Source organism: Methylobacterium sp. D53M (assembly GCF_053345625.1).
On the sequence record NZ_JBKFAL010000012.1, the window covers coordinates 54,824 to 110,183 of the forward strand.

Annotated in this window: 52 protein-coding genes and 2 pseudogenes (2 of these 54 cut by a window edge); 26 read left to right on the forward strand and 28 right to left on the reverse strand. The window is 71.6% G+C overall.

The features are described from left to right. From ACLBYG_RS17585 to ACLBYG_RS17595, 3 genes and pseudogenes are all read right to left on the reverse strand, one after another. A protein-coding gene (locus ACLBYG_RS17585; RefSeq protein ID WP_020094451.1) for an NCS1 family nucleobase:cation symporter-1 crosses the window boundary here: on the reverse strand, positions 1–1,415 show its 5' portion. The gene continues 82 nt to the left of window position 1, outside the view; 1,415 of the gene's 1,497 nt are visible here — the first part of the coding sequence; its start codon is at positions 1,413–1,415; the stop codon falls past the left edge of the window. A 232-nt stretch (positions 1,416–1,647) separates the two neighbouring features. After that, a pseudogene (gene puuE, locus ACLBYG_RS17590) lies at positions 1,648–2,757 on the reverse strand (allantoinase PuuE); the annotation flags it as partial. A gap of 249 nt (positions 2,758–3,006) precedes the next feature. Continuing rightward, positions 3,007–3,429 (reverse strand): response regulator transcription factor, encoded by a 423-nt coding sequence (locus tag ACLBYG_RS17595; RefSeq protein WP_447682235.1) that lies wholly within the window; start codon positions 3,427–3,429, stop codon positions 3,007–3,009. Between the two features lie 408 nt (positions 3,430–3,837). Here ACLBYG_RS17595 and ACLBYG_RS17600 point away from each other — a divergent pair, with 408 nt between their 5' ends. The 3 genes from ACLBYG_RS17600 to ACLBYG_RS17610 all read left to right on the forward strand — a co-directional run bounded on the left by ACLBYG_RS17600 (position 3,838) and on the right by ACLBYG_RS17610 (position 7,039). Continuing rightward, complete coding sequence (locus ACLBYG_RS17600; protein WP_447682236.1) at positions 3,838–5,511, forward strand: methyl-accepting chemotaxis protein; 1,674 nt, start codon at positions 3,838–3,840, stop codon at positions 5,509–5,511. A gap of 342 nt (positions 5,512–5,853) precedes the next feature. Next, positions 5,854–6,192, forward strand: coding sequence for an SPW repeat domain-containing protein (locus ACLBYG_RS17605; RefSeq protein ID WP_447682237.1), 339 nt, complete (start codon positions 5,854–5,856; stop codon positions 6,190–6,192). Between the two features lie 154 nt (positions 6,193–6,346). Next, positions 6,347–7,039, forward strand: a complete 693-nt coding sequence (locus ACLBYG_RS17610) for a helix-turn-helix domain-containing protein (RefSeq protein WP_447682238.1) — start codon at positions 6,347–6,349, stop codon at positions 7,037–7,039. A 170-nt stretch (positions 7,040–7,209) separates the two neighbouring features. On the opposite strand, the gene ACLBYG_RS17615 is transcribed toward ACLBYG_RS17610, so the two are convergent. Next, entirely contained in the window at positions 7,210–8,112 is a 903-nt protein-coding gene (locus ACLBYG_RS17615; protein ID WP_447682239.1) for a LysR family transcriptional regulator, read from the reverse strand. Positions 8,113–8,279: 167 nt separating this feature from the next. Further along, positions 8,280–9,179 carry a LysR family transcriptional regulator gene (locus ACLBYG_RS17620; protein WP_100251682.1) on the reverse strand — a complete coding sequence of 300 codons (900 nt, stop codon included), beginning with the start codon at positions 9,177–9,179 and terminating at the stop codon, positions 8,280–8,282. Between the two features lie 89 nt (positions 9,180–9,268). Here ACLBYG_RS17620 and ACLBYG_RS17625 point away from each other — a divergent pair, with 89 nt between their 5' ends. Next, positions 9,269–9,712, forward strand: a complete 444-nt coding sequence (locus ACLBYG_RS17625; protein ID WP_020094459.1) for a PACE efflux transporter — start codon at positions 9,269–9,271, stop codon at positions 9,710–9,712. A gap of 81 nt (positions 9,713–9,793) precedes the next feature. Here the strand turns inward: ACLBYG_RS17625 and ACLBYG_RS17630 are convergent, their stop codons facing one another. The 13 genes from ACLBYG_RS17630 to ACLBYG_RS17690 all read right to left on the reverse strand — a co-directional run bounded on the left by ACLBYG_RS17630 (position 9,794) and on the right by ACLBYG_RS17690 (position 24,546). Further along, positions 9,794–11,635, reverse strand: a complete 1,842-nt coding sequence (locus tag ACLBYG_RS17630) for an ATP-binding response regulator (RefSeq protein WP_447682240.1) — start codon at positions 11,633–11,635, stop codon at positions 9,794–9,796. Further along, a complete protein-coding gene (locus ACLBYG_RS17635; protein WP_056527077.1) occupies positions 11,632–12,228 on the reverse strand; it encodes a response regulator in 597 nt (198 codons plus the stop codon). Before ACLBYG_RS17635 ends, ACLBYG_RS17630 begins: the two co-directional genes overlap by 4 nt. Positions 12,229–12,893: 665 nt before the next feature. Next, positions 12,894–13,292: a Rieske (2Fe-2S) protein gene (locus tag ACLBYG_RS17640; protein ID WP_447682241.1), complete on the reverse strand. Its 399-nt coding sequence runs from the start codon at positions 13,290–13,292 to the stop codon at positions 12,894–12,896. After that, entirely contained in the window at positions 13,285–13,989 is a 705-nt protein-coding gene (locus ACLBYG_RS17645; protein ID WP_020094464.1) for an ABC transporter ATP-binding protein, read from the reverse strand. The genes ACLBYG_RS17640 and ACLBYG_RS17645 overlap by 8 nt, the downstream gene beginning before the upstream one ends. Next, complete coding sequence (locus ACLBYG_RS17650; protein WP_447682242.1) at positions 13,982–14,800, reverse strand: ABC transporter ATP-binding protein; 819 nt, start codon at positions 14,798–14,800, stop codon at positions 13,982–13,984. Before ACLBYG_RS17650 ends, ACLBYG_RS17645 begins: the two co-directional genes overlap by 8 nt. Then, positions 14,797–15,831, reverse strand: a complete 1,035-nt coding sequence (locus ACLBYG_RS17655) for a branched-chain amino acid ABC transporter permease (RefSeq protein ID WP_447682243.1) — start codon at positions 15,829–15,831, stop codon at positions 14,797–14,799. Before ACLBYG_RS17655 ends, ACLBYG_RS17650 begins: the two co-directional genes overlap by 4 nt. After that, on the reverse strand, positions 15,828–16,700 hold the full coding sequence (locus ACLBYG_RS17660; RefSeq protein WP_447682244.1) for a branched-chain amino acid ABC transporter permease: 873 nt from the start codon (positions 16,698–16,700) through the stop codon (positions 15,828–15,830). The genes ACLBYG_RS17655 and ACLBYG_RS17660 overlap by 4 nt, the downstream gene beginning before the upstream one ends. 83 nt (positions 16,701–16,783) lie before the next feature. Next, complete coding sequence (locus tag ACLBYG_RS17665) at positions 16,784–17,932, reverse strand: ABC transporter substrate-binding protein (protein WP_447682245.1); 1,149 nt, start codon at positions 17,930–17,932, stop codon at positions 16,784–16,786. A gap of 34 nt (positions 17,933–17,966) precedes the next feature. Next, a complete protein-coding gene (locus tag ACLBYG_RS17670) occupies positions 17,967–19,166 on the reverse strand; it encodes a xanthine dehydrogenase family Fe-S subunit (RefSeq protein WP_447682246.1) in 1,200 nt (399 codons plus the stop codon). Next, positions 19,163–20,035: an FAD binding domain-containing protein gene (locus ACLBYG_RS17675; protein WP_447682247.1), complete on the reverse strand. Its 873-nt coding sequence runs from the start codon at positions 20,033–20,035 to the stop codon at positions 19,163–19,165. The genes ACLBYG_RS17670 and ACLBYG_RS17675 overlap by 4 nt, the downstream gene beginning before the upstream one ends. After that, positions 20,032–22,386, reverse strand: coding sequence for a xanthine dehydrogenase family protein molybdopterin-binding subunit (locus ACLBYG_RS17680; protein ID WP_447682248.1), 2,355 nt, complete (start codon positions 22,384–22,386; stop codon positions 20,032–20,034). Before ACLBYG_RS17680 ends, ACLBYG_RS17675 begins: the two co-directional genes overlap by 4 nt. After that, a complete protein-coding gene (locus ACLBYG_RS17685; RefSeq protein WP_447682249.1) occupies positions 22,383–23,252 on the reverse strand; it encodes an alpha/beta hydrolase in 870 nt (289 codons plus the stop codon). The genes ACLBYG_RS17680 and ACLBYG_RS17685 overlap by 4 nt, the downstream gene beginning before the upstream one ends. A 10-nt stretch (positions 23,253–23,262) precedes the next feature. Next, on the reverse strand, positions 23,263–24,546 hold the full coding sequence (locus ACLBYG_RS17690) for an amidohydrolase/deacetylase family metallohydrolase (protein ID WP_447682250.1): 1,284 nt from the start codon (positions 24,544–24,546) through the stop codon (positions 23,263–23,265). Between the two features lie 121 nt (positions 24,547–24,667). Here ACLBYG_RS17690 and ACLBYG_RS17695 point away from each other — a divergent pair, with 121 nt between their 5' ends. From ACLBYG_RS17695 to ACLBYG_RS17740, 10 genes are all read left to right on the forward strand, one after another. Then, positions 24,668–25,195, forward strand: coding sequence for a MarR family winged helix-turn-helix transcriptional regulator (locus tag ACLBYG_RS17695; RefSeq protein ID WP_447682251.1), 528 nt, complete (start codon positions 24,668–24,670; stop codon positions 25,193–25,195). A gap of 365 nt (positions 25,196–25,560) precedes the next feature. Further along, positions 25,561–26,325 (forward strand): GntR family transcriptional regulator, encoded by a 765-nt coding sequence (locus ACLBYG_RS17700; protein ID WP_447682252.1) that lies wholly within the window; start codon positions 25,561–25,563, stop codon positions 26,323–26,325. Further along, complete coding sequence (locus ACLBYG_RS17705) at positions 26,322–27,092, forward strand: ABC transporter ATP-binding protein (RefSeq protein WP_447682253.1); 771 nt, start codon at positions 26,322–26,324, stop codon at positions 27,090–27,092. The genes ACLBYG_RS17700 and ACLBYG_RS17705 overlap by 4 nt, the downstream gene beginning before the upstream one ends. Further along, on the forward strand, positions 27,083–27,898 hold the full coding sequence (locus ACLBYG_RS17710; protein ID WP_447682254.1) for an ABC transporter permease: 816 nt from the start codon (positions 27,083–27,085) through the stop codon (positions 27,896–27,898). The genes ACLBYG_RS17705 and ACLBYG_RS17710 overlap by 10 nt, the downstream gene beginning before the upstream one ends. Before the next feature lie 65 nt (positions 27,899–27,963). Then, complete coding sequence (locus tag ACLBYG_RS17715) at positions 27,964–28,944, forward strand: ABC transporter substrate-binding protein (RefSeq protein ID WP_447682255.1); 981 nt, start codon at positions 27,964–27,966, stop codon at positions 28,942–28,944. A gap of 31 nt (positions 28,945–28,975) precedes the next feature. Next, positions 28,976–29,992: a zinc-binding dehydrogenase gene (locus tag ACLBYG_RS17720; protein WP_447682256.1), complete on the forward strand. Its 1,017-nt coding sequence runs from the start codon at positions 28,976–28,978 to the stop codon at positions 29,990–29,992. A 65-nt stretch (positions 29,993–30,057) separates the two neighbouring features. Next, the gene (locus ACLBYG_RS17725) at positions 30,058–30,477 is read left to right on the forward strand and encodes a PaaI family thioesterase (protein WP_020094480.1); all 420 of its coding nucleotides are present in this window, start codon (positions 30,058–30,060) and stop codon (positions 30,475–30,477) included. Then, complete coding sequence (locus ACLBYG_RS17730; RefSeq protein ID WP_447682257.1) at positions 30,474–31,286, forward strand: VOC family protein; 813 nt, start codon at positions 30,474–30,476, stop codon at positions 31,284–31,286. The genes ACLBYG_RS17725 and ACLBYG_RS17730 overlap by 4 nt, the downstream gene beginning before the upstream one ends. After that, positions 31,283–32,806: a class I adenylate-forming enzyme family protein gene (locus ACLBYG_RS17735; protein ID WP_447682258.1), complete on the forward strand. Its 1,524-nt coding sequence runs from the start codon at positions 31,283–31,285 to the stop codon at positions 32,804–32,806. Before ACLBYG_RS17730 ends, ACLBYG_RS17735 begins: the two co-directional genes overlap by 4 nt. 129 nt (positions 32,807–32,935) lie before the next feature. After that, a complete protein-coding gene (locus ACLBYG_RS17740; protein ID WP_447682259.1) occupies positions 32,936–34,531 on the forward strand; it encodes an ABC transporter substrate-binding protein in 1,596 nt (531 codons plus the stop codon). 63 nt (positions 34,532–34,594) lie between these two features. Here ACLBYG_RS17740 and ACLBYG_RS17745 read toward each other — a convergent pair whose 3' ends face one another. Genes ACLBYG_RS17745 through ACLBYG_RS17765 form a run of 5 tightly spaced genes read right to left on the reverse strand, consistent with a single transcriptional unit; the run spans position 34,595 to position 38,856 of the window. Continuing rightward, a complete protein-coding gene (locus ACLBYG_RS17745) occupies positions 34,595–35,008 on the reverse strand; it encodes a VOC family protein (protein ID WP_012329553.1) in 414 nt (137 codons plus the stop codon). A 37-nt stretch (positions 35,009–35,045) separates the two neighbouring features. Then, a complete protein-coding gene (locus ACLBYG_RS17750; protein WP_056527025.1) occupies positions 35,046–36,080 on the reverse strand; it encodes a 5-oxoprolinase subunit C family protein in 1,035 nt (344 codons plus the stop codon). Further along, positions 36,073–36,807, reverse strand: coding sequence for a 5-oxoprolinase subunit PxpB (gene pxpB, locus ACLBYG_RS17755; protein WP_056527022.1), 735 nt, complete (start codon positions 36,805–36,807; stop codon positions 36,073–36,075). The genes ACLBYG_RS17750 and pxpB overlap by 8 nt, the downstream gene beginning before the upstream one ends. Beyond that, complete coding sequence (locus tag ACLBYG_RS17760) at positions 36,800–37,573, reverse strand: LamB/YcsF family protein (RefSeq protein WP_447682260.1); 774 nt, start codon at positions 37,571–37,573, stop codon at positions 36,800–36,802. Before ACLBYG_RS17760 ends, pxpB begins: the two co-directional genes overlap by 8 nt. A gap of 26 nt (positions 37,574–37,599) precedes the next feature. After that, complete coding sequence (locus ACLBYG_RS17765) at positions 37,600–38,856, reverse strand: Zn-dependent hydrolase (protein ID WP_447682261.1); 1,257 nt, start codon at positions 38,854–38,856, stop codon at positions 37,600–37,602. Between the two features lie 323 nt (positions 38,857–39,179). Between ACLBYG_RS17765 and ACLBYG_RS17770 the strand changes: the two genes are divergently transcribed. The 6 genes from ACLBYG_RS17770 to ACLBYG_RS17795 all read left to right on the forward strand — a co-directional run bounded on the left by ACLBYG_RS17770 (position 39,180) and on the right by ACLBYG_RS17795 (position 45,304). Beyond that, the gene (locus tag ACLBYG_RS17770) at positions 39,180–39,986 is read left to right on the forward strand and encodes an amino acid ABC transporter ATP-binding protein (protein ID WP_447682262.1); all 807 of its coding nucleotides are present in this window, start codon (positions 39,180–39,182) and stop codon (positions 39,984–39,986) included. 34 nt (positions 39,987–40,020) lie between these two features. Beyond that, complete coding sequence (locus ACLBYG_RS17775; RefSeq protein ID WP_447682263.1) at positions 40,021–40,704, forward strand: amino acid ABC transporter permease; 684 nt, start codon at positions 40,021–40,023, stop codon at positions 40,702–40,704. A gap of 65 nt (positions 40,705–40,769) precedes the next feature. Further along, a complete protein-coding gene (locus ACLBYG_RS17780) occupies positions 40,770–41,579 on the forward strand; it encodes a transporter substrate-binding domain-containing protein (RefSeq protein ID WP_447682264.1) in 810 nt (269 codons plus the stop codon). A gap of 67 nt (positions 41,580–41,646) precedes the next feature. Then, the gene (locus ACLBYG_RS17785) at positions 41,647–42,327 is read left to right on the forward strand and encodes a GntR family transcriptional regulator (RefSeq protein ID WP_447682265.1); all 681 of its coding nucleotides are present in this window, start codon (positions 41,647–41,649) and stop codon (positions 42,325–42,327) included. A 37-nt stretch (positions 42,328–42,364) separates the two neighbouring features. Continuing rightward, entirely contained in the window at positions 42,365–43,531 is a 1,167-nt protein-coding gene (locus tag ACLBYG_RS17790) for a M24 family metallopeptidase (RefSeq protein ID WP_447682266.1), read from the forward strand. Positions 43,532–43,711: 180 nt separating this feature from the next. Then, complete coding sequence (locus ACLBYG_RS17795; RefSeq protein ID WP_447682267.1) at positions 43,712–45,304, forward strand: ABC transporter substrate-binding protein; 1,593 nt, start codon at positions 43,712–43,714, stop codon at positions 45,302–45,304. Between the two features lie 19 nt (positions 45,305–45,323). On the opposite strand, the gene ACLBYG_RS17800 is transcribed toward ACLBYG_RS17795, so the two are convergent. Continuing rightward, entirely contained in the window at positions 45,324–46,790 is a 1,467-nt protein-coding gene (locus ACLBYG_RS17800) for an amidohydrolase family protein (RefSeq protein ID WP_447682268.1), read from the reverse strand. A gap of 169 nt (positions 46,791–46,959) precedes the next feature. Here ACLBYG_RS17800 and ACLBYG_RS17805 point away from each other — a divergent pair, with 169 nt between their 5' ends. Next, positions 46,960–47,640, forward strand: a complete 681-nt coding sequence (locus ACLBYG_RS17805) for an aspartate/glutamate racemase family protein (RefSeq protein WP_447682269.1) — start codon at positions 46,960–46,962, stop codon at positions 47,638–47,640. A gap of 13 nt (positions 47,641–47,653) precedes the next feature. Further along, a complete protein-coding gene (locus ACLBYG_RS17810; protein WP_447682270.1) occupies positions 47,654–48,973 on the forward strand; it encodes a dihydroorotase in 1,320 nt (439 codons plus the stop codon). 11 nt (positions 48,974–48,984) lie between these two features. Here ACLBYG_RS17810 and ACLBYG_RS17815 read toward each other — a convergent pair whose 3' ends face one another. Then, complete coding sequence (locus tag ACLBYG_RS17815) at positions 48,985–50,271, reverse strand: hydantoinase/carbamoylase family amidase (RefSeq protein WP_447682271.1); 1,287 nt, start codon at positions 50,269–50,271, stop codon at positions 48,985–48,987. A gap of 248 nt (positions 50,272–50,519) precedes the next feature. On the opposite strand from ACLBYG_RS17815, the gene ACLBYG_RS17820 reads away from it, so the two are divergent. The 3 genes from ACLBYG_RS17820 to ACLBYG_RS17830 all read left to right on the forward strand — a co-directional run bounded on the left by ACLBYG_RS17820 (position 50,520) and on the right by ACLBYG_RS17830 (position 52,704). Continuing rightward, positions 50,520–51,536: an LLM class flavin-dependent oxidoreductase gene (locus ACLBYG_RS17820; RefSeq protein ID WP_447682272.1), complete on the forward strand. Its 1,017-nt coding sequence runs from the start codon at positions 50,520–50,522 to the stop codon at positions 51,534–51,536. Between the two features lie 160 nt (positions 51,537–51,696). After that, positions 51,697–52,086 (forward strand): nuclear transport factor 2 family protein, encoded by a 390-nt coding sequence (locus tag ACLBYG_RS17825; RefSeq protein ID WP_447682273.1) that lies wholly within the window; start codon positions 51,697–51,699, stop codon positions 52,084–52,086. Positions 52,087–52,212: 126 nt separating this feature from the next. After that, on the forward strand, positions 52,213–52,704 hold the full coding sequence (locus ACLBYG_RS17830) for a YidB family protein (protein WP_447682274.1): 492 nt from the start codon (positions 52,213–52,215) through the stop codon (positions 52,702–52,704). 49 nt (positions 52,705–52,753) lie between these two features. Here ACLBYG_RS17830 and ACLBYG_RS17835 read toward each other — a convergent pair whose 3' ends face one another. Then, positions 52,754–53,092, reverse strand: a complete 339-nt coding sequence (locus ACLBYG_RS17835; RefSeq protein WP_447682275.1) for an MmcQ/YjbR family DNA-binding protein — start codon at positions 53,090–53,092, stop codon at positions 52,754–52,756. 139 nt (positions 53,093–53,231) lie between these two features. Between ACLBYG_RS17835 and ACLBYG_RS17840 the strand changes: the two are divergent. Next, positions 53,232–53,668: pseudogene (locus tag ACLBYG_RS17840) on the forward strand (transposase). Positions 53,669–53,680: 12 nt separating this feature from the next. Here ACLBYG_RS17840 and ACLBYG_RS17845 read toward each other — a convergent pair. Both ACLBYG_RS17845 and ACLBYG_RS17850 read right to left on the reverse strand, forming a co-directional pair. Continuing rightward, the gene (locus ACLBYG_RS17845; protein WP_447682276.1) at positions 53,681–54,655 is read right to left on the reverse strand and encodes a sterol desaturase family protein; all 975 of its coding nucleotides are present in this window, start codon (positions 54,653–54,655) and stop codon (positions 53,681–53,683) included. 459 nt (positions 54,656–55,114) lie between these two features. Next, a protein-coding gene (locus ACLBYG_RS17850) for a glyoxalase superfamily protein (RefSeq protein ID WP_447682277.1) crosses the window boundary here: on the reverse strand, positions 55,115–55,360 show its 3' portion. The gene runs 291 nt beyond the window's last position; 246 of the gene's 537 nt are visible here — the last part of the coding sequence; its start codon lies beyond the right edge, outside the window; it ends in the stop codon at positions 55,115–55,117.

Here is a 55,360-nt window from a genome sequence, read left to right on the forward strand (position 1 = left end):
GTGAAGTTCGCCACGCCCTCCAGGCCCGGCAGGATCACGCAGAGCACGGGGATGAGGGCCGAGGGGATCATGGCGGTCACCGCGGCGCGGTTGTATCCGCCACTGTACCAGTACGTCCCGGCGGGGCTCATCGTGTAGAGGTCGTCGAGGACCACCTTCTGCTTCTTCACGAAGTAGAAGTCGGCGATCAGGATCCCGAACAGCGGGCCGATGAACGCGCCGAGGACGTCGAGCGTGTAGTGGATCACCGCGGGATTGTTGTAGAGATTCCAGGGCGTGATGAAGATCGAGCCGACGGCCGCGATCATCCCGCCCATGCGCCACGAGATCCGCCGCGGCGACACGTTCGAGAAGTCGAACGCGGGCGAGACGAAGTTCGCGACGATGTTGATCCCGATGGTCGCGGTCATGAAGGTGAAGGCGCCGAGCACGACCGCGAAGGTGCTGTCGATGCGGCTCACCGTCTCCACCGGGTCGGTGATCAGGTGGCCGAAGACCGGAACCGTCGCCGAGGCGGTGACGACCGTCAGGAGCGAGAACCCGAGGAAGTTCACCGGGAGACCCCAGAAGTTACCCTTCCTCACCGCCTCGAAGCTCGCGCCGTAGCGCGAGAAGTCGCCGAAGTTCAGCATCGGCCCGGAGAAGTAGGAGACCACGAGGGCGACGGCGTTGATCATCACCGGCAGGGCGTCCCAGCCGGTATACTTCACGGTGCCCAGGGTCAGCCCGATCTCGCCGATCCCGGCCTTGGCGACGAGGTACGCGGCGAGCGCGATCATCACCACGTAGACCGCCGGCCCCGCCCAGTCGATGAACACGCGGATCGCCTCCATGCCGCGCCAGAAGACCAGCGCCTGCAGGACCCAGAGCGTCATGAAGGCGGCCCAGCCCAGACCCGACAGGCCGGCGAAGCCGTACTGCTTGACGTCGGCGTAGACGGCGAGTTCGGGGTAGAAGCGGAGCGCCACCACCGTCAGCGCCGCCGAGGCGAGGTAGGTCTGGATGCCGTACCACGCGACCGCGATCAGCCCGCGGATGATCGCCGGGATGTTGGCGCCCTTGACCCCGAAGGAGGCGCGGCAGATCACCGGATAGGGCGTGCCGGTCTGCTGGCTCGGCTTGGCGACGAGGTTGCAGAAGATCTGGACGATCACGATGCCGACGAGCAGGGCGATCAGCACCTGCCAGCTCACGAGGCCCAGCGAGAACAGGGAGCCGGCGGTCACGTATCCGCCGACGCTGTGGACGTCAGACATCCAGAAGGCGAAGATGTTGTAGGTGCCCCAGGTCTGCTTGCGCAGCGGGGCCAGATCCTTGTTCACGAGATCCGGATCGTAGCTCGGCTTGATGACGACGGCTTCCCGTTCGTCCGACACGGCCGTGCTGATGCCGGCGGCCTCAACCTGTGCGTACATGGCGTTTCTCCCTGACTGGCGCAGCCCTGTTGCCGGGCTTTTTCCGTGACGCTGACGACCCGCTGGGACCGCCATGCAAAACCTGGAACTCTCCGTCTCCTGACTTCTAAAAACACGACCTGAATACAGATCACGACCGAATTCGGACCTCCCAGTCCCGGTCGCGACGTCGACTTGTCTATCCCGCGACCACCGCCGCGAGGCGGGTCCGGAGGCCGCCCGCGTCGGCCGGGGCGCCCGCGGCCTCCGCGAGGAGCCGGGCCAGGCCGGACGGGTCGTCCGCCTCCGCGGGGAGTCCGGCCGCGTGGACCCGCTCCGCCATCGCCACGCCCGCCGCGGGCGACGCGTCGGCCAGCCCGGCGCAGACCGGGCCGAAGACCGCGCCGAACAGGGCGCGGCCCATGCAGGTCGGCCGGTAGCCGCCGCGCGGCGGGTGGGCCGCGATCCAGTGACGGGCGATGTCCAGCCGCGTGGTCACCCAGGCGTCGGGGTGATCGCCCACGTAGTCGAGGAACCGCTCCAGCGCGGCCATCCGCCCCGGACGCCCGACCAGGCGGCAGTGCAGCCCCACCGACATGATGCCGCCCCGTCCCGCCTCGCCCTCGCGGTACAGGACGTCGAACGTGTCCTTGAGGTAGCCGAAGAACTGGTCGCCGTTGTTGAAGCCCTGGGCGGTGGCGAACCGCATGTCGTTGGCGTCGAGGGTGTAGGGGACGACGAGCTGCTGAAGCCCCCCGATCCGCAGCCAGTAGGGCAGGTCGTCGGCGTAGGAATCGGCGAGGTACAGGAATCCGCCCTCGACGGCGCCGATGGCGAGCGTGTTCGCGGAGGTGCGCCCCTGGTACAGGCCGAGGGGCCTGCTGCCCGTCAGCGATGCCTGCAGCGCGACGGCGGCGTCGATATCGGCGCGCTCGGCCTCCGGGCTGTGGTCGCGGTAGTCGATCCAGCGCAGGCCGTGGCTGGCGATCTCCCAGCCGGACTCGACCATCGCGGCGACGGCCTCGGGGTTGCGCTGCATCGCCGAGGCGACGCCGAAGACCGTGACCGGGAGGTTGCGGCGCGTGAACGCGCGCCAGAGGCGCCAGAAGCCGGCGCGGGCGCCGTACTCGTAGATCGACTCCATGTTGGCGTGGCGCTTCCCCGGCCAGGGCAGGGCCCCGACGATCTCGGAGAGGAAGGCCTCGGACGCCGCGTCACCGTGGAGGATGCAGTTCTCGCCGCCCTCCTCGTAGTTGATGACGCACTGGACGGCGACGCGCTTGCCCCCGGGCCAGGCCGGGTCCGGTCGATGCCGGCCGTATCCGACCATGTCGCGGGGATAGTCCTGGTCGAGGTCGAACATGGCGTGATCCCTCGTTCCGACGCGAGATAGACGCACGGTCGACCGTTGGTCCAATATCTTGTTCGGCTTGATTGATAGGTTGCGCGTTTAGATGGTGCGATCATTGATCTGAGTGTCGGAGCGCCGTCGGGCGGATCGCCACCGGCCTGTCGTCGATCCGGCGGAGCCTGCCCGTGCCGGGTCGACGACCTCACGCGCCGCCGCGTCGGCGGGCCGACGGTCGGGCGTCTCGGGCGGGCACCGCGGACCCTAACGGGTGCGGCTGGCGGGGATCGGGCCGGCGGCGAGCATGCCCATCAGGGCGTCGAACGCCAGCGGCTTCTCGACCAGGGGTATGCCGGCGGCGCGGGCGCGGCTCCGGATGCCCGGATCGGGGTGGCCGGTGATCAGGATCACGGGCACGCCGGCAGCGAGGTCCCGCAGCCGGCCCCACACCGCGAGCCCGTCCATCCCCGGCATGACGTGGTCCAGCAGGACGAAGGTCGGGTGCGGGCCGGGGAAGGCGGCCAGCAGCGCGCGTCCGTCGGCGAAGGTCTCCACCCGGTGGCCCTCGCTCTCCAAGAGGAAGCGGGTCGAGTGCAGGATGGCCGGGTCATCGTCCACGACGTAGATGAGGCTCGACGCGGCGGACAGCGTGGCGTTCGCCGGGAGCGTGGCGTCCAGTGAGGTCATGGTGCCGAGATTAGGGGTGGTCCGCGGCGGCCGACCTTGACCTGCCTCAAGACCGGGACCGCGTCCGTGCTGCCGCCATCCCGAGACCGGCGACGTTCCTAACCGGTCGATCCCGCCCTGCGCGTGCCGCCCGCTGTGCGGCGATCGGCCACGTCGAGCGGTGACGCTCCGGTCCGCACCGGAGGCCCTTTCCGATTGATTCGGCTCCGATTCCTCATCTTGAAGTTGAATAACCGCCTTTGCACGCACGATATCGCGAGCCGGAGACCGAATGACAGACCCCGTAACGGGAAACTCTTCGGAATAAATCTTAATCAGTTTGCGTATATTTTACGCAACCCGATCATGACTGCTCAGCCTGGCTGACGCGTTCGCAGCCCTGGGTTCCGTCGCCTGGACATCCGCCTCATGAAAATGACCATCAAACTGCGACTCGTCTCGCTGCTCGGCGGACTCGGCTTGGTGCTGCTCGCCACAGCGGCGCTCGGAAATCTCTCGCTCCACTGGAGCCATCAGAGCCTGAAGACCGTCTTCGATGATCGCGTCGTCTGTCTCCGGCAGTTCAGCATCATCCGCGACGCCTATGACGACCTGCTCGACGCCTCGCGCCAGCTGCGCGGCAAGCAGATCGCGCCGGCAGAGGCCAAGGACAAGATCGAGCGCGATCTGTCGAAGCTCCACAAGGAGTGGTCGGCCTATCTGGCGACCTACCTGACCCCGGAGGAGGAGGCCCTCGCCAAGGAGCTGCAGGTGCGCGTCGATCGGAACGACGCGATCGCGGCCGAGATCCTCAAGCGCGTCGCCGCCGGCGCGGCCTCGGATTTCGAGGCCACCCACACGGACCTGCTGAAGAGCATGCAGGCCACCACCGCCACGCTGAGCAAGCTGACCGCGTTGCAGGTCCGGGAAGCCGAGGCGGAGTTCCGGCGCTCGGAGACGATTGCCGGCTGGTCGCGCCTCGCGCTCCTGGCCGCGCTCGCGCTCGCCGCGCTCAGCATCGCCTACGGCGTGTACGTGATCGTGGTTCAGGTCACCCGCCCGCTGGGCAGCCTCGTGGGCGTCCTGCAGCGGATGGCCAAGGGCGCGGTCGACGCCGAGATCCGCGAGGCCACCCGCGGCGACGAGATCGGTGCCGTCGGCCAGGCGGTCGAGGGCATCAAGACCATGGTCGCCCGCAAGGCCGCCGAGGAGGCCGAGGTCCGGCGTCGCGCCGACGCGGCCGCCGCCGCCGAGCGGAAGCGCACCATGGTCGAGCTCGCCGACGGCTTCGAGCGCGCCGTCGGCGGCATCGTCGGCCTGGTCTCGTCCTCGGCCACCGAGCTCCAGGCCACCGCCCAGCAGATGACCGCCACCGCCCAGGAGACCGCATCCCAGTCGACCACCGTGGCCGCGGCCGCCGAGGAGGCGTCCACCAACGTCAACACGGTGGCGGCCGCCGCCGAGGAGCTCGGCTCCTCGGTGCAGGAGATCGGCCGGCAGGTGACCGGCTCGGCCCAGCTCGCCCAGGCCGCGGTCGGCGAGGCCGACCAGACCGCCCACCTCGTCCAGGCGCTCAGCCAGAACGCCGCGCGGATCGGCGACATGGTCGGGATGATCTCCGGCATCGCCGGCCAGACCAACCTGCTGGCGCTCAACGCCACGATCGAGGCGGCCCGCGCCGGCGCGGCCGGGCGGGGCTTCGCGGTGGTGGCCTCCGAGGTGAAGGCGCTGGCCGAGCAGACCGCCAAGGCGACCGAGGAGATCGCGCGCCAGATCGGCGAGGTCCAGGGTGTGACCGCGCAGGCGGTGACGGCGATCGGCGGGATCACGGGCCGGATCCGGGAGATCGACAGCGTGGCGACGTCGATCGCGGCGGCCGTCGAAGAGCAGGGCGCGGCGACCCAGGAGATCGTGCGCAACGTGGCGCAGGCCTCGGCGGGGACGCACGCGGTGACGGGCAACATCGCCGGCGTGGCGCAGGCCTCGGAGGAGACGGGGGCTGCGGCCTCGCAGGTCCTGTCGGCGGCCTCGGAGCTGTCGCGGCAATCCGAGCATCTCGGCGCCGAGGTCGCCCGCTTCCTCGCCACCGTCCGGGCCGCCTGAGGTCGCCACGCCCGAGATCCGCGTCCGCCCGGTCCGACGGGAGGACGCGGATCTCGCCGACGCGCGCGTCCCGTCGGCGACGACAATCTCGAGAATCGAGTCTGCCACCCACAGCGCGCAGCAAATCCGCGGCGCGCCAAGCTTGCCGGATCCCGACACGCGGGCAAGGCCGCGATCGACTTGAGCCAGATCAATGACCGGCCGCACGGATACCGGATGCTCGGCCCGTGAGAGATGGCAGGTCGTCTGTCGCTCAGGGCTCGGGCGCCCGGACATCGGGCCGCCGATGCCGTCAGCCCGCACGGGGATCCGGTGAGAACGATCGAGAACCGAACGGCGGACATGGTCCCGAACGCGCTCAACATGCTCCTCGGCGTCGTGCTCCTCCTCGCACCGTGGTACTTGGATCTGGGCTACGAGACGGCCGCCGCGCGCAACGCCTTCGTGACCGGGGGCGCCATCACCGTGGTCGCACTCCTGGCCCTCGGCGTGACCTGCGCCTGGGAGGAATACCTCAACGTCGCCCTCGGGCTCTGGGCGGCCGTGGCGCCCTGGGTTCTCGGCTTCGCCGACGCGACGGCACCCGTGTGGGTGCACGGCCTGACCGGGCTCGCCGTGGCCGCCCTGGCCGCGTACGCGCTGTGGCGGCTCTTCGTGTCGCCCCAGGCGCGCTCCGTCTGAGGCGCCCGTCGCCGCCGCGGCCGCGGGCATCCGGCCGGCACCCGCGACTACGGGATTGCCCTTAAGGGGCGCGCCTTAAGGCTCCGACCGGAATTTCTCCGCCTCCCGCCCGCTGCCAATCTGGTCCCGACCGACGCAGGCGAGGAGCGCAGCGATGAGCACCGAGTTCACGGCACGGACAGCACCGGAGGGGCCCGCAGCCCGTCCCGCTCCCGTCCCGGAGATCGAGGGGAGCACCCTGTTCGCGGGATGCCCCGACGTCGTCGGGACACCGTTCTCCTACGCCCGCGAGGAGGAGATCTACGGAGAGGGCGAGGAGGCCGAGTTCGTCTACAAGGTCCTCAGCGGCGCGGTGCGCACCCACAGGGTCCTGAGCGACGGGCGCCGCCAGATCACGGGCTTCCACCTGGCCGGCGACCTGTTCGGGCTCGGGCAGGGCGAGACCAATCGCCAGACCGCCGAGGCCCTCACCAGCACCAAGGTGCTGATCTTCAAGCGGCGACAGGTCGAGCGCGCCGCGACCGGGCGGGCCGAGGTCGCCTGCCGACTCTGGAGCGTGGCCACGAGCGACCTGCGACACGCCCAGGACCTGGCGCTCCTGCTCGGACGGCGCTCGGCCCAGGAGCGGGTCGCCGCCTTCCTGCTGGAGGTCGATGACCGCCTCGGCGCCGCCGGCACCTTCGCGCTGCCGATGACCCGCCGCGACATCGCCGACTACCTCGGCCTGACCATCGAGACCGTATCGCGCACCCTCTCGCAGCTGGAGGAGGACGGGGTGTTGCGACGCGACGGCGGCCGACAGGTGCGCCTGCATCGGACCCGGCTGCGCCGGCTCGTCGAGGATTGAGACAGGCGCCGCCGGGGACGCCACCGGGAACGCCGCTGCGGGCTACCGCGCGGTTCGCGTTGGCTTTCGGGGGGGCTTCGGGGTTCCTTCGGGATGGCGCCTGCGCGCAGGACGCTGCCTCGGAGACGGTCGCGGACGGCGCCGGCGAGCGGGTGCGGAGACGAAGGGCGTCACCGCCTCTGGAAGCGCGCGATCAAGCCCGGGGCCTCCTCGCGGATCAGCCCGAGAAAATTGTCGATCACCGGGTTCCGGCGCTGATGATGCAGCGCGTAGACGTCAGCCGACAGGAAGGGCGGCTTGATCGGCAGGACGACGACGTCCGGATGCCTCGGCCGGCCGACGAATTCCGGGATGATGGCGAGACCGAAGCCCGCCGCGACCAGGTTGATCAGCGACGAGGCCTCGCGGACCTGCTGCGAGATGCTCGGCGTGAACCCGCGCGCGATGCAGGCTTGGTAGATATCCGCCGCGAAGCGCGAGCTCTCGAGGCCGAGCGAGATCAGCGGCTCGCTGCGGAAGACGTCGATCGCGACACTGCGACCGGCGGCGAGGGCGTGCTCGCGCGGCACGGCCACGCAGAGCCGCTCCGGCCACGCCAGGTGGGCGACGAGATCCAGATCCTCGGGGGGGCTGCGGAGGAAGCTGAGATCCGTCCGGTTCGCCTTGAGGGCCGCGATCTGGTCGGCCGGCGCCATCTCGTGGATGCGCACGTCCACCGCCCGGAAGCGCTGCTCGAAGGCCCGGATCAGGCAACCGGCCGGCCCCGCGAGGACGGAACTCGTCATGCCGATGTTGAGGATGCCGGCCGTTCCGGTGCCGATCGTCCGCGCCCGGTCGACGGCATCGGCGACCTGCGCCAGGACCGCCCGCGCGTTCCCGAGGAAATCCTCGCCCGCCGCGGTCAGGACGACGCGCCGGCTCGAGCGCTCGAACAGGTTGACGCCGATCTCCACCTCGAGATCGCGGATCTGCTGGCTCAGCGGCGGCTGCGACACGCCCAGGCTCTGGGCGGCGGCGGTGAAGCTGAGATGCTCCGCCACCGCGGCGAAGTAGCGAAGATGCCGGAGTTCCATGGGCCGACCCATAGGAATTTCGAATGGATAGAAGCACGGAAGGTCTTTTGCGTCTAGACTCGCGGGGTGGACGTCCTCGACGACCGGGATCTCGCCGGCCCGTCAGGACCGTCGACAGCGGCGTATCGCCGAGGCGGGGCCCGGCAGGCGTCCGTCCCGCACCGCGCTCAGGTCCCGCCCGGGTGGATCCCGACGCGCTCCGCGGCGAAACGCTCGCGGAGCCAGGCCGCGGCGGGGCCGCAGGGCCGCTGCTTGTGCCAGACCAGTTCCAGGGCGATCGGCCAGTCGCCCTCATCGAACTGGAGGTCGGGCGTCACGAGGTACGGCGCCGTGAGGGACGCGGCGATGACGTGGTCGGTGACGAAGGCCCAGCCGATCCCGTGCTTCACCATCTCCAGGATGACCCAGTGGCTCTCCACCCACCACACCTCGGCGGCGACCCGCAAACGGCGCTTCTCCGCCCCGTCGCCGCGGGCGGCCACGAGGATCTGGCGGTGGCGCTTCAGCTCCTCCCACGCCACCCGCTCCTTCGCGAGCGGGTGATCGCGGCCGCAGACCAGCTTGAGCGGCACCCAGCCGATGGTCCGGAACCCGAGCTCCGTCGGGAGCCCCTCCTGGCGCCACATCACGCCCAGGTCGGCGGCGCCCGACTGGACCATGCGGCTGACATCCTCCATCAGCGGGAAGAGCAGCTCGAGCTCCACGAAGGGGAAGCGCTGGGCGAAGCTGGCGAAGAGGGCGCCGAGGGCGTGCTCGGGGTAGAGCTCGTCGATGGCGACCACCAGCCGGTTCTCGACGCCCTGCTCCAGGCTGCTCGCCACACCGATCAGGTGCTCCCGCCGGTCGAGCACCACGCGCGCCTCCAGCAGCAGCCGCTCGCCCGCCGGGGTCAGCACGGGGTTCCGGCCCGCGCGGCTGAACAGCGCCAGCCCCAGATCCGTCTCGAGGTTGGCCACCTGCGTGCTGACGGCCGACTGCGCCTTCCGCAGCACCCGCGCCGCGCCCGAGAACGACCCGGCCTCGGCCGCCGCTACGAAAGCCTGGAGCTGGTCGAGCGAGACCGCCATCTATCTGTTTATCCGATACTTCCTAACTTGTGGATCGCCTTATCGCAGATAGAGAGCGGCCGACCAATCCGCCTCTCGAGAGCGAGACCATGCGCACCACCCGCGACCGCATTCGCCACGCCATCCTGTTCGAGGTGATCGGGCTGCTCCTCATCGTCCCGCTCGGGACCGCGGCCTTCGGCCTGCACGCCGCCGACATGGGCGTGATCGGAATCGGCAGCGCCCTCGTCGCGACGAGCTGGAACTACGTCTACAATCTCGGCTTCGACCGGACGATGCAGCGGCTCGCCGGGCACACGCGCAAGAGCCTCGTCCTGCGGGTCGCCCACGCGGTGCTGTTCGAGGCGGGGCTGCTCCTGATCCTGCTGCCGCCGATCGCGTGGTATCTCGGCATCGGCCTCGTGGAGGCCTTCTTCATGGATCTGGCGATCGCGGCCTTCTACGTGGCCTACGCCTTCGTGTTCAATCTCGCCTACGATCGAACCTTCCCGCTCCCGAGCTGGACCGAGGCTGCCGCCGAGCCGTCCCGCTGACGCTCGCGCCGGCCGCGCGGCGAGACCGCGACGGCGGCGCGGCGGGCGTTCGAGGGTCCGCGGCGCCGCGTGAGGCGCCCGCTATCCCTCCGCGCGGACGAGATCCGTCGTCTCCGGTCCGCGCCGAACCTCCGCGCCCACGGGACCGACGGGTGGCCGGCCCGGCGGGATCAGCGCGGCGAGCGCCTTCTGGAGAAGGTCGGGCCGGACCGGCTTGTGAATCAGAGGGACCCCGCTGTCCAAGGCCTCCCGCATGCGGACGGGCGCGGTGTCGCCGGTGATGAGGATCGCCGGGATCGGCCGTCCCCAATGCTGCCGCAGCGTCGCGATGGCTTCGGCGCCGGTCTGGCCCCTGCGCAGTCGGTAGTCGCAGATCAGCGCGTCCGGCGGCGGCCCCTGCGGCGGCCGTTCGGTGACGTCGGTCGGATCCTCGAAGGCCCAGCACAGGCAACCCCAGCCGGAGAGGAGCGCCACCATCGCGTCGCGGACGATGGCATCGTCGTCGACGATCAGGATGCGGGCGCCGACCAGGCCACCGCTCTCCGCGATGGCGGCCGCGGGCGCGTCGTCGAGCCTCGCGTCCCGCCCGGCATCGAGCGTCCGGGGGACGAGGATGCGGAAGACGCTGCCGCTTCCCACCTTCGACGAGAGGGAGAGCGGGTGATCGAGCGAGGCGGCGATCCCGCGCGCGATCGCGAGTCCCAGCCCCAGACCCTTGTGACGATCGCGCTCCGGATTCCCGAGCTGGTAGAACTCCCGGAAGATGTCCTCGCGCTTGTCGACCGGGATGCCGATCCCGGTGTCGTAGACTTCGATCGACACGCCCGCGCGCCGGCGCCGGCAGCCGATGAGGACGCCGCCGCGCTCGGTGTACCGGATGGCGTTGAGGACGAGATTGCGCAGGACCAGCTCCAGCAGGGCCGGGTCCGAGACGATCGCCAGGTCCGTCTGGGGCGTCCGATAGATCAGGCGCTTGGCGTCGGCCAGCGGCGCCAGCTCGTTCTCGATCTTGTCGAGGAGCGGCTGGAGCTCGAAGGCGCGGGGCCGCGGCGTGATGACTCCGGCCTCCAGGCGCGAGAAGTCCAGAAGCGTATTGAGCATGTCGGTCGACGCGACGTTCGCGGTCTGGGCGTTCTGCAGGATCCGCCGCTGCGGCGCGGCGAGATCCGTCTGGCTCAGCGCCTGGAGGAAGAGGCCCTGGGCGTGGACCGGCTGGCGCAGGTCGTGGCTGGCCGCCGCGAGGAACTGCGACTTCGCGGTGTTGGCGTGCTCGGCGTCGCGGCGGGCCCGGTGCGCCGCGGCGGTCTCCGCGCGCAGCTGCTCCACGAGGGCCGCGTTCTCGAAGCGGAGCTCGATCGATTCCCGCACGCGGCGGCTGGCGAGCACGACCTGACCGTACTGCCCGACCACGAAGAGGATCGAGCAGATTGCCAGGGCGCGGTAGGGCGCGCCGCCGAGCGACCAGAGGGTTCCCGCGGCCAGGACGGCGACGGGCACGACGAGGGCGAGGTAGAGGTGCCGCCGCGGCGCCAGGAGCGAGACGCCGTTGCTGCAGGTCGCGCCCAGCAGCGACATGGTCAGGATGCTCACCGCCGGGACCTGGAGCGGCAGCGCGATCCAGATCAGCGATCCCAGGATCGCGCCCTCGACGATCTTGCTCAGGAAGATGACCCGCTCGACCCGGCGGGCGCGGTCGGGCTCGCCGATCGCGGCGCGGACCCGACGCGCGTAGGCGGCCGCCCCGAACCGCTCGACGAGGAACGCGCCGTACCAGCTCAGCAGGACGGCGTGGGGCACCAGGCTCCACAGCACGGCCAGCATGAGCGTCGAGACGAGGAAACCGACGGCGACCGACTGCGTGACGCCGTCCAGGACGAGGCGCAACTGCTCGGCCGCGATCCGCTCCTCCTGCGACGGGCTCATCGGATCAGGCCGAACTGCTGCGCCTTGAACACCGCCTCGGCGCGCCGGGTCACCCCCAGGACCGACAGCAGACCCTGCACGTGGCCGCGGACCGTGTGTTCCGACAGACCGAGATTGCGTCCGATCATCTTGTTGGACAATCCGCGCCCGACGAGGGTCAGCACCTCGGCCTGCCGCGGCGTGAGCGTCGGGCAGAGGGCGCCCCCGACCCGCGGGACCGCGGACGACCGGGCGAGCATCTCGCGCAGGACCGTCATCATCCGCTCGGGGCGGTCGGTCTTGGACAGGAACGCGCAGGCGCCCTGCGCCAGAGCCGTGCTGACGGTATCGGGCAGATCCAGGCCGGACACGACGACGATCCGGGCGGCCGGCCAGCGTTGCTGGAGCAGGCCCATCCCCTCGAGCCCGCCGATGCCCGGCAACTGGATGTCGAGGAGGACGATCGTCGGGACGACGGCCACGATGGCGAGCGCCTCGTGCAGCGATGGGCTGTCGAGAACCGGGATCTCATCGAACGCCGTCGACAGCATCGAGACGATGCCGGACCGGAACAGCGCGTGGTCATCGATGATGAGGATTGCTTCCTGCGCCATGCGGATCCTGTCTAGAGCAACCGCACAGGCGCCGTCACGGGTCATGGACCAGTCCATGTGGACTGGTCCACGAAGCCATTCCGATCGGCTAAGCCATGAGTCGAGGAATTCGATCGCGCGCCCGGGCATGCAGCTGGAGACCACGCGGACGGGATCGGATGCTGGGCGAGGCCGCCCGCCATCCCGCGCGGCCCGCGCTTCACACCGCTGCCGTCGCGGCGACGGTCCGGTGATCGCGGGCGGTGACGTCCGTCGGACCGCGCGCGCGCGGCCCTCCCAAGTCGATTCGAGGGAATCCCATGGTTCATCGCCGTCAGAGACGAGGCATCGGCCGGACCGCGTCCGACCCGACGTTCGACGCGAAGGGTCCCCTGATCGTGCGGTGGATCGGTGCCGCGGCCCGCAAGCGCGGCCGGGCGGCCGACCGGGAAGCTCCGCCCGCTCCGACCCCGGACAACGTGACGAGGCTGTCCTGGGCCGACACCTTCGGACGGGCGATCAGCGCCGATCCTCAGCGGCCGGAGGGACCCGCGACCGTCCTCGCGATGCGTCCCCGCGCGAGCAGGCGCGCGTGCGGGCCGTTCGTCCGCACGAGACAGGCGGTGAGCGCCGCGATCACGACCTCGCTGCCGTAGAGCGAGACGGATCGGCTGATCTCGGTCGCTCTACCGTCGGATCTCCGGGCCGGCCGGGAATCCGCGGCCGCCCGGCGGCGCGGTGTCCGGCGCGAGAAGGCCGGATCCGGTCCTGAGCCAGAGCCCGTCCGGCGCCGCCTCGATCGCGGACAGGCGCAGGGCCCGGAACGACCAGCCCGGCGAGACGGCACCGTCCCGGAGGTCGAACGAGGCCTGGTGCCGGGGGCAGTGCAGCCGGCCCGCGACGCAGCGTCCGAGGGCGAGGTCGGCCCCCTCGTGCGGGCAGGCGCGCTCGGCGGCCACGATCCGCGCGCCGTCCCGGACGAGGAGCAGGCGGCGGCCGCCCGCGGTGACGGGGAGCAGGTCCCGGTCGCCGAGAAGGTCGACCGGGCCGAGGCGGATCCGCCCCGGCAGATCCCGCTCAGCCACCGAGATAGGCGTCCCGCACGTGGGGGTCGGCGATGAGGTCCTGCCCGCGCCCCTCGAGGACGATGCGGCCGGTCTCGAGGAGGTAGGCGTAGTCGCAGAGTTCGAGGGCCGCGAAGGCGTTCTGCTCGACGAGGAGCACGGTCGTGCCGGCGTCGCGGATCGCGCCGATCACCGCGAACATCCGCTCGACGATGTTGGGGGCGAGCCCCAGGGAGGGCTCGTCGAACAGCACGAGCTTCGGGCGCCCCATCAGCGCGCGGCCGATCGCCAGCATCTGCTGCTCGCCGCCCGACAGCGTGCCGGCCGCCTGGTCGCGGCGCTCCGCGAGGCGCGGGAACTCCCCGTAGATGCGCGCCAGGTCCGCCGCGACCGCCGCCCGGTCGCGGCGCAGATAGGCGCCCATGGCGAGGTTCTCGGCGACCGTCATCTGCGGGAAGACGCGCCGGCCCTCCGGGCAATGGGCGATGCCCGCCGCCAAAATCCGGCGGGGCTCCGCCCCCGCGATGTCCCGGCCGGCGAACCGGATCGCGCCGGAGCGCGGCGGGACGAGGCCGGAGATCGCCCGGAGCGTCGTGGACTTGCCGGCGCCGTTGGCGCCGACGAGGGCCACGAGCTGACCCTCGCGCACGTCGATCGTGAGCCCCTTCAGCGCCGTGACGTGGCCGTAGCCGCAGACGAGGTCGCGGATCTCAAGCATGGACCGCCTCCTGCGCGGCAGCGGCGGCGGCCTGCCGGGCGGCGCTGCCCTGGCCGAGATAGGCCTCGATCACCGCCGGGTCGCTGCGGATCCGGTCCGGCGGCCCCTCGGCGATCAGGCGCCCGTAGTTGAGGACGACGATGCGGTCAGAGACCTCCATCACCATCGGCATGTCGTGCTCGACGAGCAGGATGGTGACGCCGTGCTCCCGGATCTGCCGGATCAGGCGCACGAAGACCCGCGTCTCGGAAGCGTTCATTCCCGAGACCGGCTCGTCGAGGAGCAGCATGGCGGGCTCGGTAGCCAGCGCCAGCGCAACCCCGACGAGGCGCTGCTCCCCGTAGGCGAGGGCGCCGGCCTTCTCATGCGCCCGGCCGGCGAGCCCGACCCAGTCGAGGAGCGCCGCGGCCCGGGCGCGCAGCTGCCTCTCGCCGGCCCCCGCGCGGCCGAGAAGCGCGTCGAGAATGGGCGCGCGGCCCGCCGCGGCGCCCATCTGGTGCAGGCCGATCATCACGTTGTCGAACACCGTGTCGTCCGGGAAGACGCTGGTGCGCTGGAAGGTGCGGGCGAGGCCGAGCCGCGTGATCGCGTGCGGCGGCAGGCCCTTCAGGGACGTGCCGCGGAAGCGGACCGCGCCCTGGCTGGGCTTGAGGAAGCCCGTCATCACGTTGAAGGCCGTCGTCTTGCCGGCCCCGTTCGGGCCGATCAGGCTGACGATCTCGCCCGCGTGGACGTCGAAATGCAGGTCCGCGATGGCGACGAGGCCCCCGAAGCGGACGCCGACATGCTCGACGGAGAGGATCGCGCTCATCGCTGCACCGCCGGATTGGCCTCGAGGACGGGCGCGGCCGCGGCCGGGCGGCGGCCCAGCAGCGCCGCCAGTCCCGGCACGATGCCCCGCGGCATCACGAACAGGATCACGATCAGCACGAGGCCGTAGACGATCCACTGCGCCTCCGGCGCCATGACCGGGCGGAGCGCCACCGGCAGCAGGCCGAAGATCAGGCCGCCGACGACCGGGCCCATCAGGGTGCCCTTGCCGCCCGCCACCACCATGATGACCATGGTGACCGTGGTGGCGAACAGGAACACGTCGGGATCGATGATCCGCAGGTAGTGGGCGTAGAGGCTGCCGGCAGCGCCGGCCATGGCGGCCGAGATCACCGCCGCCACCGTCAGCGTGCGCGTGGCGTTGATGCCGACCGAGAGCGCCAGCGGCTCGTTCTCCTTGAGTCCCCGCATCGCCCGGCCGAAGCGCCCGCCGACCAGGCGGGCGATCACGGCGTAACAGAGCGTCCCCACGGCCAGCACGAGGTAGTAGTTCTGGAGCTTGGTCTTGAGAGTCCACATCCCGAGGCCCGGCAGGCCGAGGGTGATGGCGGGGATGTTGGTGAGCGCCAGCGGCCCCTGCGTCAGCTCCACCCAGTTGAGCGCCACGAGCCGCACGACCTCGGCGAACGAGATCGTCACGATCACGAAGTAGGCGCCCCGCACCCGGAAGGAGAGCCGCCCGATCAGGTAGCCGCAAGCGCCCGCCGCCGCCGTCGCCAGCAGGAGGCCGACCACCGCCGGCCAGGGCTCGTGGACCGCCCGGATGCCGAAGCCGAGATCCACGTCGAAGCCGAGGCTGGTCAGCGCGCTGACGTAGGCGCCGATCCCGAAGAACGCGATGTGGCCGAGGCTGAGCTGCCCGGTGAAGCCGAGGAGCAGGTTCAGGCTCATGGCGCCGATCGTCAGGATGCCGGTCACGATCAGCGCGTTAAGGAGGTAGGGGTTGGCGCCGAGCCCCAGGGGCAGGGCGACGAGGCCGGCGAGCAGGGCGAGGGGGAGGAGCCGGTTCATCCGATGCGCTCCGCCTTGGCGAACAACCCGGTCGGCCTGCAGAGCAGGACCGCGATGATGATCAGGAAGCCCATCGCGTCCCGGTAGCCGGAGGAGACGTAGCCGGCGCCGAACTCCTCGGCGAGCGCCAGGATGAAGCCGCCGATCGCCGCGCCGGTGACGTTGCCGAGCCCGCCCAGGATGACGATGGCGAAGGCCTTGAGTTCGGCGAGGCCGCCCATCTGCGGGAACACCACGTAGACCGGACCGAGGAGCGCGCCGGCGGCCGCGGCGAGCGACGAGCCGAGCGCGAAGGTCGCGGTGTAGATCCAGCGAACGTCGACGCCCATCAGCGCCGCCGTGTCAGAATCTTGGAAGGCGGCGCGCATGGCGAGACCGAGCTTGGTCCGGTTGATCAGCGCGTAGGTGAGGGCGATCAGCGTCAGCGCCGCCCCGAGCACGAACAGCCGCAGCCACGACACCGAGACCGGGCCGACCTGGAGCGGCGCCTCGGGGAAGGGTACGGGGATCGCCTTGGCGACGCCGCCGAAGGTCCAGAGCGTGCCGGATTGCAGGACGATGCCGGCGCCGATCATCACCAGCATGGTGGTGTCGATGTCCGAGCCCCGGAACGGGCGCAGCAGCAGCAACTCGATCGCGGCCCCGAGCAGGAGCCCGCCGAGGATCGCCACCGGCAGCGCCAGGAAGAAGTTCAGTCCCAGCGCGGCGACCGCGAGGTACATGACGTAGGCGCCGACCGTGTAGAGCGCGCCGTGGGTGAAGTTCACGACGTTCATGATCCCGAAGATCAGCGTCAGGCCGATCCCCAGCAGCGCGTAGGTGCCGCCGAGGATGAGGGCGTTGACGAGGTGCTGGATCAGTTCGTTCACGGGCGGCCTCCGAGGGTGCGCCCCGGCCCGGAGGCCGGCGGACGGGCGAGGGGGCCGGCATCAGAGCGCCGGCCCGGGGGCGCTCACAGCGCCGGCACGATCACCGTCCCGTTCTTGATCTCGATGAGGTAGACGTCGGGCTTGCTCTGCCCGCTCTCCTTCCCGGCGGGGCCGGCCTTGGCGAAGCGGATCGGCCCGTTGAGCCCGACGAAGTCGACCGACCAGAAGGCCTTGGTGATCGCGGACGGATCGGCCGAACCCGCCTTCTCGATGGCGTGGGCGATCGCGCGGATGCCGTCGTAGCCGCGGAAGCTCTCGGTGACGCCGGCGAAGTCGAAGCCGCGCGTCTTCCACGCGGCGATGAAGGCCTCGGTAGCCTTCGGGTCCGGCGTCTTGTCGGGCGACCAGGGCAGGAAGGTCGTCAGGTGCATCGTGCCGTCGGCGGCCGCGCCGGCCTGGGCGATGATCTGGTCCGGGTTCTGGGATCCGCCGGTGGTGATGACCCGCTTCTTCAGGCCGAGCGCCGCCATCTGCTTGAACAGCAGCACGAGCTGATCGACCGAGCTCGTGATCATGATCGTGTCGGAATCCGACGCCTTCAGCTTGGCGAGCTGGGCGCTCATGTCCTGCGCGCCCTGGTCCATGGTCTCGACGAGGCCGACCATCACGCCCTTGTCCTTGAGCATCTTGCCGAAATCGGTCGCGGCGCCGCGGCCGAAATCGTTGTTGAGGACGAGGAAGTCGACCTTCTTCAGCCCGAGGCGGCCGACCATGGGCGCGAAGGTCTCGGCCTCGAGCGACGAGGGCGGCGAGATCCGGAACACGTAGGGGTTGCCGGAGGTCGTGATCTTGCCGGACGAGGAGGTCTCGACCAGCATCGGCGTCTCGTAATCCGCGAGCTTGGGCATCACAGCCAGCGTCAGGCTGGAGCCCCAGGCGCCCATCATCACCGGGGTCTTGTCGCTGGTGATCAGCTTCTCGGCGACCGCGGCGGCCTCGGTCGGGTTGCTCTTGTTGTCCTCGATCACGAGTTCGAGCTTCTTCCCGAGGACGCCACCCTTGGCGTTGATCTCGTCGGCGGCGATCTTGGCGCCGTTGACCACGTAGGTGCCCGAGGCCGCGAACGGCCCGGTCAGCGGCTCGTTGACGCCGATGCGGATCGCCTCCGCCCGTGCGCCGGTGGCCGTCAGCGCCAGCAGGATCGCGGTCGTGAGGGTGAACCTGCCTAGCATTCGCGTGTCTCCGGTGCGTTGGGGCGGGATGGGATCAGGCGCGGCCGAACCACGCGGCGAGGCGCGCGCGGGCGAGGCCGAGGAGCAGGCGGAGCGGGTTGAGGCCGGCGGGCGCCGGCGCCGCGACGCCCGAGAGCCGGGCATCGAGGTTGCGGGTGAACTCCGCGGCGATGCGGCCGGCGAGGTCGCGCACGAGGCCGGGCCGGCCGAACTGCGCGAGCGGCCCGGTCAGGGTGTAGCCGACGTCGAGTTCGACCCGGGCGGTGCCGGGCGTCGGCCCGGCCTCGACCCGGTAGCGGATCCGGCCCTCGGTGGCCGAGCGGCCACCCGCGTCGGTGCCGGCCCCGTGGACCGCGCCGGTCCGCGCGGACTCGTCCCGTTCGAGGCGGGCGCGGCCGCGGAACGTCGCGGCGATCGGCCCGATCCGCACCTGCAGACCGCCCTCGATCGTGTCGGGGGTGGGCCGCGCCGTCAGCACCGCGCCCGGCAGGCAGGCGGCGACCGCCGCGAGGTCGCCCAGCAGGGCGAAGACGGCCTCCGGCGGGTGGGGGAGGTCGAGCACCTGCGTGAAGCCGTGGGCCGGGGTGAACGCGTCGGACAGGTCCGCGACGGCCGCGGGCGCCGCCGGGGCGATCCGATCCGCCGGCGGTTCCAGGGGCGCGAAAGCCGCGTCGCCGATCCGGGCGCCGACCGGGCCGAGCGGCCGCGCCGCGCTGGTCTCGGGGGGGATGCCGCGCCCACGCCGGTCCGCGATCACCGCCATCACGGCCCGGACGATGCCGGCATAGCCGGTGCAGCGGCAGAGATTGCCCGAGAGGCCGACGCGGATCCGCCGCTCGTCGGCCTCCGGCAGCCGCAGGACGAGGTCGCGGGCGGCCACCAGCATCCCGGGCGTGCAGTAGCCGCACTGGAGCGCGTGCTCGCGGTTGAAGGCGGCCCGCAATTCGCCCGCGATCGCGTCCGCGTCGAGGCCCTCGATCGTCGTGACCGCGGCGCCCGCGCAGGTACCCGCGAAGGTCAGGCAGGCGCGGGCCGGCTCGCCGTCGAGAAGCACGGTGCAGGCGCCGCAGACGCCGTGCTCGCAGCCCAGATGCGTGCCGGTGAGGTCGAGCCCGTCGCGCAGCACGTCGCCGAGGTGGCTGCGCGGCTCGGCCGCGACCCGCACGGCGCGGCCGTTCACCGTCAGCGCCAGGGCCATGCGCGACGTCCCGGGTTCGGCCAGCGCGGCGCTCATGCGGCCTCCGGAAGGGTGTTGGAGCGGGGATCGGGCGCGGCCGCTGCGGCCACCGCGCGGCTCAGGACGGTGACGTGGATGTGCCGCTCGACCGCGTCGGCCATCCCGGCCTCCCGCAGGGCCTGGTCGGCGGCCCGGGGGTCGAAGCGCGCGGCGAAGTCGGCGCCGATGCGGCCGCCGAAGAGCGGGCGGGCATCGGCCAGGAGCACGGGCGGTCCCTCGACCGCGCCGATCACGGCCCGGCCGCGGCCGGCGCCGGGCTCGAGGCGCACGGCCCCGATGGCGTGGGCGAACTCGCCGATCTTCGCGCAGTGCTTGACGTAGCCCCAGGCCGCGCCCGCCGGCAGCGCCGGCACGCGCACCGCGACCAGGATCTCGCCCGCGCCGAGGGCCACTTCGAGGGCGCCGGTGACGAAGCGCTCCACTGGAAGGGTGCGGCGGCCGTTCCGGCCCGCGATCTCGACCTCGGCGCCGAGGGCCGTCAGGGCGGTGACCCAGTCGGCGGCCGGGTCTGCGTGGACGAGGCTGCCGCCGACCGTGCCGCGGTTGCGCACCGGCCGGTAGGCGATCGCGGCCGCGACCCGGCGCAGCGCGCCGCCGGTGAGGTCCGGGACGCGCCCGTCCTCGATGTCGGCGTGGGTCACGCAGGCCCCGAGGACGAGCGTGTCGCCCTCGACTCGCGCGTCCCGGAGCTCGGGCACGCCGGTGATGTCGAGGATGAGGGCGGGCTCGACGAGGCGCAGGTTCAGCATCGGTCCGAGGGATTGGCCCCCCGCGATCAGCTTCACGCCCGCGGGGGCCTCGGCGAGGCGCGCCAGCAGCGCGGGCAGGCTGTCGGGGCGCTCCCAGGCGAAGGCGGCGGGCTTCATGCGGCCTCCCGCGCGGTCTCGGCGGGATCACGGGCGGCGAGCACCGCCTCCACGATCCGCCGGGGGGTGAGGGGCGAGTGCAGCAGCTCGACGCCCAGCGGCGCGAGGGCGTCGTTCACGGCGTTGGCGAGCGCCGCAGGCGGCGCGATCGCGCCGCCCTCGCCGATGCCCTTCTGGCCGAAGCGCGTGTAGGGCGAGGGCGTCTCCATGTGGTCGATGCGGGCCATCGGCACGTCGGCGGCGCCGGGCAGGAGATAGTCGGCGAGGGTCGAGGCCAGCGGCTGGCCGCGGCCGTCGAAGCGCATCTCCTCGAACAGGGCCGTGCCGATCCCCTGCGCGAGGCCGCCGTAGATCTGGCCGTCGACCACGAGGGGGTTCACCAGCGTGCCGCCGTCCTCGACGATGACGTAGTCGAGGATCTCCACCGCCCCGAGATCGGGATCGACCGCCACCACGGCCGCGTGCGCCGCGTACGAGAAGGTGCCGGAATCGCGCACCGGCTTGTAGCCGGCGGTGACTTCGAGGCCGCCCGGATCGGTGTCGGGCGCGAGGTCCTGCGGGCGGCGGTACCAGGTGCGGGCGATCGCCTCGAGCGGGACGTCGCCGGAGGGGCCGACGACGTGGCCGCCCTCGAACCGGCATTCCTCGGGCCGCGCCTGGAGCAGGTGGGCGCCGATCCGCACGGCGCGGTCGCGCAACGCCTCGCAGGCCGCCGCGACCGCGCCGCCGGCCATCACCATGACGCGGGAGCCCCAGGAGCCGGTGGAGTAGGGGGTCATGGCGGTGTCGCCGTGGACGAGGCGGGTGCGCGCCACCGGCACGCCCAGGATCTCGTGGGCGACCTGGGCCAGCGTCGTCTCCAGGCCCTGGCCGTGGGAATGGGCGCCGATCCGCAATTCCAGGCCGCCGTCCGGGGTGAGGCGGGCGCTGGCCTGCTCGTGGCCGGGGACCATCGGGATGCCCCAGCCGGAATAGACCGAGGTGCCGTGCGCGGCCTGCTCGCAGTAGATCGCGAGGCCGAGGCCGATCCGGCGACCGTCCGGCTCGCCCTCACGCTGGCGGGCGCGGATCGCGTCCACGTCGACGGCCTTCAGCGCCCGGGCGAGCGCCTCCGGGTAGTCGCCGCTGTCGAAGTGCTTCTTCGTGATGTTCTCGAACGGCATCTGCCCGGGCCGCACGAGGTTCTTCTCGCGCACCGCCTCGGGCGGGATCCCGGCCACGCGGGCGACGGCGTCGAGCACCAGTTCCAGGGCGAAGCAGACGCCGGTGCGCGCGACGCCCCGGTAGGGCAGGATCGGGCACTTGTTGGTCGCCACCGACCATGTCCGGCAGCGATAGGCCGGGAAATCGTAGGGCCCCGGCAGAATGCTGGCGACCTGCGCGGCCTCCAGGCAGGCCGAGAACGGGTAGGCCGAGTAGGCGCCGGAATCGACGGTGGCCTCGCAGTCGATGCCGCGCAGGGTCCCGTCCCGCTCCGCGTAGGCGGTGATCCGGTAATGGTGCTCGCGGCAATTGGCGTTGGCGGTCAGGTGCTCGCGCCGGTCCTCCAGCCAGCGGACCGGGTGGCCGCAGCGGAGCGCGAGCCACGCCAGCGCCACGTCCTCGGCGAGCAGGATCGCCTTGTAGCCGAAGCCGCCGCCGACATCCGGCGAGACGATGCGGATGCGGCCCTGCTCGATCCCGAGGCATTCGGAGAGGCCGTTGCGCACGATGTGCGGCATCTGGCTCGCGGTGTGGACGACGAGCTGGTCGAGGCGGTGATCGAGCTGCACCACGGTGCCGCGGCCCTCGATCGGCGCCATGCACTGGCGGCCCGTCGAGATGGTGCGGCTCACCTTGATCGGCGCATCGAGGGCGCTCTCGATGCCGACATCGACCAGGGTCTCCAGGAAGACGTTGTCGCCCCAGTGCTCGTGGACGAGGGCGGAGCCCGGCGCGCGCGCGGCCAGCATGTCGTGGATTGCGGGCAGCTCCTCCAGGTCGAGCACCACGGCGGCGGCGATGTCCTCGGCCTCCGCGCGGGTCGGGGCGACGCACAGCGCCACCAATTCGCCGACCTGCCGGACCTTGCCGGTGGCGAGCACCGGCTGCTCGGACACCTTGAAGCCGGGCAGCCCCGAGACCGCTCGGATCGGCAGCACGCCGTCGAGGTCGGCGGCGGTGAAGACGCGGCCGCGATAGGCCTCCGGGACGTGGATGCCGCGGATCCGGGCATGGGCGAGCGGGCTGCGCACGAAGGCGACGTCCTGCATCCCCGGCAGCCGGAGGTCGCCGACATACTGGCCGCGCCCGCGCATCAGGCGGTCGTCCTCCTTGCGGGGCAGCGGAGCCCCGACGCCCTCGCGGCTCATCGGGCGCCTCCGAGAACATCCTGGGCGGCGCGGACCAGAAGGCCGTCGGGCCGGCGGAATTCGTTGAGGATCGAGAAGTGGTCGGCGCCCGGCACCGGCAGCAGGGCGCCCGGCGCGTGGGCGGCGCTGCGCAGGGCGTGGAGGTTGCGCGCGTCGCGGACGAGGGCGGGCAACTCCCGGCTGCCGTAGGCGACCGTCATGGGCTTGGGCACGACGGGCAGGCGCAGGGGCGACAGCGTCCCGATCTCGTCCCCGCTCAGTCCGAGCTTCTCGTTCAGGTAGGTCTCGCGGATCGGCGCGAGGTCGTAGACGCCGGAGATCGCCAAACCCGCGGACACGGCGGGATGCCCGAGATGGAGCGCGGCGAGCTGCGCCCCCGCGGACCAGCCGGCGAGGACGATCGGGCCGCCGATCCCGCGCGCCGTCCCGTGCGCGGCGAGCCAGTCGAGGGCGGCCCCGATCTCGGCGACGATGCCGGTGAGGCTCGCCTCGGGTGCCAGGGTGTAGCCCGGCATCGCCACCGACCAGCCGGCGGTGTTCAGCCCTTCCGCGAAGCAGGCGAAATCGGCCCGGGCGTTGCGCTGCCAGTAGCCGCCGTGGACGAAGACGAGGCAGGGCGCCCCCGTCTCCGACGCCGGGTAGAGGTCGAAGCCGGTGCGTGCGCCGGCGGCGTAGGGGATGTCGAGCCCGGCCGGGTGCGCCGCGCGGTAGGCCGCGGAGGCCGCGTTGCGGGCCGCGACCTGCGCGGCGCTGTCCGGCACGCCCGCGTTGTTGTCGTAGCAGGCGCCCCGCGCCGCGAAGTCCAGGCTGTCCCAGCGGCGGCGCGGATCCGGCGGGGTCGGGTCGTCGAGGGCGAAGGCGGGCACCGGCGCCACCTCAGGCCGCGATCGCCTGAGGCAGGATCGGCGAGTCGGCCTCGAAGCGCTTCCCCGCGCGCAGGCAGAAGGCCGGTCGCAGCAGGCGGTCGGCGATCACCCGCGTGTCCTCGTTGTCGCGCAGCAGGAAGCGGCCGCGATCGTCGTGCAGCACCGAGACATCGGCCGCGTAGCCGATCTTGAGGGCGCCGATCCGGTCGCCCATGCGCAGCATCTCGGCCGGGTGCGACGTCACCATCGGCACCACCTCCTCTAGCGGGATGCCCAGCGCCATCATCGAGCTCATCGCCTGGGTGAGGCTGAACCGGGCCTGCCCGAGGAACGGGTGGTTCTCGTCGTCGTGGTGCTCGTCCGGGGTGCCGGCGGGCTTCGTCACCTCGGGCACCTCGGTGTTGTAGCCGTGCATGTCGGCGCCGAGCGTGTAGGGGATCACGCCGGCCGGCAGGGACGCGCGGGCCACGCGGTAGGAGAAGTGGCTGCCGTGGCCGACATCGACCTTGAGCCCGGCCTCCATGGCCCGGCGGATGATGTGGTGGACCTCGCCCTGCTCGTTGATGAAGCCGCCCGGGTGGCGGGTGAAGGGATGGGCCAGCACGTCGCCGGGCCGCAGCAGCGGGATCACCCGCTCGACGATGGTGTCGGCATCCTCGCCGTTGGCGCCGGATTCCGGCAGGCCCCAGAGCTGACCGAAATGCACGTAGAGCGGCAGGTCGGCGCGGCGGCTGATCTCGGCCGCCATCTCCATCACCTTGATGCCCCAGCGGGCGAAGCCGCCGATCTCGGCATGGCCCTTGATGCCGCGCACGAGGTCGCGGTTCTCGGTGGCCGACTTCACCGTCGCGTCGATGTCGACGCCGTCCGGGCTGTAGAGGTTCGGGTAGAAATGCCCCTCCAGGCCGCCGACGAGGTAGGCCGACAGGAAGGCGAGCACCTGCGTCTCGGAGCGCTCGGCGATGAAGTGGCGGAAGCCCGGCAGGGTCATGCAGGACGGCCCGCCCTGGTCCACCACCGTGGTCACGCCCGATCGCACGCCGACCATGTCGGGGTTCAGGCCGAACCGGCCGGTGACGTACTGGTAGACGTGGGCGTGGGTGTCGATCATGCCGGGCAGGACGAGCTTGCCCGCGACGTCGACCACCTCGGCAGCGGCCGAGGGCAGGATCGTCTCCGCCACGGCGGCGATGCGCCCGTCCCGCACCGCCACGTCGCGGATGCCGTCGATGCCTGAGGCCGGGCAGATCACCCGCCCGCCCCGCAGAACCAGATCATAGCGGCGATTGTCCATGTCGACCTCGTGGTCCCGGCCGGCGCACGCCGGCCTCGCCCTTGCCAAAAGCGAAGCATGCTTCGTATTCCGGCTCTGCACACCGCGTGCCAAGGCTGGAACCGTTCTGCGGAGGCGGACGATGGATGAGGTCCCGGATGCCGGCTGCGCGGCGGGATTGGCGGAAGCGGGGACCGCGTCAGGGGCGGTGGACGCCCGGCACTGGCCACTAGCCGAGCGCCCGGGCTTCCTCGCCCGCCGCATGCACCAGATCCACGTCAGCCTCTTCGCCGAACGCTGTGCCGCGTTTCGCGTCACCCCGCTCCAGTACAGCCTGCTCTCGCTGCTGCGCGATCTGGGGGAGGCCGATCAGACGACGCTCGCGAGCTCGGTCGCCCTTGACCGGACGACGACGACCGGCGCCCTGAAGCGCCTCGCGGCCCGCGGTCTGGTGAGCCGCACGACCTCGCCCCTCGACCGCCGCGCGCAGGTCTGCCGGCTGACGGACGAAGGCGCCGCGCTCCACGGCGCGATGGAGCCGGCGGCGCGGGCCGCGCACGCCCTCACCGTCGAGGCCCTCACGCCGGCGGAGCAGGACACCCTGACCCGGCTCCTGCGCCGCGTCATCGCGGGGCACGAGCATCGGCGCGGCCAGCCCGACATCCTGTAGGGCGTCGCCGACGCGGCCCGCAGCAGGCCCCACTGCTCAAAGAAAATACAGATCGTTCTGCCTTGGAGTGCCGCGAAAAGCTCTTTCTTCCAACATCTTCGCGAAAATTGGACGCGCATTCCATTTACAGAACGCGGAGACGTTGCGCATAAATACGGCATGGAATGCCCACAGCGCGCGCTGAGCTGATCACGCGTCGCATCTGAGCTTCCCACCGCGCGACGAATGCCGGCACCCGACCATCGTTCCGTCCGCCGATGGGCGCCGCGCGCGGGGGGGCCGGCGCGGGGTTGGCACATGTCCTGCGTGCGGTGGGCAGCTCACAGCATGCTGTGGGAGCCTCAATGCCCGAACAGCGAGGTGCGATGACGACCCGCGATGACAGGTCCCGGCCCGCTCGCCCGACCACGACGGTGCTCGCCGTCCCCGACGCCACGCGCAAGGGCAACCAGGCCTACGACCTGATGCGCCGCGAGATCGTCGCCTGCCGCCTCCTGCCCGGCACGCGCTTCACCGAGGCCGAGGTGATGGAGCGGTTCGAGATCGGCAAGGCGAGCTGCCGGATCGCGCTCCAGCGCCTGGCCCAGGAAGGCTTCGTCAGCTCGATGCCGCGGCACGGCTACCGGGTCAGCCCGGTGACCGTGAAGGATGTCGACGAGGTCTTCGCCCTCCGGATGGAGCTTGAGCCCCTCGCGGCGCGGGGCGCCGCCGGCCGCGTGAACCGGGCGCATCTGGAGCGCCTGGAGCAGGCCTGCCGCCGCAAGATCACGGTGGAGATGGGCAACCAGATCGACTTTTTCCTGGAGGCCAACCGGGGCTTCCACCTCGCGATCGCCGCGGCTTCGGGGAACGGGCGCCTGTACCGGACGCTGTCGGGCCTCCTCGACGAGATGACCCGCCTCGTCGCCCTCGGCTTCGGCGTGCAGGGGGTGCGGCCGAACATCGAGAACGACCACACCGCGATGATCGAGCACCTCGTGGCGGGCGACGCCGACAGCGCCGCCCTGGTGGCCCGCCGCCACGTCGAGACGTTCCGCGACATGACCCTGGAGAAGGTCATCGCCAGCCTGCGCGACACCGCGGTGGTGGCGCCGGTGCGACCGGCCCAGGTCGACGGGGGCGAGCCGTGAACGCCGTCGAGCTCGACCATGTCAGCAAGTGGTTCGACCGGCGCGAGGGCGGGCCGCTCCACGTCCTCGACACCGTCGACATCGCGATCCCGCAGCACGCGATCGTCGCGATCCTGGGCGCGTCGGGCTGCGGAAAGAGCACCCTCCTCAACATGATCGCCGGGCTGGTCGAGCCCGATCAGGGCGCCGTCCTCCTGAACGGCATCCCGTCGCACGCCTTCCGCGACTGGCGGGCCATGACCTACATGTTCCAGGAGGACCGGCTGCTGCCCTGGCGCACGGCCGCCCAGAACGTCGCCTTCGGCCTCGAGGCCGGACGCATGGGCCGGGCGGAGCGGGCGCGGCGGGTCGACGAGACCCTGCGGCTCGTCGGGCTGGAGGCCTTCCGCGACGCCTACCCGCACGAATTGTCGGGGGGCATGCGCAGCCGGGTGGCGCTCGCGCGCAGCCTCGTGACCGAGCCCAAGATCCTGCTCCTCGACGAGCCGTTCTCGAAGCTCGATCCCGAGATCCGCGCGCAGATGCACGCGGAGCTGCTGCGCATCGCCGGCCTGCGGGCGATGACCCTGGTCTTCGTCACGCACGACGTCGAGGAGGCGGTGGTGCTGGCGAGCCAGGTGGTCGTCCTGCACCCGCGGCCGGGCCGGATCGGCACCGTCCGGGCGATCGACCTGCCGTATCCCCGCGACCCGCTCTCGCCGGAGGTCGCCGAGGAGGTCCGGCGCCTGCGCATCAGCCTCTCCGCCGCGAGCGCGCGATGCTCGTGAAGACACCGCCCCGCCTGATCCGGCAGACACGGACGTCCACAGCCGGACGCCGGGCCGGCCTGCTCCTGCAACGGCTGACCCTCCTCGCCCTGGCGCTGGCCGCGTGGCAGCTCGGATCGCTGCAGGCGCCGAGCTTCGTCCTGCCGAGCCCCGCGCGGGTCTGGCACACGTGGCTCGGGCTCGTCGCCACGCCGGGATTCGCCGCCGATCTCGGCATCACGCTGGGCCGGATCGGCGCCGGCCTCGCCTTCGCGGCCCTCGTGGGGCTGCCGCTCGGCCTGCTGCTCGGCGCGAGCCCGCGTCTCGGTCGGTTCTTCGAGCCGGTGCTGACGGTGACCAACACCGTGTCGTCCGCGATCTGGGCGATCTTCGCGCTGATCTGGTTCGGCCTCTCGAACTGGACCACGATCTTCGTGGTGTTCATGACCGCGATGCCGCTGATCCTGACCAACGTCTGGCAGGGCACGCGCACGGTCAGCGCCGAGCATCTGGAGCTCGCCCGCACCTTCCGCATGCCGCGCCGCAAGGTGCTGACCAAGATCTACCTGCCGACGATCCTGCCCGCCTTCTTCGCGGGCGCGCGCCTCGCCATCGGCTTCGGGGCCCGGGTCGTCCTCGTGGCGGAGTCGCTGGGGGCGAGCAGCGGCATCGGCTACCGCCTCCGGCAGGCCGCGGACCTCGTCCAGACCGATCAGGTCTTCGCCTGGACCCTCACCCTCGTCGCCCTGATGATCGGGCTCGAGACCCTGGTCCTGAAGCCGGCCGAGCAGCGCCTGTTCGCCTGGAAGAAGGCGGCGCAGCCATGACGGCGGCCGCCGCGCGGGGGTCCGCCCGCCAAACGCCCTTCCCATCCCCCGTCCTGGAGAACGCCTTGAAACGGATCCGCGCCCTCGCCGTCGCCGCGCTCTGCGCGGTCGGCCTGCCTGGCCTCGCGCGCGCCGAGACGGTGCGCATCGGCTACTGGAGCTCGGGCATCAGCCTCGGCTTCGGCGCCGTGCTGGAGGCCGGCAAGTTCATGGAGAAGGAGGGCCTGACGGCCGAGTACGTCAAGTTTCCGGACGTGAACGCGCCGACCAAGGCCATGGCCGCCGGGGCGATCGATTTCGCGATCGCGGCGAGCGCCGGGACGGCGCTGAGCGTGACCGCCGACGGCCTTCCGATGAGCATCGTCCTGGCGACCCAGGTGGCCGACCTCGACTTCGTCGTCCCGGAGGACTCGCCGATCAAGGCGATGGCCGACCTCAGGGGCAAGAAGATCGGCACCTCGCCGGCCGGCAGCGGCACCGCCGCCATCGCGGCGGCGATCCTGGAGACCAATCACGGCCTCAAGCCCGCCGACTACCAGGCCGTCCCCGGCAACGATTCCCGGCTGGCGCAATTCCTCGTCCAGAAGGACATCGACGCCGCGGCCCTGCGCACCGTGACCCTCGCGCTCCTGCCGGACGTGAAGCTGCGCCGGCTCGGCACCTTCCGGGAGGAGTGGAAGCGCCTCACCCAGCAGGACGCGCCGCCGGTCCTCGGCGTCGGCCTGATGCGCAACGCCTGGATGACGCAGAATCCGGACGCGCCCGCCAAGGTCGTGGCCGCGATGCGCAAGGCCTACGCCTTCGGCCAGGCCGACAAGCCCGGCGTGGCCAAGATCCTGAAGGCGGCCGCGAACCTGAGCGACGCCGACGCCGCCGCCTACGCGGGCCTCTGGGACGGCATCTACACGGTCAGCCTGGAGCCCGCCGACATCGCCTCGCTGAAGCGGGAATTCGACGTGTTCAAGGCGGTCGGCGCCGTCCAGGGCAGCCTGCCGGACACCGCCCTGGTTCCCGGCCCCTACGAGCGGTCGAAGACGATCCCGTAGCCTTTCCGACCTGCAGAAGAGGGTTTCCACGATGGCTCAGACGATGAAGGCGCTCGTGCTGGAGGCGCACGGCGACATCGACACGCTGAAGGTGGTCGACGACTATCCGAGGCCGTCCCCCGGCCCGGGCGAGGTCCTGATCCGCGTCGGCGCGTCCTCGTTCAACTACCACGACGTGTTCACCGTGAAGGGCATGCCCGGCATCAAGGTGCCGATGCCGGTGGTGATCGGCCTCGACATGGCCGGGCAGATCGTCGAGCTCGGCGCGGGCGTCGCGGAGTGGCGCGTCGGCGACCGGGTGCTGGTCAACCCGCTCAACAAGGCCAAGGGCCTGATGGGCGAGATGCTCGACGGCGGCATGGCCGAGTACTGCCGGGTCTCGACGAGCCAGCTCATCGCGATGCCGCCGGACGTGAGCTACGCGGACGCGGCGTCCCTGCCGGTGGCCTACGGCACGGCCCACCGCATGCTGATCACCCACAACACCGTGAAGGCCGGCGACAAGGTCCTGATCCTGGGCGCCAGCGGCGGCGTCGGCACCGGCTGCGTGATGCTGGCCAAGCAGCTCGGCGCCGAGGTCATCGCCTGCGCGGGCAGCGCCGAGAAGATGGCGGCGCTGACGGCCCTCGGGGCCGACCACGTCGTCAACTACCGCGAGACCGACTTCTCCAAGTGGGCGATCCAGCAGTACGGCAAGCCGCAGCGCCGGACCTACGAGGGCGGCGTCGACGTGGTGATCAACTTCACCGGCGGCGACACCTGGGTGCCCTCGCTCAAGTGCCTGAAGCGCGGCGGCACGCTGCTCGTCTGCGGCGCCACCGCGGGGCACGATCCCAAGGAGGATCTCCGCTACATCTGGAGCTTCGAGCTCAAGGTGATCGGCTCCAACAGCTTCTACGACGACAACCTGTCGGCCCTGATGGACATGATCCAGGCCGGCACGCTGAAGCCGACCATCGACAAGCTCCTGCCCCTCGAGGAGGCCGCCGAGGGCCTGCGGATGATCCGCGACCGCGAGGTCATGGGCAAGATCGTCGTCACCCCCTGACACCGCCCGAAGCCGGTCCGCCGCGCGTCCACGCCCCCAGCCCCGCCCGAGGAGATCTCGAAGCCATGTCCGACACCCCCCTCACCAAGGAGCAGGTCGAGGCGCTGCTGCTGCGCGGCCCGTTCCACCAGTGGCTCGGCCTCTCCGTCGTCGCCGTCGGCGATGGGACGATCGAACTGAAGGCGACGTGGCGGCCGGAATGGGTCGTCAACGCCGAGCGCGGCTACGTCCACGGCGGCATCCTGGCGACGCTGGTCGACCTCACCGCCGATTGGGCGCTAGTCTCCAAGACCGGCCGGGGCGTCCCCACCGTGGACCTGCGGGTCGATTACCACCGGGCCGCGATGCAGGGCGATCTCACCTGCCGCGGCACGGTGGTGAAGTTCGGCAACCAGCTCTCGGTGGCCGAGGCGCAGATCCTCGACCCGGAGGGGCGCCTGCTCGCGAGCGGCCGCGGCGTCTACATGACGGCGCCGCCGAAATGACCGGACCGGCCCCCGTCGCCCCGGCGGATGGGGCCCTCGACCACGTCGTGATCAACGTGCTGCGGCGGATGGACGAGGCGGCGGACCTGTTCGCCGCCCTCGGCTTCCGGTTGACGCCGCGCGGCCACCACTCGCTGGGCTCCGTCAACCACCTGATGATGACGGCCGGACCCTACCTCGAACTCGTCGGCCTGCCCGAGACGGGTCCGCAGCGGCAGGACGTTCTGGACAGCCCGTTCGGCCTGAACGGGCTCGTCGTGGCGAGCCGGGACGCCGACGCGACGCATGCCCGCCTCGCCGCGGCGGGGCTCGCGGCCGGGCCGCCCGTCGCCTTCACGCGCCCCGTGACCGTCGACGGCCGCGAGGAAACGGCCCGGTTCCGCACGGTGCGGGTGCCGGTCGAAAGGTTCCCGGCGGGGCGCCTCTACCATTGCGAGCACCTGACCCCGGATCTCGTCTGGCGCCCCGAATGGCTCGACCATCCGAACGGGTTCTCGGGGCTCGACGCGCTGACGATCGAGAGCCCGGCGCCGGAGGCCGACGCCGCCCTCTACGCGAGCGCGAGCGGCGCCCCGGCCGAGGCCGCGGGCGGCGTCCGGACCCTCCGGCTCGGCGAGACGCGGGTGGCGATCGTGCCGGGGCCGGCCGCCCGCTTCTCCGCCCTGGCGTTGCGCTTCCGCGACCTCGACGCCCTCGAAGCCCGCGCGGGCGCGCTCCCGGAGGCGGCCTGGGTTCGGCACGGGCCGGACGCGGCCACGCTGACGCTACCGGCCTTCGACCTCCGTCTCGTGTGCAGGGCGGCCCCATGACGCGCGCGGCCACGGCTCCGACCAATCTCGGCGACCTCGTCGACCGGTCCGGCCCGCCGGACAGGCCGCGGATCATCGGCGTCGGCCCGGATGGCGAGCCCGCGGTGATGACCCGCGCCGGCCTCGACGCCCGGGCCGACGCCTTCGCCCGCGGCCTGCTGCGCGGCGGGATCGCCCGCGGCGCGCGGGTCGCGATCCTCGCGGCCAACCGGCCCGACACGATCGCGGCGCTGCTCGGGGCGATGCGCGCCGGCGTGGTCCCGGTCCCGGTCAATCACAAGTTCCCGCCGGCCACGATCGCCGCCGTGCTCGCCGATTGCGGGGCGCGGCTCGTGCTCTGCGACGGCCCGCGCCGGGCGCTGCTGGCCGATCTCGGCCCCGATATCCGGATCGCCGGGTTCGACGATGACGGGCCGGAGGGCTTCGCGGCCTGGCTCGACCCCGGTCCGTTCGTGCCGGTCGTGCCCGAGCCCGACGAGGCGGCCCTGTTCCTCTACACGTCCGGCTCGACGGGCCGGCCGAAGGGCGTGCGGCTGAGCCATGCCAGCCACCTCTGGGTGGCGCGGACCCGCGCCGCGGAGACGGACCTGCGCGACGACCGGCTGCTCGTGGCGGCGCCGCTCTACCACATGAACGCGCTCGCCCTGGCGCTCCTCGTCTGCGCGGCCGGCGCCACGATGGTGCTGCTGCCGCAATTCGAGGCGCGGGCCTACATCGCGGCGATCGACCGGTACCGCTGCACGTGGCTCACCGCCGTGCCGCCGATGATCGCCATGATGCTGCGGGAGCCGGATCTCCTCGCGGAAGCCGACCTCACCGACGTGCGGACGGTCCGGATGGGCTCGGCGCCGGTCAACGACACCCTCGCCCGGCAGATCCGCGCCCTCCTGCCGAACGCCCGCATCCTCAACGCCTACGGGACCACCGAGGGCGGCCCGGTCGTGTTCGGCGACCATCCGGACGGCCTGCCGACGCCGGTCGCGTCGGTCGGCGCGCCGCATCCCCAGGTGGCGGTGCGCCTCGTCGGACCGGACGCCCCGGAGACCGGGATCCTGCAGATGCGCAGCCCCGCGATCATGCTCGGCTACCACAACCGGCCAGACGTGCCCGTCCCGATCACCGCGGACGGGTTCTACGACACCGGCGACGTCTTCCGCCGCGACGCGGACGGGTTCTTCTACTTCCTCGGGCGGACCGACGACATGTTCGTCTCCGGCGGCGAGAACATCTTTCCGGGCGAGGTCGAGCTGGTGCTGGAGCGCCACCCCGCGGTGCTCCAGGCCTGCGTGGTGCCGGTGGACGACGCCATCAAGGGCACCAAGCCGGTCGCCTTCGTGGTCCGCCGGCCCGCCGCCACCGTCGACGAGGCCGCTCTCAAGGATTACGCGCTCGAACACGCGCCGGCCTACCAGCACCCGCGTCGGGTCTGGTTCGTCGAGGCGCTGCCGCTCGCCTCGACCGGCAAGATCGACCGCGCGGCCCTGCGCCGGCGGGCCGAAGAGGCCGTCCGCACCCCGTGACCGGCCGGGGCGGAACGGCCCTTGCAGGTTGTGCTCCCGCGGACTGCGCCCGCAGAAATTGGCCTCGCACGGAAGGCCGACCGGCGCTGCGTCCCCGTCCGCCTGACCCGGAACGCCAGGAGTGACCCCATGCTGCGACGAACCTTCCTGGGCGGTGCCGCCGCCGCGGCCGCCGCGCCCTTCCTGCCGGCCCGCCCGGCCCTCGCCCAGGGCGGCCGGGCGAGCGTCCTGCGCTTCGTGCCGCAATCCGACCTCACCATCGTCGATCCGGTGACGACCACGGCCTACGTCACGCGCAACCACGCGTTGATGGTGTTCGACCAGCTCTACGGCCTCGACGCGCAGTTCACGCCGCAGCCGCAGATGGTCGAGGGCCACACGGTCGAGGAGGACGGGCGGCGCTGGACCTTCCGGCTGCGCGAGGGCCTGAGATTCCACGACGGCGAGCCGGTGCGGGGCCGCGACTGCGTCGCGTCGATCCGGCGGTGGGCGCAACGCGACAGCCTCGGGCAGGCCCTGATGGCGCGCACGGACGCCCTGGAGGCGCCGGACGACCGCACCTTCGTCATTCGCCTGAAGCGGCCCTACGGGCTGATGCTCGAGACGCTGGCGAAGCTCGGTCCGCCGGTCCTCGTCATCATGCCCGAGCGCCTCGCCGCCACCGACCCGGCCCAGCAGATCCCCGAGCTGATCGGCTCCGGGCCGTTCCGGTTCAACACCAAGGAGCGGCTCGTCGGCGCCCGCGTGGTCTACGACCGCAACCCGGACTACCGGCCCCGGGAGAACGGCCCGGTCTCCTGGGTGGCGGGGCCGAAGCGTGTCCATTTCGAGCGAGTCGAGTGGCAGGTCATGCCGGATCCCGGCACCGCGGCCGCCGCCCTTCAGAACGGCGAGGTCGACTGGTGGGAGAACCCGATCAGCGATCTCGTGCCGACGCTTCAGGCGCACCCGCAGATCGCCACGCAGCTCGCCTCGCCGCTCGGCAATCTCGGCACCGGCGTGATGAATCATCTCCATCCGCCCTTCGACAAGCCCGCGGTCCGGCGCGTGGTCCTCGAGGCCCTGTCCCAGGCAGACTTCATGGCGGCGGCCGCCGGCGACGATCCCAAGCTGTGGCGCAAGGATGTCGGCCTGTTCACGCCGGGGACCGCGATGGCCACCGATGCCGGGCTCGACGTGCTCACCCGGCCGCGCGATCTCGCCAAGGCCAAGCGCGACCTCGTGGCGGCCGGCTACCAGGGCGAGCGCGTCGTGCTCATGTCGACGAGCGAGAACCCCGTGCTCGGCGCCCTCGGCGAGATCATGCACGACCTGCTCCAGCGCCTCGGGATGAACGTGCAGTACGTCGTGTCCGACTGGGGCACGCTGGTCACCCGCCGCGCCAGCAAGGCGCCCCCCGACCAGGGCGGCTGGAACATCTTCACCACGACCTGGACCGGCCTCGACATGGCGAACCCGGTCGTGGAGCAGGTCCTGCGCTGCGGCGGCCCGAAGGGCTTCTTCGGCTGGCCGGACCTGCCCGAACTGGAGAGCCTGCGCGAGGCCTGGATCGAGGCGCCGGACCAGGCCGCGCGCCAGGCGATCGCGGCCCGGATGCAGACCCTGGCGATGCGCGACGTGCCGTACCTGCCGACCGGCCAGTACTTCTACCGGACGGCCTTCCGGCGCGACCTCCGGGACGTGGTCGACGGCCAGTTCGTCTTCTGGAACGCCCGCCGCGCCTGACGGACGTCGCGTCCTGGCCGCCCGTCGCCGCTCCGGCGACGGGCGGCTTCGCGGATACGCGCCTCAGTGCGCGAAGACGCCGGCCAGATCCCGGAAACCCTTGATCTCGATCGGATTGCCGCTCGGGTCGAAGAAGAACATCGTGCGCTGCTCGCCGGGCTCGCCGGCGAAGCGGACGACGGGCGGGATGTCGAAGGCGATGCCGGCCGCCTCGACACGGCCGGCGAGCGCCTCCCAGGCGTCGAGCGGCAGCACCACGCCCAGATGCGGCATCATCACCGTGTGGTCGCCGACCTTCCCGCTCCGGGTGGTGGCGAAGGGCTCGCCCAGGTGCAGCGACAGCTGATGGCCGAAGAAGTCGAAATCGACCCAGGTCTCGGTGCTGCGGCCCTCCTGGCAGCCGAGGACGCCCCCGTAGAAGCGGCGCGCCGCGTCGAGGTCGGTGACGTGGTAGGCGAGGTGGAACGGCGTGAGCATCGACGGTCTCTTGCTGGATGGAGGAGGTGCGGCGCCGTCAGGGCGCCGGATCGGGGGCACGCGCCGAGACGACGCCGCCGACGAGGTTGCAGGACAGCAGGAACGCGCTGTCGAGATCGCCGCCGCCGGCCGGCACCAGCGCCGTCAGCCGCGCGGCCAGAGCGCTTCGCGCGGCGCGGGCGATGACCTGGGCCTCCGCGACGGCGACGGCCGCGAACCGGATCGTCTCCCCCGGCCGCACCTGCGCGAGGCGGCCGAGATCCGCCGAGATCACGGTGGCGATCTTCGGGTAGCCGCCGGTGGTGTGGCGGTCGGCCAGCAGGATCAGCGGGCGCCCGTGTCCGGGCACCTGGATCGAGCCGTTCACGATCCCGTCCGAGACGATGTTGAAACCGTCCGCGTGGGCGATCGGCGGCCCGTCGAGGTGGCAGCCCATCCGGTCCGCCCGCGCCGTGAGGGTGTAGGGCTCGGAGAGGAACGTCCGCAGGCCGTCCTCGGTGAAGCCGTCGGCCTGCGGCCCGAGCACCACCCGGATCGGGCCACCGAAGGTCGGCCGGTGGGCCGGCGGCAGGGTCAGCGGACGGTCGCGGGGCGCGGGCGCCGCGAGGGGCAGCAGGTCGCCCGCGGCCAGGGGATGACCGTCGAGGCCGCCGAGGCGGGTGCGGGTGTGCGTCGCCACGCTGCCGAGCATCGGCGCGACGGCGAAGCCCCCGGCGACCGCGAGGCAGGCGCGCAGGCCCTGCCGCGGTCCGCCCAGGACGAGCCGGTCGCCCCGCCGCAGGTCGTGGGCCGTGAACGGGTCGAGGGCGCGGCCGTTCAGGCTCATCGCGAAGGGCGCGCCGGCGAGGGCGACGCGGCAGATATCCGTCTCGCAGGCGAGGGTCGGACCGACCATCGCCATCTCGATCACCGCGGCGTCGAGCGGGTTGCCGACGAGGCCGTTGGCCAGGGCCAGCAGGTCGGGATCCATCGCGCCGGACCCCGAGATGCCGTAGCGCAGGTAGCCCGGCCGCCCGGCATCCTGCAGGGTCGAGGCCACGCCGGGGGCGATGACGCGCAGGCCCTCAGGCATCGATCCGCTCCAGGGTCGCGACGGTCTCGCCGGCGCGGGCGGCCTCGCTGAGGCCGTCGAACGCGGCGCGGTCGATCGGCTCGAACCGGATCAGGTCGCCGGCCGCGAACAGGAACGGCTCGGCCCGGCCCGGATCGTAGGAGCGCGCGGGCGTGCGGCCGATGAGCTGCCAGCCGCTCGGCAGCTCCAGGGGCGGCGAGACGCCGGTCTGGTTCCCGCCGATCGAGACGCTGCCCGCCGGGGTCCTGGGTCGGGGATCGGTGCGCCGGCTCGCGTAGAGCCGGGGATCGAGGCCGCCCAGATAGGCGAAGCCGGGGGCGAAGCCGATCATGTAGACGCGGTAGTCGCGGCCGGAATGAAGGGCGATCACCGCCTCCGGGCTGAGCCCGGCCCCGGCGGCGAGGTCGTCGAGGTCGGCGCCGTGCGCGCCGCCGTAATGGACCGGCACCCGCCAGCGGCGCAGCGAGCCCGCCGCCCCGTCCGGCGGCGGCCAGTGCGCGGCGATCAGCGCGGCGAGGTCGGCCCGGGGCAGCAGGTCCGGATCGTAGAGGACGAGGAGCGAGCGGTAGGTCGGCACGGTCTCCAAGAGGCCCGGGCGCCCGGCGCCACGGAGCGCCGCGTCGAGGGCGATGACCCGCGCGTTGATCGCGGGATCGACCGCGCGGCCGAGCTCCACCGTGAGCGCCCGGTCGCCGCTATCGAGGAGGCGGTAGCCGGGCTCAGACACCGAGCACCTCGGCCATCGGGCGCAGGGCGATCCCCTTGGCGGCGCAGTCGTCGCGCAGGCGGCGCGCCATGGCGACCGCGCCGGGCGTGTCGCCGTGGACGCAGACCGTGTCGATCCGCGTCGGGATGCGCCGCCCGGACAGGCAGGTGATCGCCCCGTCCTCCAGCATCCGCGCCACGCGCTCCGAGACGGAATCGGGATCGTGCAGCACGGCGCCGGGGAGCTTGCGCGAGACCAGGGTGCCGTCATCCGCGTAGGCGCGGTCGGCGTAGATCTCGCGCGCGATCGGCAGCCCGAGCTTCTCGCCGGCCCGCTCGGTCTCCAGGCCGGGCATCACCACGAAGATCAGGTCGCGGTCGAGGGTGCGGACCGCCCGGGCCACCGCCAGAGCGAGGTCGGCATCCTCGTTGGCCATGTTGCCCATGGCCCCGTGGGTCTTCACGTGGCGCACCGGGCAGCCGGCATCCTGCGCCAGCGCCACCAGCGCGCCGACCTGGTAGAGCACCGCCTTCTCGATGTCGGCGGGGCGCTCGCCGTGGATCGGCCGCCGGCCGAAGCCCCAGAGGTCGAGGAAGCTCGGGTGGGCGCCCGCTTGCACGCCGTTCGCGGCGGCGCGGCTCAGGGTCTCGTGCATCACCAGCGGGTCGCCGGCGTGGAAGCCGCAGGCGATGTTGGCCGAGGTCGCCACGGTCAGCATCTCGGCGTCGTCGCCCAGACGGTAGACGCCGAAGCCCTCGCCCATGTCGCAGTTCAGATCGACGATCATCGGTGCATCCCTTCTCTCGCGCGGGGTCAGGCTTCGGCGACCAGGTGGGCCACCAGGGTGGCGGCGGCGCACAGATCCGCGATCCGCATCGCCTCGTCCGGGTTGTGGCTGCCGTTCTGGTTGCGGATGAAGATCATCGTGCTCGGCACGCCCTGGCCGGCCAGCGTCGCGGTGTCGTGCCCCGCCCCGCTCGCCATCGTGCGGAACGGCGTCCCGAGCCGGCGCGCGTGGCCGGACAGGGCCTCGACCAGCGCGGCGCTCATCCGCGCCGGCGTGCTGCCGGTGCGCTCGCCCAGCACGAAGCGTACCGAGCGGGCGGCCTCGATGGCGGCGATATGCTCGGCGAGCGCCGCCTCGACCCGGTCGAGAACGGCCGGCTCGGTGCTGCGCACGTCGAGGCAGAAGCGGACCTCGCCGGGGATCTTGGCGAAGGCGTGCTGGACCGGGTCGGTGGCGACCTCGCCCAGCGTGATCGTGGCCGGGCATCCCTCCGCCTCGAGCGCGCCCCAGAGGCCGTCCAGGCCGGTGATCAGGTCGGCGAGGGCGAAGACGGCGTCGCTGCGCTCGCTCCGCGCCACGGCGCCGGAATGGCCGTAGCGGCCGAAGCAGGCCGCCTTGCGGTAGCGGAAGCTGCCGCTGATCGCCGTGACGAAGCCCACGGGGAGCCCGGCCGCCTCCAGCGCCGGGCCCTGCTCGATGTGCATCTCGACGAAGCCGTGGATCCGCGCCGGATCGAGGAGCCGCTCGCCCCGCGCCACCGCCCCCGGCCGCAGGCCGAGTTCGGCCATGTGGTCGCGCAGGCTCCGGCCGGTATCGGCGCGGGGCAGGTCGAGCACCTCCGGCGGCAGCAGGCCGAGCGCGGCCCGGCTGCCGACGTAGGAGGCCGGGAACCACACGCTCTCCTCGGCCCGGAACACCGCCACCGTCACGGGACGCGCCGGCACGATCCCAGCCCGGCGCAGGGCCTCCACGGCCGCGAGGCCGCCGATCACGCCCGCCGCCCCGTCGAAATTGCCCCCGTGGGGCACCGTGTCGACGTGCGAGCCGACCATCCAGGGCGCCAGTGCCGGGTCGCGGCCCGCCATCGTCAGGAACAGGTTGCCGGCCGCGTCGGTCTCGGCGGCGAGCCCCAGCGCCAGCCCGGTGGCCCGCATCAGGGCGTGGGCGCGCTCCTCGCCGACGCCGTAGGCCGCCCGCGTCACGCCCGGCGCGTCCTGGCTGAAGCTCAGGAGCTCGGCGAACAGGCCCACGCAGAGATCCGGATCGATCGCGAGCCGGGTCATGCCGGCTGCCGCGCGGGTCCGACCCGGTCCATCGGCTGAACAATGAGGCACGCGCCCGGCGCGGTCGCGAAGGGAATACCGGGGCCCGGAAGCTCGATGACCATGTCGGAGGCAGCCATGCTCAAAAATACCGCTTGAATGCCGGCGGTATACCGGTTCTGCTAAGGCATTCCATCCAGCTTGGCAATGTAAAACGTCGCCGGATGAAAAATTAAATCTCCACATTGAGAGATTTGATGCACAATAACACAGTCAACTAACGCGTTCTGCACGCTGATCGAAGCATTGATCTGCGCCACGATCGCACGACATCAGGTTCGACGATGGCTCAGATCGAGACGGCCGCGCCCCCGCTCCTGAAGATCAGGAAGCTGCACAAGAGCTACGGCACCAACGAGGTCCTGAAGGGCATCTCCCTCGACATCCACGAGGGCGAGGTCGTGTCGATCATCGGTGCGAGCGGCTCGGGCAAGAGCACGTTCCTGCGCTGCCTGAACCTCATGGAGACGCCGACCTCCGGCTTCATGGATTTCGAGCGCTTCGCCTTCGACTACGAGCAGGGCGCCCGCCGCCAGCCGACGCCGCAGCAGCTCTGCGAGTTGCGGGCGCGGATCGGCATGGTCTTCCAGAGCTACAATCTCTGGCCGCACATGACCGTGCTGGAGAACGTCATCGAGGCGCCGATCCGGGTGCGGCGGATGCCGCGCCGGCAGGCCGTCGCGGAGGCGGAGGCGCTGCTCCAGCGCATCGGCCTCTACGAGAAGCGGCACGCCTACCCGTCGAAGCTCTCGGGCGGGCAGCAGCAGCGCGTGGCGATCGTGCGCGCCCTGGCGATGGCGCCCAAGGTGATGCTGTTCGACGAGGTGACCTCGGCCCTCGACCCAGAACTGGTTGGCGAGGTGCTGGCGCTGATGGGCTCCCTCGCGGCGGACGGGATGACGATGCTGCTCGTCACCCACGAGATGGCCTTCGCCCGGGATGTCGGCACCCGCACCCTGTTCTTCGACGGCGGCGTGATCGCCGAGGACGGGCCGCCCGACGCCATCATCGGCGCCCCCCGGAGCGAGCGGCTGCGCCAGTTCCTCCGGCGCGTCCTGCACCAGCCCGCCGCGCCGGGACAGATGGCGTGAGCCGCCGGCCCATCACCGGGGAGAAGGGACAGCGATGAGCGTCGCGGCGTTGCAGGAGTGGTGGCTCACCCTCTCGGACGAGGTCGTCACCTACGGCCCCGGCTTCCTCTCGGCGACCCTAGTGGTGCTCGGCGTCACGGTGGCGAGCATCCTGGTGAGCTGGGCCTGCGGCCTGCTCGGGGCGCTGGGCAAGCGCTCGTCCTTCGCGCCCTTCCGGGCGCTGGCGAGCTTCTACGTCTGGTTCATCCGCGGCACGCCGACCCTCGTGCAGGTCTTCATCGTGTATTTCGGCATGCCGCAGATCGGGGTGAAGCTCTCGCCCGTGACCGCCGGCATCATCGCGCTGGGCGTCAGCAGCGGCGCCTACGTGGCCGAGACCATCCGGGCCGGCCTCGCGGCGATCCCGAGGGGCCAGATCGAGTCGGCGCTGGCGCTCGGCATGAACCCGCGGATCATGATGGTGCGCATCGTCCTGCCGCAGGTCTTCCGCATGATCCTGCCGTCGTTGACCAACGAGGCGATCTCGGCGGTGAAGAATACCTCGCTGCTGTCGACGATCACGGTGGTGGAGCTGACGCTGTACGCGCAGCTCATGATCGCCACGACCTTCCGGCCGTTCGATTTCTACATCGCGGCGGCGCTGATCTACCTCGGCCTCACGTCGATCCTGTCGCAGCTCTCGGCCTATTTCGAGCGGCGCTACGCCCGCCTGTCCTGAGCCCCCCCGCCGCGGGACGGGCCGCGGCCGATCCTTCCCGCCCCGTCCCGAGACCGGAGACCGCCATGAACCGCCGCCACGTCCTCGCCCTCGCCGCCCTCTGCGCCAGCCTCGGCGCAGGCCTCCTCGCCGCCCCCGCGACCCGCGCGGCCGAGGGCAAGCTGGAGCTGATCGAGCCCGGCAAGCTGATCGTGGCGACGGACAGCACCTTCGCGCCCTTCAGCATGCGCACGCCGAGCGGCGAGCTCGACGGGCTGGAGGTCCGGGTCATGCGCGAGGTCTGCCGCCGGCTCGGGCTCGAGTACAGCCCGGTCAACATCAAGTTCGACGCCCTGCTGGTGGGCCTGATGGCCGATCAGTACGACATCACCAGCGAGTCGATGGACATCACCCCCGCCCGGCAGAAGCAGGTCGCCTTCGCGGACGGATGGCTCGAATCCGGCGCGCGGATCGTCACCCGCAAGGATACCGGCATCAAGGGGCCGGCAGATCTCAAGGGCCGCAACGTCGGCGCCCTCTCAGCCTCGACCTTCGGCAAGCTCGCCGAGGAGAACGGCGCCACCCTGAAGAGCTACAAGACGGCCGCGGACGCCATGCAGGACCTCGTCGGCGGCAACATCGACGCGGTGATCAACGACGCGGTGGCCGGCAACTACGCTATCAAGGCGCGCAAGCTGCCCCTGGTGATGATCGAGACCCCGCTGAGCACGGTCCAGAAGGGCTTCGCTATCAAGAAGGGCAAGCCGAACCTGCACGCCGCCGTCAACAAGGCGCTCGGCGAGATGGTCGCGGACGGTACCTACGCCAAGCTCGTCACCCCGCTGATCGGCTATGATCCGGCCCCGAAGGAGCCGATCCGCACGCCCGCCATGTGAGCGGGCAGGACGGACGCGCGAGAACAAGAATGGGGAGCGGCTGAGCCGGCCGCTCCGGGAGGACACCATGAAGACCCTCGACGCCGCGTCGTACACGACGGCGCTCAGTGCACGGCGCGAGCAGAGCCTCGGCCAGATGGCCTACGACCGTCTGCTCGACATGCTCGTCCGCCGCGACCTTCCGGCCGGCACCGTGCTGCACGAGCGCCGCCTCGCCGAGATGCTCGACATCTCCAGGACCCCGACCCGCGAGGCGATGTCGCGGCTGGAGACCGAGGGGTTGATCGAGCGGCAACCCGGCGGGATGCTCGTGGTCAAAGAATTCTCCCTGCGCGAGCTGATCGAGATCCTGCATGTCCGCCGCCTGCTGGAGCGGGAGAGCGTCGCGCTGGCCACCGGCCGCATCGCCGACGCTATGCTGGCGGACCTGCAGCGTCAGATGGAGGCACTCTTGGCGGCGGGCGACCCGGACGCGCCGGGCAACTGGGAGGTCGACCGGCGCTTCCACGATCTGATCGCGGAGCACAGCCAGAACGCGACCCTCGCCAAGACGATCAAGGACCTGCGGCTCAAGACGCAGATGTTCAACCTGAGCCGGATGCCCGAGCGGTTCGAGGCGGTCCATCGCGAGCACCTCGCGGTGGTCGCCGCCCTGCGGGCCAAGGACGCGGCGGCGGCGGCGGACGCGATCGCGGCCCATCTCGAGAATTTCAAGCAGGGCATCATCCGGCGCCTGAGTGAAGTCTGAGCGAGGTAAGAGCGAAGTCTGGGACGAGGGCGGCGCGATGCACGAGTTCACGGAGCTGCGCGGCCGCGAGGCGGCCTTCCCGGAGGCGGAGTTCGCCGCCCGGCAGGCGGCGGCCCGGGCCGCCATCGCGGGTGACGGTCACGACGCCCTCGTGGTGACCGGCCCGGAGACGATCTACTGGCTGACCGGCCGCCAGACGGCGGGCTACTTCGCCTTCCAGGCACTCCTCGTGCCCGTGGACGGCGACCCGGCCCTCTTGGTCCGGCAGCTCGAACTGCCGGGCGCGGCCGCCAACACGTGGCTCGACGACATCCGGGCCTACCCGGACGGCGCCGACCCGGCCGCGGCCCTGGCGGCCCTCGTGCGCGGGCGCGGGGTCGCCCGGCCGGCCCTGGAGCGGGACGGCTGGTTCGTCGCGCCGGCGCTCGCGGCGCGGATCGACGCCGCCCTCGGAAGCGGCCCGCTGCCCGACGGATCGGGCCTGCTCGCGCCCCTGCGGGCGGTGAAGTCGGCGGCCGAACTGGCGGCGATCCGGGCCGCCGCCCGGTACGCGCAGGCCGGGCTCGCCGCGGGGCTCGACGCCTGCGCGGCCGGCACCGACGAGAACGCCGTCGCCGCCGCCATGCTGGCGGCCGCGACGGCTGCCGGGTCCGAGGCCATGGCGATGGAGCCCCTGGTCTCGTCGGGACCGCGCAGCGGTCTGCCGCACATGACGTGGCGGCGGCGCCGGCTGGAGCCGGGCGACGCGGTCTTCCTCGAGCTCGCCGGCAGCCACGCCCGCTACCACGCGGCGCTGATGCGCAGCGTCTGGATCGGCCCGCCGCCGGCCGAGGCGCAGCGGATGATGGACTGCGCCCTGCGCGCCCTCGACGCGGCGCTCGGCGCGATCCGCCCCGGCCATCCCTGCGCCGCCCCGCACGCGGCGGCGCAGGCCGTGATCGACGCGTCGGGCTACGGCCCGGCCTTCCGCAAGCGGATCGGCTACTCGATGGGCGTCGCCTTCGCGCCGGACTGGGGGGAGGGTGCCCTGCTCTCGCTCTTCACCGGACAGGACCGGCCGATCGAGCCCGGCATGGTCTTCCACCTGCCGGCCACCCTGCGCCGCTACGGCGCCTGGACGGTCGGCGCCTCGGAGACCGTCATCGTCACCGCAGACGGGGTCGAGCCCCTGTCCGACCTGCCGCGCACCCTGTCGGTGCGGTGAGGCGTTGCTTTCACAAGCGGAGCTTGAACTGACGGGCCGCCGTACCGCTCCCGCGGTCGCGGACTGGTCGGCGACGCCGAGCGGGAGCCGGCCCCATTCCTGCAAGCGATGCCGGGCCGGGCTTCCCGCGGGGACCCGGCCCACCGGTACGCGGTGCCGGAGCGGAGCGGGAGGTCTCGGATGAAGCGACGCACGCTGTTGCAGGGAGCCGGCGCCCTCGTCGCCGGCGCCGTCGCGGCGCCGGCCCTCGTCCGCGCGGAGGCGGCCCGGACCCTGCGCTTCATCCCGCAGCAGGATCTCGTCACCCTCGATCCGGTGACGACCTTCGCGTACATCACCCGCAACCACGGCTACATGGTCTTCGACACGCTCTACGGCATGGACGCGGCCTATCGCGCCACGCCGCAGATGGTCGAGGGCCATCGGGTCGAGGTGGACGGACGCCGCTGGGACTTGATCCTGCGGGCGGGCCTGCGCTTCCACGACGGGACGCCGGTGCTGGCCCGCGACTGCGTCGCGTCGCTGCGGCGCTGGGCGAAGCGCGACCCGTTCGGCGGCTCCCTCATGGAGGCGACCGACGAACTCTCCGCGCCCGACGACCGGACGATCCGGTTCCGCCTGAAACACCCGTTCCCGCTACTGCCAATCGCGCTGGGCAAGGCGTCCGTCCCGGTCTGCGCCATGATGCCGGAGCGCCTCGCCGCCATCGACCCGTTCCAGCAGGTGCCGGAGCTCATCGGCTCGGGACCGTTCCGCTTCAAGCCCGACGAGCGGGTGCCCGGCGACCGCGTCGTCTACACCCGCTTCGAGGACTACGTGCCGCGCCCGGACGGCCCGCTGACCTGGACCTCGGGTCCGAAGGTCGTCCATTTCGACCGGGTCGAGTGGCGCGTCATCGGCGACACCTCCACGGCGACCTCCGCGCTGATCGCCGGCGAGGCGGACTGGCAGGAATACGCCTCGCACGACCAGATCGCGCTCCTGCAGGCGGCCAAGGGCGTGAGCACCCGCGTCCTCGACCCGACCGGCTTCGTGACCATGCTGCGGGTCAACCACCTGCAGCCGCCCTTCAACAACCCGGCGATCCGGCGGGCTCTCTGGGGCGGGATCGACCAGACCGCGTGCATGCAGGGGGTCGTCGGCGCCGAGGATCCCGGCCTGTTCCACGTGCCCCTCGGCTTCTTCTGCCCGGGCACGCCGATGGCCTCGACGGACGGGTTGCAGCCGCTCACGGATCCGCGCGATCCGGCGCGGGTGCGCGCCGATCTCAAGGCGGCCGGCTACGGCGGCGAGACCGTGCTGCTGATGGTGCCGTCGAACTCGGCGCCGCTGCTGGCGCTCGGCCAGGTCGCGGCCGACCTGCTGCAGCGGGTCGGCATGACGGTGGAGGTCTACGCGGTCGAGTTCAACGCGATGCTGCAGCGGCGCAACCGAAAGGGGCCGGTCTCGGAGGGCGGCTGGAGCGCCTTCGTCACCAACTGGTCCGGCATGGATTGGCTGAACCCCGCGGGCTACATCGCCCTGCGCGGCACCGGCGAGAGCGGCTACGCCGGCTGGGCCACGACCCCGCGGATCGAGTCCCTGCGCGACGCGTGGCTCACCGCCCCGGACGAGGCGGCGCGTGCCGCCCTGTGCCGGGACATCCAGCTCCAGGCGATGCAGGACGTGCCCTACTACCCGCTGGGCCAGTACCTGCAGCCGACCGCCTACCGCTTCCGCCTCACCGGGATCCTCGACGGGTTCCCGACGTTCTGGAACGTCCGGCCCGCCTGAGGGGGCGAGTTCCGGGGCCTCACAGCCCCGGGAAGGTCGGCGGCGCGATGGCGTCGGGGCCGCGCCCGGCCCAGTCGAGCTGCCGGACCTGCGCGAGCGCGCGGCCCTGCGCCTCCTCCAGCGCGGCCGCGGCGGCGGCGTAGTCGATCGTCAGGGCGCGCCCGTCGCGGACGATCTCGCGGCCGCCGACGAAGACCTGTCGAACCGCGCGGTCGCCGGCCGAGTAGATCAGCGACTGCACGGGATCGCGGCACGGGCGCATGGCCGGATGCCCGCAGTCCACGAGCACGAAGTCGGCCTTGCAGCCCGGTTCGAGCCGGCCGATGTCCTCGCGCCCGAGCGCCCTGGCGCCGCCCACCGTGGCGGCGTGGAACACGTCCGCCGCGCGGGTGTCGCGGGGATTCTCGGCGACGACCCGGGCGAGGTACGAGACGAGGCGCATCTCGTCGAGCATGTTGTGCGGGTAGACGTCGGTGCCGATCCCCATGTTGACTCCGGCCTGGAGGTAGCGCCCGAAATGGTGGAGCGCGATGCCGCGCCGGGCGAAGACCGTCGGGCAGTGGGCGACCGTGGCGCCGCGCTCGGCCAGGCGGCGCAGGTCCGAGCCCGGGCTGTGCCAGTGGGTCCAGGGATGGTCATCGAGGAAGATCCCGTGGCCCACGATGGTCCGCTCGGTGAGCACGCCGAGATCGTCGAGCCACTCGATCGGCGTCATCCCGGTGCGGCGGGTGATCTCGTGGAATTCCGACAGGGACTGCGCCGCGTGGGTGTGGAAGCGCAGGTCGCGCGCGACCGCCTCGGAATGGGCGTCCCGCAGCAGCTCCGCCGTGCAGGTGTCGACCTGCGCCGGGCAGAGCATGCCGGAGAGGCGCCCGCTCGGGTGCCCCTCCGCCGCCGCGATCTCGGCGAGGGCCTGCTCCAGGCCGCGCTGGCCCGCCGCCGCGTCCCACTCGTAGTCCACGCTGTGGCCGTTGCGGGTGAGCCAGCGCCCGGATCGGAACATCGGGGCGATGCAGACCCGCAGGCCCGAGGCGCCGAGGAGATCCAGCCAGCCCGCGCTCGGCAGGGCGAGGTCGCAGACGGTGGTGACGCCCGACAGGGCGAGCTCCGCGAGCGCGACCCCGTAGGCGGCCCGCGTCCCCTCAGCGTCGGGCCGCAGGATCGGCAGGTACTCGTAGAGCGAGGTGTTGTAGAGCCGCTGGCTGCCGACCTCGTCCCACATCCCCTTGTTCATCGGCTCCGAGAACAGGTGCGTGTGGATGTCGACGAGCCCGGGCATGATCATGCAGCCGGAGGCGTCGACGGTCCGGGCCGGCTCGGGACCCGCGTAGCCCGGCCCGACATGGATGAGGGCGCCGTCCGCGAAGGCGACGTCCGCGCCGGTGCGGTAGACGTGACCGCCGCTGTCCGAATCCCAGGCGACGACCCACCGGGCCCCTTTCACCAGCGTGATTTCGGCGGTGGCGTCCGGAGCTTCGTCCTGCATCGATAACCTCTCCCTTGCGTAAGCGGGCGGGCAAGAACGGTGCCTCCCGATCGGATCGGCGGCCATGCGGCCCGGGTTTCGCTTGAGGTCTTCCGCGGTCACGATGGGTCGGTCGACGTCGCGGAATCGCGGTCGATCCCGATCGACCGGTATTCAGAGGGAAGGCGCCATGCGGCCTCGCGACACCACCGAGCCCGCGCGCATCCTGATCATCAACCCGAACGCGTCCCGGGCGGTGACGGCCGCCATCGACGCCGCCCTAGCGCCGCTGCGGCTGCCGGGCGGCCCCATCCTCGCGGTGACCGACCTGCCGGAGGGCCCGGAGAGCATCGCGACCCAGCGGGACGCGAATTCGGTGGTGATGCCGCTCGTCCGGTGCGTGGCGGACGATCCGTCCGACGCCTTCGTCATCGCCTGCTTCAGCGATCCGGGCCTGCACGCCGTCCGGGAGGCGGCAAGCGGGCGCCCGGTGATGGGCATTGCCGAGTGGGGGATCCTGCGGGCCCTGACGCTCGGCGAGCGCTTCGGCATCGTGGCCCTGTCGGAGGGCAGCGTCCGGCGCCAGCGCCGCACGGTGCGCCAGATGGGCCTTGGGGATCGCTACGCCGGGAGCCGGCCCGTGGAGGCGCGGGCCTCCGAGACGGCGGACGCCGCGATGGGCCCGCGCCTGATCGCGGCCGGTCGGGCCCTGGTCGAGCGCGACGGCGCCGACGTCATCGTGCTCGGCTGCGCCGGCATGGCGCGCCACCGGGCCGCCGTGGAGGCCGCGATCGGGTGCCCCGTCATCGAGCCCTGCCAGCAGGCGGCCGCCGCGGCCCTCGGGGCCGTGCTGCTCCGGGCCGCCCCGTGAGAAGGAACCGGCGATGCAGTACGACCTCCTGATCCGCGGCGGTACCTGCGTGACGCCGTGGGGCACCGAGACGGCGGATGTCGGGATCCGCGACGGGCGCATCGCGGCCCTCGGGGTCCCGGCCGGAGCGACGGCGGAGGCGGTGATCGACGCCGCGGGCCTGCACGTCCTGCCCGGCCTGATCGACAGCCACGTTCACCTACGCGATCCCGGCGACCCGGCGGTGGAGACGACCGAGACCGGCACGCGGGCCGCGATCCTCGGCGGCATCGCAACCCTTTTCGACATGCCCAACACCGTCCCGCCGATCGCCGACGCCGGGCGCCTCGCCTGGAAGCGCGACTACGTCGCGGGCCGCAGCTGGTGCGACATCGGCCTCTACGTGGCCGGCACCAAGACCAATATCGACGCGCTCGCCGCCCTGGAGGGCGAGGCGGGCGTCTGCGCCGTCAAGGTCTTCGCCGGCAGCTCCACGGCGGCGCTGATGATCGAGGACGACGCCCATCTCGAGCGGGCGATGCGCGCCGGCCACCGGCGCATGGCCTTCCACAGCGAGGACGAGGACCGGCTCCAAGCGCGCAAGCCGCTGTTCAAACGCGGCCAGCCCTACCGGACCCACATGGAGTGGCGCGACCCGGAATGCGCGTTCCTGGGAACGCGGCGCCTCATGGCCCTCGCCCGCAAGACCGGCCGGGCGACCCACATTCTGCACGTCTCGACCGCCGAGGAACTCGCCTACCTGCGCGACTTCCGCGACGTCGCCACCGTCGAGGTGGTGGTCAATCACCTGACCCAGGTGGCGCCGGACTGCTACGACACGCTGGGCGGCCTCGGCGTGATGAACCCGCCGATTCGCGACGCGTGCCACCGGGCGGCCGCCTGGGCGGCCCTGCGCGACGGCACCGTCGACACGGTCGGCAGCGACCACGCGCCCTACGCGCGGGCCGCCAAGGCGCAGCCCTGGCCGGACTGCCCGGCCGGCCTCACTGGGGTCCAGACCCTGGTGCCGGTGATGCTCGACCACGTCGCGGCGGGGCGATTGTCCCTCGCCCGCCTCGTCGACCTGATGGCGGCCGGGCCGGCCCGCGTCTACGGGCTCCTCGGCAAGGGCCGCATCGCCGCCGGCTACGACGCGGACTTCACCCTGGTGGACCTTAAGGCCCGCCGCAGGATCGAGGAATCCTGGATCGTCTCGCCCTGCGGCTGGACGCCGTTCGCGGGCCTCGACGTCACCGGCTGGCCCGTCGCCACGATCGTGCGCGGGATCCCCGTCATGCGCGACGACGCGGTGCTGGGCGAGCCCGTCGGCCGCCTCGCGCGCTTCGCCGCCTGACAGGGCGTCCGTCAGGCGCCGCAGGTCTCCGCCACGAGCCACGCGGTGAGGATCGCCACCGCGTCGAGCAGGTCGTCGATCGCCATGGCCTCGCGGGGATTGTGGCTGCCGTTGGCGTTGCGCACGAACAGCATCGCCATCGGCACGCCGGCCTTCGCGAAGGCGGCGGCGTCGTGGGAGGCCGGGCTGCCGAGGGGCCGCGTCGCGATGCCGAGGGCGTCCGCGGCCGCCGCGAACCCGTCGCGGATCCGCGGCGCGACGGCGCCGACGCCCGCCTCGGCGCGCGGACCCAGCGTCACCGTCACGCCGCGGCGATCGGACACCTCCGCCACCGCTGCCAGGAACGCCGCCTCCAGTTTTGCCAGCACCGCGGCCGCGTAGGCCCGCATGTCGAGGCTGAACCGGAACTCGCCCGGGACCGTGGTCAGGCCGTGCGCCGCGGCGTCGGTGTGGAACCGGCCGAAGGTGACGGCCATCGCGCACCCGGCCGCCTCGCGCTCCGCCCAGACCCGGTCCAGCGCCAGGGCGATCTCGGCCCCGGCCATGGCCGCGTCGCGCCGGAAGCGGCGCGGCGTCCCGACATGGTCGTAGCGGCCGGCGATGCGGACGTCGGGATAGCGGACGTTGCCGGGTATCCCGGTGCACAGGCCGACCGGGATCCCGGCCTCCTCGAGGCTCGGCGCCTGCTCGATATGCACCTCCAGGAAGGCGTGGATCGCGGCTGCGTCGAAGGCCGCCGGGCCGCGGGCGAGCGCGTCCGGGTCGCCACCCTCCCGGGCGATGTGGTCGGCGAGGCTGAGGCCCGTGTCGATCCGGGCCGCGTCGAGCGCCCCGTCCGGCAGTGCTCCGAGCGCCGCGCGGCTCCCGATATACGAGACCTGGAACCAGACGCTCTCCTCGGCGCGGATGCCCAGGACAGAGATGTCCCGCTCCGGCTCCAGGCCGAGTTGGCGGATGGCCGCGACGGCGGCGAGCCCGGCCACCACGCCGGCGGCACCGTCGAAGTTGCCGCCCTGGGCCACGGTGTCGAGATGGGAGCCGATCAGGATCGGCGGCAGGGTTCGGTCCCGCCCCGGCAGCGTCATGGCGGTGTTGGCGGCGGCGTCCCGGGCGATCGCGAGGCCGAGATCGGAGGCGCAGCGCGCCACCGTTGCGTGCGCCGCGGTCTCCTCCGGGCTGTAGGAGGGCCGGGTGAACCCGGGCTCCATCCGGCCGCACCGGGCCAGCTCCGCGAACAGGGCCTCGACCCGGCCGCGCTGCGCGCGCACAGCTGCTGAGATGGCGGACACGCGGTCCATCGCTACGCCTCCCCGAGCGCCGGTCCCCGGGACGGGCCCGCCGGTGCCCCTGCCACTTTCGTGCCGGCCCGCCGGATCACCGGGCCCGGTCACCGAGCCCGGTCACCGAGCCCGGTCACCGGGACCGAGTCTGCCGGATCGCCGGGCGCGCGGCCAGCCGCGCGGGTCAGCCCCGCGGCGCGGGATCGTTGCCCGGCCGGATTCCGGCGGCTATCGCCGGTCCCGGCAGGCGGGCGGAGGTTCTGCAAATGAAGACGATCGGGTTCCTGTCCTTCGGGCACTGGTCGCCGACCGGCGGATCGGCGACGCGCAGTGCGGCCGACACACTCCTCCAGTCGATCGACCTCGCGGTCGCCGCGGAGGAGCTCGGGGCGGACGGCGCGTATTTCCGGGTCCACCATTTCGCGCGCCAGCTCGCCTCGCCCTTCCCGCTGCTGGCGGCAGTCGGCGCCCGGACGAAGCGCATCGAGATCGGCACCGGCGTCATCGACATGCGCTACGAGAACCCGTTCTCCATGGTCGAGAATGCCGGCGCGGCGGACCTCATCGCGGGCGGACGCCTGCAGCTCGGGCTCAGCCGCGGCTCGCCCGAGCAGGTCATCGACGGCTGGCGGCACTTCGGCTTCGCCCCGGCCGAGGGCGAGACAGACGCCGATATGGGGCGCCGGCACACCGAGGTCTTCCTCGACCTCCTGAAGGGAACGGGGTTCGCCGAGCCCAACCCGCGGCCGATGTTCGCCAACCCGCCTGGACTCCTGCGCCTGGAGCCGCATTCCGAGGGGTTGCGGGACCGCATCTGGTGGGGATCGGCCTCCGACGCGACCGCGATCTGGGCGGCGCAGCAGGGCATGAACCTGCAGAGCTCGACCCTGAAGGCGGACGAGACCGGCGAGCCGTTCCACGTTCAGCAGGCCAGGCAGATCCGCCGCTACCGGCAGGCGTGGCAGGATGCGGGACACGCCCGCACGCCGCGGGTCTCGGTCTCGCGCTCGATCTTCGCGCTCGTGAACGACCTCGACCGCGCCTATTTCGGGCGCGGCACGAGCAGCGACCAGGTCGGCATCATCGACAACATGCGCGCGGTGTTCGGCCGCTCCTACGCCGCGGAGCCGGATCGGCTGGTCGACGAGCTGCGCGCCGACACGGCGATCGCGGAGGCCGACACCCTGCTGCTGACGGTCCCGAACCAGCTGGGCGTCGCCTACAACGCCCACCTCATCGAGAGCCTGCTCACGCACGTGGCCCCCGCGCTCGGGTGGCGCTGAGCCGACCTGCGGCCGGGTTCGCCGGCGCCGAGGGCATGCAGCTCCTCGGCCGGCCCTGTCCCGGGGCCCGTCGGCCTACCCATCGCCGCGAGCGTGCGGTAGCCTCCCGTCGGCCCGTCACGCGGTGCCCGAGTCCGGCACTTGCATGGGGATCACCGGGATGTCGCACCCCGTGGACTGGAACGCGTTCGCCGATGCGTGGTGCGCCGCCTGGAACGCGCACGATGTCGAGCGGGTGCTGGCCCATTTCCACGACGACGCCGTGTTCACCTCGCCGGGCGCCGCGCGGATCGTTCCCGCTTCGGGCGGAACGGTGCGGGGCAAGGATGCGCTGCGCGCCTACTGGACGGAGGCCCTGCGGCGGATCCCGGACCTCCACTTCGCGGTGGAGCAGGTCTTCGCGGGCATCGACACGCTGGTGATCCAGTATCGCAATCAGAAGGGTGTGAGCGTCAGCGAGGTGCTCGTCTTCGAGGACGGCCGCGTGCGGGCGGGGCACGGCACCTACCCGATCGGCGTCGACAACCCCGTCGGTGCCGCGGCGGGCTAGAGCCGTTCGCGATGCGGCCGCGCCGGCCTCGGCGGGGCCGCCCGCATCGCAACCGGGTCCGCGCGCGTTGGTTGGCGTCGCGTGGCGAACGGGCGCGGGCCCGCTGCCCGCAGCGGGAGACGAACCATGAGTGATGGCTACCCTTCGATGACGGCGCTCCTGGGCCTCCTCGCCCTGGCGGGCTACCAGAACCGCGACAAGCTCGCGGAACTGCTGGGCGGCGCCGGTCAGACCGCGCCGGCAGGCCCCGGCGGCCCGGCCGACGGCTCCAACAGCGGCTCCAACAGCGGCTCCGGTGCCGGCCTGGGCGGTCTCCTCGGCGGCCTGCTGGGCGACAGGCGCGGCGAGGCTCCCGGCGGGTTCCTGCACAGCGGCCTCGGCGAGATGCTGGACCGCTTCCAGCAGGCCGGTCACGGGACGGCCGCCCAGTCCTGGGTCAAGACGGGACCGAACCAGGAGATCGCGCCGCACCACCTGGAACAGGCGATCGGACCCGACGTCCTCGCGGCTCTCACCCAGCGGACGGGACTGTCCCGCGATGAGCTGCTCTCCCGGCTGTCCCGCGAGCTCCCCCGGGCCGTCGACCGCTACACGCCCGACGGACGGATCCCGGCCTGAGGTCTGGCCGGCGGACGGATCTCGGCCCGACCTTGGGGGGTCGGGATCGTCACGGTCGTCGGGGCGTGCGCGGCTTCGGCGCGGCGAGCCGATGGGCCGCCGTCAGGGCCGACATCAGGGTCGTCTCGTCGACGATCGCGAGGTCGCACCGCGTCGCGCCCATCCGCCCCCAGCCGCCCGGAACGGGGCTGAAAGCCGCCGGCACCTGCTCGCAGAAGAAGTCGCGCTGGTCCGGGTCGAACATCAGGTTGATGTCGTGGCCCACCTCGTCCAGCGTCGCGAAGGTCTTGCGCGGCGTCCGGAAGGCCGTCCTGTGAAAATGGGGGGCGGAGGTCACCGCCGCCAACGTCGCGATGAGCGCCTTCACGCGCGCGATATCGACGCCCATCGCGGCCCTCCTCCCCTGGTTCGGGCACTCATACAACGATCTGCGTCCGCTCGCGTCCGCTTCCTGATTGTGGAGTTCTCCGCGCGAGAGGATCGCGATGGCGCGGTTGTTCTAGCTCTCAGACGACGCCTGGGCGCGGATCGAGCCGCTTCTGCCGCATGGCCAACCGGGCAAACCTCGGATCGACGACAGGCGGGCGATCAGCGGCATCCGGCACGTCCCGAAGGTCGGCTGCCGCTGGCAGGACACGCCCTCCGCCCACGGCACCCACACGACGATCCACAACCGCTACAACAGGTGGCTCATCGCGGGCTCTGACGGCCGACAGAGCCTGCGACGCGCAGAGCCTGGGGGATTGGCTCAAGAGCCACCGAACTGATCGCCACCATCCCGTCCACGGCCACGCGGACGGTGCCCTACAAGCACAGCCGGATCGCCGACCGGCGGCGCAATCGAGTCGCGCGCCTTTGCGGACACCTCAGAAACTGGCGGCCCGTCACGACCCACCACGATCGCTTGACCCATGATCATCTCGCCGCCGTCGCGCTCGTCTCCCGTGTCATCGCATGGGCCTGAATGAGCCCTCAGCTAGGATGCCGATCGCTCGGTTGAGCCTGTTTCATGATTGAACATTTTCCGGATCTTTCTGTAGCTCCTGGTCAGAGGCGCGACATAGGACCCGTACAGAGAATTGTATTTCATCAACGTTTCGTCTTTGAGGCCAGAGATACCGAATACCGGCATCTCGTTCCGACTCGGTCTGTAGGCAGTCCCGAACATCCAATCGAATATAGACAAATTTGTACCGAACTTTTTGTCCCAATGCGCCTGCACCTTGCTGTGATGTATCTGGTGCATATGCGGGCTGATCAGGAATTTATCGAAGAAACCCAAGCTTATCGGAAGATGCGAATGCTTCAGCGGATCGAGAGTGAGAAGAATAAAAACTTTCGATGCGACCCAAGATAGTGACGTTGCCTCAACGACGCTGAGACCGAACAGGAACATGAACAAGCCACCGGGCACGGCAGTCAGAAGCCCTCGAACGATGGCTTCGAGCGCCATCCCCACGGGATGGCCTCGCTTCGATGTCAGAGGGTTCAGAGTTTGCGCCGAATGATGGACCTTATGAAGCTCCCACAGGAACGGCACTTTATGCTCAACATAATGGTAGATAAAATCCGAGAATTCTACGACAACGAACACGACGATCGTGCAAATACTGGCATAAAAAATACTAAACTCGAGTTTCTTGAAATCCGGGAAAAGTAGATGCGCGAGAGAACTATATGCATTGCAACAAACAGCAGTGAGAAATATGGCAGGTATCACGATGAAACTGCCTGTTAATTTTCCAATGATGTATATTTTTACATCTGTGTGGAAGCTTTTTTCCGTGAGGACATTGAACGGTACGCAGTGCTTCGCAAGTCCACGGAATGAGAATTTCGCGCGGTTCTTTGCAATATAAGCTACATAAAATGCCAGTCCGAACCCGAAAAACATTGTCCAGGCAATAAGCAACTGTGGCGCATGAATGATTTGCTTGAAAAAATCAGTCATCGCTCCCTCCAACGCAATTTAATCGATCCCAGAAAGGCAGGCGCGCACCAAAGCGATGTGGCCAACTCTCCCAATATTGATATAAAAATTGTCAGATATTAGACCTAGCGTCTATGTTCAATAAGTTTTTTGAGATCGCCCCTATTAACCCACGTCAAGGTCGTTATGGGAGCACCCATACGAGCGTGCGGCTCCGTCGCAGTGAGAGCGCTGCAGCACGGGCTCCGGGCCGGCACCTACGATCCGCTTTCGGACTGGAGGCGGGCCCAGCACGCCGGCGGCATCGGGACCCGGCCGGCGATGGGGATGCGCCCGGGATCGGCCTTTCCCCACAGGCCGCCTTCGCGATCGAGGGCAACACCACGCCTCGGGCGTCGCTCTGAACGCCGTCGTCGCCGTTAGGTGCCGATCGAGTCCAGATGCTGGGTCGGCGGCGGATCGGACCGCCCGCCCGACCGGTCACCCGGTCCGGCGCTCGCAGAATCGCAACCGGTTCCCGAACGGATCCGCCACCTCCAGCACCTCGCCCCAGGGCGCCTGCTCGATGCCGGGCCGGGCATAGCCGTAGCGCTGGTCGGTGAGCGCCCGGTGATAGGCCCGGATGCCGCGCATCGGCACGAACACGGTCGAGCCGGGGGTGGCGTCACCGTGGTGCTCGGTCAGGTGCAACCGCAATCCCGCGCGGGCGACCTCCATGTAGAGCGG

Bases quoted from the DNA above. Each gene is read 5' to 3' on its own strand.
- ACLBYG_RS17740 (WP_447682259.1), top strand. From the start codon at position 32,936: ATGCTGCGACGAACCTTCCTGGGCGGTGCCGCCGCCGCGGCCGCCGCG.
- ACLBYG_RS17720 (WP_447682256.1), top strand. From the start codon at position 28,976: ATGGCTCAGACGATGAAGGCGCTCGTGCTGGAGGCGCACGGCGACATC.
- ACLBYG_RS17730 (WP_447682257.1), top strand. From the start codon at position 30,474: ATGACCGGACCGGCCCCCGTCGCCCCGGCGGATGGGGCCCTCGACCAC.
- ACLBYG_RS17625 (WP_020094459.1), top strand. From the start codon at position 9,269: ATGCGCACCACCCGCGACCGCATTCGCCACGCCATCCTGTTCGAGGTG.
- ACLBYG_RS17615 (WP_447682239.1), bottom strand. From the start codon at position 8,112: ATGGAACTCCGGCATCTTCGCTACTTCGCCGCGGTGGCGGAGCATCTC.
- ACLBYG_RS17695 (WP_447682251.1), top strand. From the start codon at position 24,668: ATGGATGAGGTCCCGGATGCCGGCTGCGCGGCGGGATTGGCGGAAGCG.
- ACLBYG_RS17650 (WP_447682242.1), bottom strand. From the start codon at position 14,800: ATGAGCGCGATCCTCTCCGTCGAGCATGTCGGCGTCCGCTTCGGGGGC.
- ACLBYG_RS17595 (WP_447682235.1), bottom strand. From the start codon at position 3,429: ATGACCTCACTGGACGCCACGCTCCCGGCGAACGCCACGCTGTCCGCC.
- ACLBYG_RS17630 (WP_447682240.1), bottom strand. From the start codon at position 11,635: ATGAGCCCGTCGCAGGAGGAGCGGATCGCGGCCGAGCAGTTGCGCCTC.
- ACLBYG_RS17820 (WP_447682272.1), top strand. From the start codon at position 50,520: ATGAAGACGATCGGGTTCCTGTCCTTCGGGCACTGGTCGCCGACCGGC.
- ACLBYG_RS17810 (WP_447682270.1), top strand. From the start codon at position 47,654: ATGCAGTACGACCTCCTGATCCGCGGCGGTACCTGCGTGACGCCGTGG.
- ACLBYG_RS17790 (WP_447682266.1), top strand. From the start codon at position 42,365: ATGCACGAGTTCACGGAGCTGCGCGGCCGCGAGGCGGCCTTCCCGGAG.
- ACLBYG_RS17805 (WP_447682269.1), top strand. From the start codon at position 46,960: ATGCGGCCTCGCGACACCACCGAGCCCGCGCGCATCCTGATCATCAAC.
- ACLBYG_RS17645 (WP_020094464.1), bottom strand. From the start codon at position 13,989: ATGCTTGAGATCCGCGACCTCGTCTGCGGCTACGGCCACGTCACGGCG.
- ACLBYG_RS17800 (WP_447682268.1), bottom strand. From the start codon at position 46,790: ATGCAGGACGAAGCTCCGGACGCCACCGCCGAAATCACGCTGGTGAAA.
- ACLBYG_RS17635 (WP_056527077.1), bottom strand. From the start codon at position 12,228: ATGGCGCAGGAAGCAATCCTCATCATCGATGACCACGCGCTGTTCCGG.
- ACLBYG_RS17675 (WP_447682247.1), bottom strand. From the start codon at position 20,035: ATGAAGCCCGCCGCCTTCGCCTGGGAGCGCCCCGACAGCCTGCCCGCG.
- ACLBYG_RS17665 (WP_447682245.1), bottom strand. From the start codon at position 17,932: ATGCTAGGCAGGTTCACCCTCACGACCGCGATCCTGCTGGCGCTGACG.
- ACLBYG_RS17835 (WP_447682275.1), bottom strand. From the start codon at position 53,092: ATGGGCGTCGATATCGCGCGCGTGAAGGCGCTCATCGCGACGTTGGCG.
- ACLBYG_RS17845 (WP_447682276.1), bottom strand. From the start codon at position 54,655: ATGACTGATTTTTTCAAGCAAATCATTCATGCGCCACAGTTGCTTATT.
- ACLBYG_RS17600 (WP_447682236.1), top strand. From the start codon at position 3,838: ATGAAAATGACCATCAAACTGCGACTCGTCTCGCTGCTCGGCGGACTC.
- ACLBYG_RS17670 (WP_447682246.1), bottom strand. From the start codon at position 19,166: ATGAGCGCCGCGCTGGCCGAACCCGGGACGTCGCGCATGGCCCTGGCG.
- ACLBYG_RS17775 (WP_447682263.1), top strand. From the start codon at position 40,021: ATGAGCGTCGCGGCGTTGCAGGAGTGGTGGCTCACCCTCTCGGACGAG.
- ACLBYG_RS17750 (WP_056527025.1), bottom strand. From the start codon at position 36,080: ATGCCTGAGGGCCTGCGCGTCATCGCCCCCGGCGTGGCCTCGACCCTG.
- ACLBYG_RS17710 (WP_447682254.1), top strand. From the start codon at position 27,083: ATGCTCGTGAAGACACCGCCCCGCCTGATCCGGCAGACACGGACGTCC.
- ACLBYG_RS17610 (WP_447682238.1), top strand. From the start codon at position 6,347: ATGAGCACCGAGTTCACGGCACGGACAGCACCGGAGGGGCCCGCAGCC.
- ACLBYG_RS17765 (WP_447682261.1), bottom strand. From the start codon at position 38,856: ATGACCCGGCTCGCGATCGATCCGGATCTCTGCGTGGGCCTGTTCGCC.
- ACLBYG_RS17795 (WP_447682267.1), top strand. From the start codon at position 43,712: ATGAAGCGACGCACGCTGTTGCAGGGAGCCGGCGCCCTCGTCGCCGGC.
- ACLBYG_RS17815 (WP_447682271.1), bottom strand. From the start codon at position 50,271: ATGGACCGCGTGTCCGCCATCTCAGCAGCTGTGCGCGCGCAGCGCGGC.
- ACLBYG_RS17760 (WP_447682260.1), bottom strand. From the start codon at position 37,573: ATGATCGTCGATCTGAACTGCGACATGGGCGAGGGCTTCGGCGTCTAC.
- ACLBYG_RS17700 (WP_447682252.1), top strand. From the start codon at position 25,561: ATGACGACCCGCGATGACAGGTCCCGGCCCGCTCGCCCGACCACGACG.
- ACLBYG_RS17735 (WP_447682258.1), top strand. From the start codon at position 31,283: ATGACGCGCGCGGCCACGGCTCCGACCAATCTCGGCGACCTCGTCGAC.
- ACLBYG_RS17605 (WP_447682237.1), top strand. From the start codon at position 5,854: ATGGTCCCGAACGCGCTCAACATGCTCCTCGGCGTCGTGCTCCTCCTC.
- ACLBYG_RS17620 (WP_100251682.1), bottom strand. From the start codon at position 9,179: ATGGCGGTCTCGCTCGACCAGCTCCAGGCTTTCGTAGCGGCGGCCGAG.
- ACLBYG_RS17770 (WP_447682262.1), top strand. From the start codon at position 39,180: ATGGCTCAGATCGAGACGGCCGCGCCCCCGCTCCTGAAGATCAGGAAG.
- ACLBYG_RS17780 (WP_447682264.1), top strand. From the start codon at position 40,770: ATGAACCGCCGCCACGTCCTCGCCCTCGCCGCCCTCTGCGCCAGCCTC.
- ACLBYG_RS17825 (WP_447682273.1), top strand. From the start codon at position 51,697: ATGTCGCACCCCGTGGACTGGAACGCGTTCGCCGATGCGTGGTGCGCC.
- ACLBYG_RS17830 (WP_447682274.1), top strand. From the start codon at position 52,213: ATGAGTGATGGCTACCCTTCGATGACGGCGCTCCTGGGCCTCCTCGCC.
- ACLBYG_RS17680 (WP_447682248.1), bottom strand. From the start codon at position 22,386: ATGAGCCGCGAGGGCGTCGGGGCTCCGCTGCCCCGCAAGGAGGACGAC.
- ACLBYG_RS17725 (WP_020094480.1), top strand. From the start codon at position 30,058: ATGTCCGACACCCCCCTCACCAAGGAGCAGGTCGAGGCGCTGCTGCTG.
- ACLBYG_RS17745 (WP_012329553.1), bottom strand. From the start codon at position 35,008: ATGCTCACGCCGTTCCACCTCGCCTACCACGTCACCGACCTCGACGCG.
- ACLBYG_RS17785 (WP_447682265.1), top strand. From the start codon at position 41,647: ATGAAGACCCTCGACGCCGCGTCGTACACGACGGCGCTCAGTGCACGG.
- ACLBYG_RS17690 (WP_447682250.1), bottom strand. From the start codon at position 24,546: ATGGACAATCGCCGCTATGATCTGGTTCTGCGGGGCGGGCGGGTGATC.
- ACLBYG_RS17655 (WP_447682243.1), bottom strand. From the start codon at position 15,831: ATGAACCGGCTCCTCCCCCTCGCCCTGCTCGCCGGCCTCGTCGCCCTG.